Here is a 56,379-nt window from a genome sequence, read left to right as displayed (position 1 = left end):
GATCATGACCGTCGACCCGGAGAACGAGGCCCGGGTCGTCGCGGCCCTGCACGAGTGGCGGGACAACCGCGACGAGGCGCGGGCGTCGGAGGCGCTGGCCGCGCTGAAGAAGGCCGCCGCGGGCACCGAGAACATGATGGAAGCCACCGTCGAGTGCGCCCGCGCGGGCGTCACCACCGGCGAGTGGTCCTGGGCGCTGCGGGACGTCTTCGGCGAGTTCCGCGCCCCCACCGGGGTCTCTTCCGCCCCGGTCGCGGTCACCGCGGAGCCGGGCAGCACGCTCGCCCGGGTCCGCGAGAAGGTCACCCGGACCGCCGCCGACCTGGGTGTCGGGCGACTGCGTCTGCTGGTCGGCAAGCCGGGCCTGGACGGGCACTCCAACGGGGCCGAGCAGATCGCCGTACGGGCCAGGGACGCCGGGTTCGAGGTGGTCTACCAGGGAATCCGGCTGACCCCCGAGCAGATCACCGACGCGGCGCTCGCCGAGGACGTGCACTGTGTGGGCCTGTCCATCCTGTCCGGCTCGCACGCGGAGCTGGTCCCCGACGTGCTGCACCGGCTGCGGGAGGCCGGGGCGCCGGACATCCCGGTGATCGCGGGCGGCATCATCCCGCCGGCCGACGCCGCCGCACTCATCGAAGCCGGAGTGGCCGCCGTCTTCACCCCGAAGGACTTCGGCATCACGGAGATCATCGGCCGTATCGTCGACGAGATCCGGAAAGCGAACAAGCTCGACCCTCTGGAGGTCCCCGCATGACCACGCCCACCCCCTCGGTCAACCGTCTGCGCCCGCGCCGCTCGTGTCTGGCCGTGCCAGGCTCGAACCCGCGCTTCCTGGAGAAGGCCCAGGGCCTCCCGGCCGACCAGGTCTTCCTGGACCTGGAGGACGCCTGCGCGCCGCTCGCCAAGGAGGGCGCCCGCCACCACATCGTGGACGCGCTCAACAACGGTGACTGGAGCGGCAAGACCCGGGTCGTGCGGGTCAACGACTGGACGACGCACTGGACGTACCGGGACGTCATCACGGTCGTCGAGGGTGCGGGCCCCAATCTCGACTGCATCATGCTGCCGAAGGTCCAGGACGCCCAGCAGGTCGTGGCGCTGGACCTGCTGCTGACCCAGATCGAGAAGACGATGGGCTTCGAGGTCGGGAAGATCGGCATCGAGGCGCAGATCGAGAACGCCAAGGGTCTGGTGAACATCGACGAGATCGCCGCCGCCTCGCCGCGCCTGGAGACGCTGATCTTCGGCCCGGCCGACTTCATGGCGTCGATCAACATGAAGACCCTGGTCGTCGGCCAGCAGCCGCCCGGCTACCCGGCGGACGCCTACCACTACATCCTGATGCGCATCCTGATGGCGGCCCGTACGCACGACCTCCAGGCGATCGACGGCCCGTTCCTCCAGATCCGTGACGTGGACGCCTACCGCGAGGTGGCCGGCCGCGCCGCCGCCCTCGGCTTCGACGGCAAGTGGGTGCTGCACCCGGGCCAGGTCGACGCGGCGAACGAGGTGTTCTCGCCCTCGCAGGAGGACTACGACCACGCCGAGCTGATCCTCGACGCCTACGACTGGTGCACCTCCGAGGAGGGCGGCAAGAAGGGCTCCGCGATGCTCGGCGACGAGATGATCGACGAGGCCAGCCGCAAGATGGCCCTGGTCATCGCGGGCAAGGGCCGGGCCGCAGGAATGCAGCGCACGTCCAAGTTCGAAGCCCCGGAGGCCTGATCATGCAGTTCGGACGCACGTATGAGGAGTTCGAGGTCGGTGCCGTCTACAAGCACTGGCCCGGAAAGACGGTCACGGAGTACGACGACCACCTCTTCTGTCTGCTGACCATGAATCACCACCCGTTGCACATGGACAGCAACTACGCGGAGAAGACGACCGACTTCGGTAAGAACGTGGTCGTCGGCAACTACATCTACTCGCTGCTGCTCGGCATGTCGGTACCGGACGTCTCCGGAAAGGCCATCGCCAATCTGGAGGTCGAATCGCTCAAGCACATCGCGCCGACCTTCCACGGCGACACGATCTACGGCGAGACGACCGTGCTGGACAAGACCCCGTCGAAGTCCAAGAACGACCGCGGCATCGTGTACGTGGAGACCAAGGGCTACAAGCAGGACGGCACGGTCGTGTGCGTGTTCCGGCGCAAGGTGATGGTTCCCACCGAGACGTACATCAAGGAGCGGGGCGGCGAGCAGCCCGGCCGCCCGACGCCCGCCAAGTAACTGTGTGAAGCCTTAAGGCCATCCGCGTGAAGCCACAGGAGAAGCAGCCATGACGCGACTCGCCCAGACCGCCGGTCTGAACGACATCCAGCGGGAAATCCTTTCCACGGTCCGGGATTTCGTCGACAAGGAGATCATTCCGGTCGCGACCCAGCTGGAACACCGCGACGAGTACCCCACGGAAATCGTCGAGGGGCTCAAGGAACTCGGCCTGTTCGGGCTGATGATCCCCGAGGAGTACGGGGGGCTGGGTGAGTCGCTGCTCACCTACGCGCTGTGCGTGGAGGAGATCGCGCGCGGCTGGATGAGTGTGTCGGGCATCATCAACACGCATTTCATCGTGGCCTACATGCTCAAGCAGCACGGCACGCAGGAGCAGAAGGACACGTTCCTGCCGCGGATGGCCCTCGGCGAGGTGCGCGGGGCCTTCTCGATGTCCGAGCCGGCGCTCGGCTCGGACGTCTCGGCGATCTCGTCCAAGGGCGTGAAGGACGGCGACGAATACGTTCTCCACGGCCAGAAGATGTGGCTGACGAATGGCGGAACGTCTACTTTGGTGGCTGTTCTGGCCCGGAGTGACGAAGGCCACCCCGAGGGCACCGCGCCGCACAAGTCGATGACGACCTTCCTGGTGGAGAAGGAGCCCGGCTTCGGAGAGGTCCGGCCCGGTCTGACCATCCCCGGGAAGATCGACAAGATGGGCTACAAGGGCGTCGACACGACCGAGCTCATCATGGACGACCTGCGCATTCCGGCCAATCGCGTTCTCGGGGGCACGACCGGCCGAGGGTTTTACCAAATGATGGACGGCGTCGAAGTCGGCCGGGTGAATGTCGCCGCGCGTGGCTGCGGTGTCGCGCAGCGTGCATTCGAACTGGGCGTTTCGTACGCCCAGCAGCGTCACACCTTCGGCAAACCGATCGCCCAGCACCAGGCGATCCAGTTCAAACTGGCCGAAATGGCCACCAAGGTCGAAGCCGCTCATGCGATGATGGTCAATGCAGCACGCAAAAAGGACTCCGGGGAGCGTAACGACCTGGAGGCAGGGATGGCGAAGTACCTCGCCTCCGAGTACTGCAAGGAAGTCGTCGAGGACGCCTTCCGCATCCACGGCGGCTACGGCTTCTCCAAGGAGTACGAGATCGAGCGCCTCTACCGCGAGGCGCCGATGCTGCTGATCGGTGAAGGTACCGCCGAGATCCAGAAAATGATCATTGGCCGGCGACTCCTGGAGGAGTACCGATTCCAGGGCTGATTGTCCGTTTCAGGGTGATTTGGTGGCGAAGAACGTCACACCGGGTCACCCTCGACGGGCGGCGTTCGACAGTCCGACTCGGCTGCTGGCTTGCCCAGTTGCGCCCGGCAACCGATAGCATCTTCGGAAAGCCGCCGTCCCCCGTTGCCAGCGCGGCATCATCCGCTACGAAGGTCATTCATGCCCGACAGCACTTCCACCGCATCCCGCGGCGGGGTCCGCATCGCCCGCGGAGCATCGCCGTGGCTCCTGCCGACCGTCGCCACCGCAGCCCTCAGCCTGGCCCGCGCCCGCAAGTCGGGGCGCTGGGCAGCAGCGGCCGTGCCCACCACCGCGCTCGCGGCGGGCATGCTGTGGTTCTTCCGTGACCCCGAGCGCGAGATCACCGAAGGCCGGGTCATCTCCCCGGCCGACGGCGTGGTGCAGAGCATCATGCCGTGGAAGGACGGGCGCACCCGCGTCGCGATCTTCATGAGCCCGCTCAACGTCCACGTCAACCGCGCGCCGCTGGCGGGCACCGTGACGTCGGTCGAGCACATCCCGGGCGGGTTCGTTCCGGCGTTCAACAAGGAGAGCGAGAACAACGAGCGCGTTGTCTGGCACTTCGACACCGAGCTCGGCGACATCGAGATGGTGCAGATCGCGGGAGCGGTCGCCCGTCGGATCGTGCCGTACCTCCCCGAGGGCACGAAGGTGGAGCAGGGCGAGCGCATCGGCCTGATCCGCTTCGGCTCGCGCGTGGACATCTACCTCCCGGAGGGGATCGATGTCGCGGTCGAGGTCGGTCAGGCCACCACCGCGGGGGTGACTCGAATTGACCGTGATTGATCCTGACAGTAAGACCGACTGGGTGCCGGAGGCCGACGACGAGAACGACGTCGACGGCACGGAGGACATGCCGCTGTCGATGCGGCTGTCGATAGCAGACACGCTCACGCTCGGTAACGCGACGTGCGGGTTCATGGCGGTGTACTTCACCACCACGGGCATTCTGATCCCGCACCTCACGGGCAGCGACGAGACGGGCATGGCCCGGCACTCGGCCGCCACCGCCGTGATCCTCATGCTGATGGCCGCGATCTTCGACCTGTTCGACGGACTCGTCGCGCGCAAGCTGCGTTCCTCGCCGATGGGTGCCGAGCTGGACAACCTCTCGGACCTGATCAGCTTCGGGCTCGCACCGGCCTACTTCGTGCTCGTGTACGGCATGGTCGCCGACGACGCCCACCAGCGGGTGTCGGCACTGGCGGCGATCGTCGTGTTGCTGGCGGTGGTGCTCAGGCTGGCCAGATTCTCCTGCGTGACACTGAAGGACGGCATGTTCCAGGGCATGCCGAGCCCCTTCGGAGCGCTGACGGTCGTCTCGATCGTGCTCCTGGAGCTGCCCTTCGTGCCGACGCTGCTCGCGATCGTCGGCGTGGCCTGGCTGATGGTGAGCCGGGTGGAGTACCCCAAGCCGCGGGGCGTCCTCGCGGTGGCGATGCTCGGCTGGATCGTGGCCGCGATGGGGCTGCTCGCCGCCTGGGCGTTCGACGCCCCCGGCGGTCAGCTGCTGCTCCAGACGGGCTGCGCGCTCCAGGTGGTGCTCGGCGCGGTGATCCCGCTGTTCGCCACGGCGCGACGGGTGAACACGTTCCGTGACAACCGGCGCGAGGCGCGGGCGGCGCAGCTGCCGTAGCGGTACGTGATGTGACGGCAGGTCCTCAGGGCCCGGATGCTCCCCGGCATCCGGGCCCTCGTGCGTTTCCGCCGCGCAGGACGGCCCTACCACCGCGCGCGTCCGGCCGCCAGAGGCGAAGCCCTCCCCATGGCTGAGAATTTTCGGTATCGGGGTGAGTACCAGGTTCCCGTCCCTCCGCCGGACCCGGCTTCTAGAATCTCCTCGCAACCGACACCCGGGCCATTTCGGCCAGGGGGCGGTCCGGGGGACCGGGGGGTCCGAGATGAAGCTGATGCTGGTGGGGACACGCGTGGCGGCGGCCGCGGCGGCGGGGGTGCTGTTGGCCGGATGCGGCGGGTCGGCGTCGAAGGACAAGGACGGGCCCGACCCCAAGCCGAGCGGATCGGCGAAGCAGGGCGGCCCGGCGACCGGCGGGGAGAAGACGGGGGCGTCGAAGAAGCCCGACCCGAAGCAGTCCACGCTGCCGGGCGCGCTGCCCAGCGCCTACGACTTCACGCCGGACCCGGACCGGGTCCCGAAGAACGCGGCCCAGGCGCGGAAGCTGACCCGTGACGCCGCGCTCGGGGAGAACGACTGGACGGCGGGGATGGTCCGGCACACCCCGTACGAGAGCGGCGGCAGCTGGCCCGTGCTTCCGGACTCCTGCGTCTGGACCCGCTCCGCGCTGCCCTCGGGCGTCCTGGACAGCTTCACGCGGCGGCTCGACATCCCGGCGCAGGGCGGCAAGGGCCGGGTGCAGGGGGCGGTGACCGTGACCGTGCACCGGACGGAGGCGGGGGCCGACCGGGAGATCAAGGACACCGTCCAGGAGAGCTTCCGGTGCCCGAACCAGGAGCTGGGCGGCGGGCAGCGCCTCAGCGGTCTGATGTCCCTCCAGTTCGACCAGAAGGACGTGCGCAACGCGGACGCCTCGCTGTTCGAGGCGGGGAAGTACACCGGCCCGGAGTCGGGCGGGGTCCAGGACTACGTCTGGTCCAAGTCCCGGATCGGCCCGGTGACGACCGCCGTGTCGGTCAAGGGCGCCAAGGGCTACACCAACACCGACCTGCTGCGGATCGCCGCCGAGGGCGGCGCCAAGGTGCTCTACCGCGTCGAGCTGGAACTGAAGTGACCGCGGGCCTGGAACCGAAGTGACCGCGCGCCCGGACGAAAGGCACTGACCCCTGATGGAACCGCTCCGTTCCACCGACCCGGCACGGATCGCCGGGTACCGCGTCCTCGGCCGCCTCGGCGCCGGGGGCATGGGCGTGGTGCTGCTGGGCCGGTCGCCCGGCGGCGCGCTGGTGGCGATCAAGCTGATCCGCGCGGAGTACGCCGACGACTCCGGCTTCCGGGCCCGCTTCCGGCGGGAGGTGGCGATCGCCCGGCAGGTCCGCAACCGGTGGGCGGTTCCGGTGGTCGACGCCGACACCGAGGCGCCGGCCCCGTGGCTGGCCACCGAGTTCGTGCCCGGGCCCGCCCTGAGCGAGGCGGTCGGCAGCGGGGGTCCGCTGCCGGAGCGCGGGGTGCGGGCGCTGGGCTCGATGCTCGCGGAGGCGCTGGAGGCCGTCCACGCGGCGGGCCTGGTGCACCGGGACGTGAAGCCCGGCAACGTGCTGCTGGGTCTGGACGGCCCCCGGCTGATCGACTTCGGGATCGCGCGGGCCCTGGACGACACCGTCCTCACGGCGACCGACGTGATCGTCGGCTCCCCCGGCTTCCTCTCCCCCGAGCAGGCGCAGGGGCGGCGGATCGGCCCGGCGAGCGACGTCTTCTCGCTGGGCTGCGTCCTGGTGTACGCGGCGACCGGCGGGCGGCCGTTCGGCACCGGCCCGGTGGAGGCGATGCTGTTCCGCACCGTGCACGACACGGCGGACCTGAGCGCGCTGCCGCCCGGGCTGCTCCCGGTCGTCGAGGCGTGCCTGGCCAAGGAGCCCGAGGACCGTCCGACGGCGGCGGACATCCGGCAGGCGTTCGCCGAGGATCTGGCGGGCGGCAGCTGGCTGCCCGGCCCGGTCACCCATCTGATCGCCGAGCGCTCGGCGCGGATGCTGGCCCTGCCCGACATCGACGCGACGAGCCTGGACGCGGGCGGGGCCGGAGGTCCGGGCAGCGGCTCGGACGGTGGCCCGTTCGCCGGCCCTGACACGGGCACCGGGGCCGGGAACGGCAGCCGGGAGACGACTGCCGTGGCCCCCTCCCCCGGCCGCCGTCGCTTCCTCGCGTACGTCACCGGGGGCGCGGCCATCGCCGCGACGGGCGGCACCGCCGCGTGGCTGGTCTCCTCCGGCGACGACAAGGACCCGGGCGGCGAAGGGGACGGCGACGGGAAGACGGCCCGCCCCGAGCTGCACATCGGGCTCCAGGCCGACCTCAGCGGCCCGTCCGCGGCCGTCGGCAAGGGGCAGGACAAGGCAGCCCGGCTCGCGGTGGCCGAGCACAACGCGCGGGACGACGCGCCGTTCACGCTGCGGCTGACCACGGTCGACGACGGGGGCGACGAGGAACGGGCGAAGGCGGCGGTGCGCCGGTTCGCCGAGGACCCGCTCCTGGTGGCGGCGATCGGCGCGACCGGCACGGACGCGGCCCGGGAGGCGCTGGTCGCGTACGACGAGGCGGCGCTCCCCCTGCTCAGCGTGGTCGACGGGGACATCCGCCATCTGAACCGGATCTTCCTGTGCGCCCGGCCGCGCAACGACATGCAGATGCTGCCGGTGGCGGAGTTCCTCGGGGCGTACGAGATCGACCAGGTGGCGCTGGTCGACGACGGTACCGAGTACGGCCGCCAGACGACCCGCTTCCTCGACGCGGGGCTGCGCGGGAACGGCCGCACCGTGTTCGCGGAGACCGTACGGGAAGGCACGCGCGACCTGGACGCGGAGGCCGAGCGGATCGTCGCGAAGCAGCCGGGGGCGGTGGTGTACGGGGGCGGGTGGCGGGACGCCGGACGGCTCGCGAAGTCGCTGACCCGGGCCGGGTTCCTGGGGCCGAAGATCGCCACCCAGGCCGTGCACGATCCTCGGTTCCTGGCGGAGGCGGGCGAGGACGCGGCGGGCTGGCTGGTCGTCTCGACGGCCGCCGACCCCGCGTCCGTACCCTCGGTGCACCCGTTCGCCGCCGCCTACCGCAAGCGCTTCGACCACGCGCCGCCGCTGTTCGCGGCCGAGGCGTACGACGCGGTGGGGCTGATCGCCTCCTGCGCCCAGGGGCTGGGCCGGGAGAAGCTGACGCGCCAGGACCTGCTGCCCGCGCTGCGGACGACCTCGTACAAGGGCGTGTCCAAGAGCTACGCCTTCGAGTCCGCCAACGGGATGTACACCGGGACCGGGGTCTTCATCTACCGGGTGGAGCGGGGCCGCTTCCGGTACATCGGGATGGACGGCCGGGAGGTCTGACCGGGCTGCCCCGGTCAGACCTCCGTCAGTCTCCGGTCAGCCCTCCCGACGCGGGGCTCAGTCGCCGATGGTGAAGGACTCGGCCGCCGGGGCGACCTCGGCCGGCCGGACCACCTTCAGCCCGCCGGCGGCAGCGGCGTCGGGCTTCATGATGACGCTCTCCCGGGTGGACGGCGCCTTCGGGTCCGAGAAGTCGTGCGTCACCCCGAACTCGGTCCCGTACCCCTTGATCGTGAGGAGCGCCTTGTCGATGCCCTCGCGGGTGAGGTCCTTGTCGTCGCAGGCCTTGGACAGGGCCTCGCCGAAGAGGGAGGCCGCCGTGTAGCCGGCGACGACGCCGTTGTCGAGGACGTCCTTCGGGTACTGGGCGGCGTACTCCTTGGCGAGCTTGGCGGGTCCGTCGCCCGGGTCGCCGATGGGCAGGGTGGAGGAGGCGACGTAGTAGTCCTTGAGCAGGGCCGGGCCCGCCTGGGTCTTCAACAGCTGCGGCGCGAAGGCCGAGTTGTTGCCGACGACCGGGACGTTGAAGCCGGTGGCCGCGGCGACGCCGACGAGCGAGGCGGCCTGGCGGGGGCCTGCGCTGACGACCACGGCCTTGACGCCGGCCTGCTTGAGGGCGGCGACCTGGGCCGTCATGTCGTTGTCGGTCGGCTTGATCTTCTGCTCGACGACGGTGAGCCCGGCCTCCTTCGCCGCGTGCTTCGAGCCGACGAGCGCGTTCTCGCCGTAGTCGCCCTCGAAGTAGACGTGACCGATCTTGTCGCCCTTCGCGATGCGCTTCTCGGCGAGGAGGTAGTCGATGAGGTTGATCGTCTCGACGTCGTAGGTGGCGCCGATGACGCGGATGTACGGGGAGCCCAGCAGGTTCGCCGACCAGGCCTGCGGCAGGACGAGGCCCTTGTCCTGGCCGTCGATGCGCTGTTCGACGGCGGCGACGAACGGGGAGCCGATGAACTGGGCGAAGCCCGCCACGTCCGGCACCAGTTCGGTGTACGCGGCGATGGCCTTCTGCGGATCGTATCCGTGGTCGCGGACCGTCAGTTCGATCTTCCGGTCGCAGATGCCGCCCGCGTCGTTGGTCTGCTTCACCCACAGCTGCTGGGCCTGGGTGACGCTCTTGCCCAGCGAGGCGTAGACGCCGGTCATGTCGGTCAGCACCCCGAGGGAGATCGTCGAGGAGGAGACCCCGGGACCCGTCTTGATCCCGCCCTTGCCCTCCTCGTCCGCCTTTCCTTCGGTCGCCTTGCCGCTGCACCCGACGAGGGTGACGGCGAGGGCCGCGACGACGGCCGTGAGCACTCTCAGTTTCATGACTTCTCCCCTGGATTCTTCGGAGCCGCTGGTTGCTTCGGAACAGCCGGATTCTTCGGAGCCTGCGGCTTCTTCGTGCGGGCGAGGCCGAGGCGGGCGAGGCCGCCGGGCAGGAACAGGACCACCGCGACCACCGCGGCGCCGTACAGATAGCGGGACGCCTCACCGGGTGCGAGACCGCCCGTGCCGGGGGCGGAGACCAGCGGCAGGGAGTCGCTGTAGTGCGTGAACACCTGCGGGAGCAGGGAGACGAAGGCGGCGCCGATCACGGCTCCCGCGACGCTGCCGAGACCGCCGATGACGATCATGGCGAGGTATTCGAGGGACAGGATCATGCCGAAGTACTCGGGCACGGTCCGCTGGAAGACCAGGGCGAGCAGGACGCCCGCGAGGCCCGCGTACATCGAGGACAGGACGAAGACGCCGGCCCGGTAGCGGGCCACGGGCACACCCATCACCCCGGCCGCGATCCGGTGGTCGCGGATGGCGTTCATGGCGCGTCCGGGCCGGCCGCGCAGCACGCCCCGGGCGAACAGGGCGCTCAGCAGGAGCGCGAGCAGACCCGCGTACCAGAGCTTCTCCGAGGAACCGAACGGGACGGCGGCGACGACGAGTTCGGAGTCGTCGAAGGTGAACCCGAAGACGGACAGCGGCGGTACGGCCCGGCCGTTGTAACCGCCGGTCAGCGATCCCGCGTTGAACAGGACGTGCTGCCCGATGAAGATCAGCGCGAGGGTCGCGATGCCGAGGTAGGCGCCGCGCAGCCGCCCGGCGATGGGGCTGAAGATGCCGCCCGCCGCCCCGGCGAGCAGCACCGCGAGGATCGCGGCCAGCCAGGTGGGAAGACCGAGGCCGGTCAGCGTGTGGCCGTTCTCGGTGCTGCTCTCCCCCGCGAGGACGCAGTAGCCGTACGCGCCGACGGCGAGGAAGAACGCGTGGCCCATGGAGAGTTGGCCGGTGGCGCCGGTGAGCATGTTGAGCCCGATGGCGCCGATCGCCGCAGCCATCGCGAACAGTCCGGCCTGGAGCCAGAAGCGGTCCAGGTAGAACGGAAGGACGAGGAGCAGCAGGGAGCCGATGAGGACGGCGTACGTACGGGGGCTGCGCAGCCGGTCCGTGATGCTCTCCGGTCCGCCGCCGCGTACGGGAGCGGTCACGGCGGGGGCGGCGGGGGCTTCGGCGGTGGTGTCAGACACGGGCCAGCTCCTTCGTGCCGAAGAGTCCCGCGGGGCGGATCAGCAGGACGGCCACCATCACCAGGTAGGGCGCCAGATCGCCGATGCCCCGGCCGAGGAAGGAGAGATCGCTCTGGTAGCCGGTGGCGAGCGATTCGGTGACGCCCACGATGAGTCCGCCGGCCAGCGCCCCGGTGGTGGAGTCGAGCCCGCCGAGGATGGCGGCGGGGAACGCCTTGAGTGCGGCGAGCGAGGTGGCGCGCTCCAGGCCCGGGGTCGGGAACACGGTGAGGAAGAGCGCGGCGACGGCGGCCAGCGCCCCGGCGACCGCCCAGGCGGCGAGCGAGACCCGCCCCAGCCTGATGCCCATGAGCGCCGCCGTCTGCGGGTTCTCGGCGGCGGCCCGCATCGACACACCCCACGAGGTGTAGCGGAAGGCGAGCAGGAACACCGTGATCAGCAGCCCGGCGGCGAGGAACGCGGCGATGCGGGTCTGGGCGAGGGTGATGCCGCCGATCTGGACGACCTCGTTGCCCCAGGGGTCGCCGAGGGCGAGGACGTCCGTGCCCATGCGGCGGGTGAGTTCGGTGATGAGGAGGATGTCGACGCCGATGGTGACGATGGCGAGGACACTGTGGTCGCTGCCCCGGTAGCGGCGCATCACGAAGAACTCGATGGCAGCGCCGACGGCCGCGGCGCCGGCGATGCCGACGAGCAGGGCGGGCCAGAACCCGATGTCGTCGTGGAGCACGGCGGTGACGTAGCCGCCTGCCAACAGCAGGGACGCGTGGGCGAAGTTGACGACCTCGGTGGCCTTGAAGATGACGACGAACCCGAGCGCGATGAGTGCGTAGACCGAGCCGATCGACAGGCCGCCGAGGAGGAGTTCGACGAACGTGGTCATTGAGGTGCTCCCAAGTAGGCCTGGACGACGGCCGGATCGTTCTGGACCTCGGCGGGGGTGCCCCCGGCGATCCGTCGTCCGAAGTCGAGTACGGTCACCGCGTCCGCGAGCCGCATCACCACCCCCATGTCGTGCTCGACCAGCACGATGGAGATGCCGAGGCTGTCGCGTACGTCGGCCACGACGGCGGCGGTGCGGCGGCGCTCGTCCGCGGTCATCCCGGCGATCGGCTCGTCGAGCAGCAGGACCTTCGGCTCCATGCACAGCGCGCGGCCGAGCTCGACGAGCTTCTGCTGCCCGTACGGAAGCGATCCGGCGGGCCGCTCCAACTCCCCCTCCAGCCCGATGAACGCGGCGATCTCGTGGACCCGCTCGCGGTGGTGCCGCTCCTCACGGACAGCGGAAGGAAGCCGCAGACCGGTGGCGAGGAACCCGGAGCGGGTCAGCCGGTGGCGGCCGAGGAGAAGGCTGTCGGCGACGGTGGCGTGCGGGGGCAGCGCCAGGTTCTGGAAGGTGCGGGCGACTCCGAGGTCCGCGATGGCGTGCGGCGGGAGTCCGGTGAGCTCGGTGTCGCCGAGGCGGACGCGCCCGGAGGAGGCGCGGTAGACCCCGGACAGAACGTTGAAGCAGGTGGACTTGCCGGCGCCGTTGGGCCCGATGACGGCGTGCACGCTGCCGGGTTCGACGGTGAAGGAGACGGCGTCGAGGGCGGTGAGTCCGGCGAAGCGGACGGTGACGTCCTGAACGGCGAGGGCGGCCGTGGTGCTGGGCGCGGTGGTCGTCACGCGGACCACCTGCTCAGGGTGCGCCGGGTGCGGGCGGCCGGGTCGGCGTCCGCCGCCGCGTCCTCGTCGACGACGCCGAGATAGCGGCGGCGCACCTCGTCGGAGGCGGCGAGTTCGTCGGCGGGCCCGGACAGGGCGACCTCGCCGACGTCGAGGACGTACGCCGTGGAGGCGAGGCGCAGGGCGATCGCGGCGTTCTGCTCGACGAGCATGACGGAGGTGCCGCCCGCGTTGATCTCCTGCACGGTCTCGGCGATCCTGGCCGCCATCAGCGGGGCGAGGCCGAGCGAGGGTTCGTCCAGCAGGAGCAGCCTGGGTCCCGCCATCAGGGCGCGGCCCATGGCCAGCATCTGCTGCTCGCCGCCGGACAGCAGCCCGGCCCGCTGGTGCGCGCGGTCGGCGAGCACCGGGAACAGTTCGTGCACCCGGGCGAGCGCCGCGCCGGTCTCCTTGCGCCCGCCGCGTGCCCCGAGGGCGCCCGCCCGCAGGTTGTCGGCCACCGTCATCCGGGCGAAGACCTGCCGGCCCTCCGGTACCTGGACCACTCCCGCGGCCACCACCTGGGCGGGCCGCAGCCCTTCCAGGGCCTGGCCGTCGAACCGGATGGTCCCGGTGCCCGTCCCGCGGTGGAAGCCGAGGGTCCGCGACACGGCCCGCAGCAGCGTGGTCTTGCCCGCGCCGTTGCCGCCGAGCACGGCGGTGATCCCGCCGTCCGGTACGTCGACCGAGATGTCGCGCAGGGCCCGGACCGGGCCGTAGCCGACGGACAGCGAGCGGATCTCCAGCGTTGCCATGCGTCCTCCTCCTTCCGCCATGTGTGTCGTGCTGGTCTGTGGGGGTGGTGCCACAGACCAGCACCGGGCGGGACGTGCGTCCACGGGGCGGGGCGGACTCGATGCGGGTGACCAGCGAACGAAGGGCCTCGTTGTGCACGCGCACAGACGCCGTGACGGGCGGGCGCCCGCGGCCGGGGCCGGTGGCATCCTCATCGGTCATCAGGAGCGCCCGGACCCGGGGACGGAGCGGCGGATGCGGCGTGGAACGCGGTACGGGGCGCTGCTCGGCCCACTGCTGGCGGGCGGGGCCACGCCGGCCCTGGTGACCCGTGCGGCGCGCGCCCTCGGGCTGCCGGAGCGGGGCCGTTACGCCGTGGTGGTGCTGGGCACACCGGTGCCGGACGCGGCGGTGGTCGAGGGCCCGGACGCGGACGGGTCGCGCTGGTGGTGGGGCACGGCGGAGGGTTCCCCGGGCGAGGTGGAGACCCGGGAGGGCGGCCGGGAGGTCGCGGTGGTGCTGCTGGGCCCGGCGGGTCCGGCCCGGGCGGCGGCGCGGCTCAGGAAGCTGGGTGCCGGGCCGGGAGGGGTGAGCCCGGTGGTGGGCTCCCTGGCGGAGGTGGGCGCCGCGCGCCGGCTGGCGGGCACGGCGCTGCTGACGTGCGAGCCGGGCAGCCGGGAGATCGTCCGGCTGGACGAGCGGCTTCCGGCGGCCCTGCTGGTGAGCCGCCCGGAGCTGTCCACCCGGCTGCTGGCGGAGGTGTTCGGCCCGCTGCTGACGCTCGTACCGGCGGAGCGGTCACTGCTGGTGGAGACGCTGGAGACCTGGCTGGAATGCGGGGGTTCGGTGGGCCGGGCGGCGGCCCGGCTGGGCTGTCATCGCAACACGGTCTTCAACCGGCTGCGCCGCCTGGAACGGCTGACCGCACGCTCACTGTCCCGGCCGCGTGAACTGGTGGACCTGGTGCTGGCGCTGGACGTGCTGCGGCTGTCGTCGGCACCGCCGTGAGCGGGGACCGCCACGGAGCGGGGCCGACGACAGCCGGTCGTCCGGTCGTCAGCCCGCCAGGAAGTCCCGCGCGATCGACTCCGCAGCCCGCTCCAGCAGCGGGCCCGCCTGGGCCATGGACACCGCCGGGTCCGGTTCCAGTTCGGCGAGGGCGTAGGCGCGGCGGATGCCCGCCTTCTCCAGGGCCTCCGGGGGCAGGGCGAGGCGGCCGCAGACCGCGACGACCTCGATCCCGGCCGCGCGGGCGGCGGCGGCGACCCCGGCCGGGGCCTTGCCGTGGAGGGTCTGCTCGTCGAGCGAGCCCTCGCCCGTGATCACCAGCGTGGCGCGGGCGAGCGCGGGCGCGAAGCCGAGGACGTCGAGCATGACCTCGATGCCGGGGCGGAAACGGGCGCCGAGGGCGACGAGCGCCCCGTAGCCGATGCCTCCGGCCGCACCGGCGCCGGGCAGGTCCGCCGTCTCCGGTCCCAGGATCGAGGCGTAGTGCGTGAGGGCCGCGTCGAGGACCGCGATGTCCTCCTCGCTCGCGCCCTTCTGCCGCCCGTACACCTCGGGCGCCCCCTTGGGCCCGGTCAGCGGGTTGTCCACGTCGCTGGCCAGGACCAGGTCGACGTCCGCCAGGCGCGGGTCGAGCCCGGAGAGGTCCGCCTCGGCCAGCGTCGCGAGCGGTCCGCCGCCGGGGCCGACGGGCTTGCCGTCCCCGTCCAGGAAGCGGGCGCCCAGGGCGGCGAGCATGCCCGCGCCGCCGTCGGTGGTGGCGCTGCCGCCGACCCCGAAGACGATCGTCGTCGCCCCGGCCTCCAGGGCGGCCTTCAGCAGCTCACCCGAGCCGTACGTGGTGGCCGTGAGCGGGGCGAACACCCCGTCGGGCAGGTGCTGGAGGCCCGAGGCCTCGGCCATCTCCACCACGGCGGTGTCCCCGCGCAGCGCGTACGCCGCCGTCACCGGGTCGCCGAGGGGGCCGGTCACCCGCGCCTCGCGGCGCTCGAATCCGGCGGCCACCGCCGCCGCGACCGTACCGTCGCCGCCGTCCGCGACCGGCAGGGTCTCCACCGCCAGGCCGGGGACGACGCGCCGCAGCCCGGCCGTCACCCGCTCCGCGACCTGTACGGCCGTGAGCGAGCCCTTGAACTTGTCCGCCGCCACGAGCACGCGGGCGGTCTCCACATCTGCTCCGTCCGTCACCTTGCATCCCTTGCTTTCGAACAGGCAGTCGCGCCGCCCCGACCCTATCCGCACGACCCCTGATCTGCCCATGGCCGTCCACGGCCGTGCGGTCCGGCCCCGGCCACTACGCTGTCGGCCGTGACGACTCCCGATGCCGACTACGCCACGTACATCGCCGGGCTCCCCCGGGTCCTCGCCGGTGCCGCCTCGATCTTCCGCGACGCGGACGGGCGGATCCTGCTGGTCGAGCCGAACTACCGCAAGGGCTGGGCGCTGCCCGGCGGGACCGTCGAATCGGAGACGGGCGAAGGCCCCCGGCAGGGCGCCCGCCGCGAGACGGCGGAGGAGATCGGACTCGACGTGGCCCCGGGACGGCTGCTCGCCGTGGACTGGGTGCGGGGCGCGGGCCGGCCGCCGATCGTGGCGTACGTGTACGACGGCGGGGTGCTCACCGCCGAGCGGCTGGCGGCGATCCGGCTCCAGGAGGAGGAGCTGCTGTCCTGGCGGCTGGTGGACCCCGCCGATCTGGACGCCTACCTGCTGGGCACGCTCTGCGGCCGGGTCCGGGCCGCGCTGGGGGCCCTGACGTCGGGCGGCGGTCCGGTGGAGTTGGAGGACGGCGAGCCGGTCGCGTAAGGGCCGCCGGCCGCCCACCGGTGGCCGGGCGGGGCGGTCAGCCCTGCTGCGCCTCGGGCTTGATCTCCACCTCGCGCGCCGCGCCCTCCCGCTCGGCGACGAGGGCCTCGGTGCGGTGGCCGCGCGCGATGTAGTCGCGCACCACGAGTTCGACGGCGTCCTGCGGGTTCCCCACCCCCGCGAGGACCATCGCTTCGACGACGAGTTCGGCATCCAGACTGACGGTCACCTTGGCCATGCGCGGACCCTACCCCGGCGTGTTCCGGCCGGGGCCAGGTTCTCCGAAGAGCACCGCGTCCTGCCGGGTGGCGCATCGCCGTCGCCACCATCCTGGCGGGCCTCGATGTGTGGCCGTCCACCATCGCCGGGGCCGTCCCGGATTCCTAGTCTCGTGCGCAGTCGATGCGGCGAGAGGTGGACGGATGAGCAGGGACAAGGTGGTCGCCGACCCGGCGGACGCGGTCGCGGACGTGGGGCGCGGGGCGTCGCTGGCCGTCGGCGGTTTCGGACTGTGCGGCATACCCGGACTGCTGATCCACGCTCTGCTGGAGCGGGGAGCCGGTGAGCTCAGGGTGGTGTCCAACAACTGCGGGGTGGACGACTGGGGTCTGGGGCTTCTGCTGCGGGCGGGGCTGATCGCGCGGATGACCAGCTCCTACGTCGGGGAGAACAAGGAGTTCGCGCGCCAGTACCTCCAGGGCGAACTGGAGGTGGAGCTCGTCCCCCAGGGCACCCTGGCGGAACGGCTGCGCGCGGGCGGTTCGGGCATCCCGGCGTTCTACACACCGGCCGGAGCGGGCACCGTGATCGCCGAGGGCGGGCTGGCCTGGCGGCACGGCGCGGACGGCTCCGTCGCGGTCGCCTCACCGCCCAGGGAGACCCGGGTCTTCGGCGGGCGGGAGCATCTCCTGGAAGAGGGCATCACCACCGATTTCGCGCTGGTGCGTGCCGCCGTGGGCGACCGGCACGGAAACCTCCGCTTCGACTCCTCCGCCCGCAACTTCAACCCGCTCGCCGCGATGGCCGGGCGTATCACCGTGGCGGAGGTCGAGGAACTCGTCGAGCCGGGCGAACTCGCCCCCGACGACGTCCATCTGCCCGGGATCTTCGTCCAGCGGGTCGTCCCCGTCGGGACGGACGATCCGCGCGCCGAGAAGCGCGTCGAGCGTCTGACCGTCCGCCCTGCCCACTCCGCCGCTGCCGTCCCCGCCGCCCCTGCCGCCCCCGCCGTTCAGGAAGGAAACCGCTGACATGCCGCTGACGCGTACGCAGATGGCGGCCCGCGCCGCACGGGAGCTGCCCGACGGCTCCTACGTCAACCTCGGCATCGGTCTGCCGACGCTCATCCCCGACCACCTGCCGGACGGCGTCGAGGTCGTGTTCCAGTCCGAGAACGGCATCCTCGGCGTCGGCCCCTACCCCGTCGCCTCCGAGGTCAGGGCCGACCTGATCAACGCGGGCAAGGAGACGGTGACCCTGCTGCCCGGGGCGTCCTGTGTCGACTCCGCGCTCTCCTTCGCGATGATCCGGGGCGGGCACATCGACGTGGCGGTCCTGGGGGCGATGCAGGTGTCCGCCTCCGGCGATCTGGCGAACTGGGTGATCCCCGGCAGGATGGTGAAGGGGATGGGCGGTGCCATGGATCTCGTCCACGGGGCCCGGCACGTCATCGTGTTGACGGAGCACACGGCACGTGACGGCTCCCCCAAGCTCCTCGCGGAGTGTTCCCTGCCGCTGACCGGCCGGGGAGTCGTGCACCGGATCATCACCGATCTCGCGGTGCTGGACGTCACCCCCGACGGCTTCCTGCTGCGGGAGGTGGCGGCCGGGGTGACGATCGATCAGGTGCGGGCCGCGACCGGGGCGGAGCTGACCGTGGCGCACGACCTGGCATCGGCGACCCAAGTGGCCTGAGCGGTCAGCGCGTTGACCGGGACGCCCTTGGACTCTCCCCCGTAGCAGCCGGGCGCCCTCCCGGCAACAGCTCATGGCCCCCGGCTCCCGGGCCGGTTGTGGAGGGCATCGCCATTACCCGGCCACCCGCCCGCTTCCTACGGTGACCGCACCTCGGCCGCCCCGCCGCCACCCGGCGAGCCCCGGCCGGGGTCACGGGATCACGGGCGATCCCGTGCACCGTCCCACGGGAGGTCACCATGCCGTACGTCGTTCCCTCGCGCCCTGCTCCGCCCGGCGCCCCGCCGCCCGGGCCAGGACGCGGCGGGCGGTGGAGCCGTACCGTCCGCCGGTTCGCCGCCGTCGTCGCGCTGACCACCGGGGCGGCCCTGGCAGGACCGGGGGTCGCCGAGGCGGCGCCGGCCGCTCCCGCGGCCGCCGAGGCGCGGGCGGCCGCCGCCCTGGAGCGGGTCACCTCGTTCGGGGCCAACCCCGGCGGCCTGAACATGTACGTGTACCGGCCCGCGGCCCTGCCCGCGAACGCGCCCGTGGTCGTCGCCCTGCACGGCTGCACCCAGAGCGCACAGGTCTACTCCGACAACGCCGGTCTCAACACCTTCGCCGACCGCCACGGCTTCCTGGTCGTGTACGCCGAGACCACCGCCGCCAACAACGCCAACAAGTGCTTCAACTGGTTCCAGCCGGGCGACACCCGGCGAGGCCAGGGCGAGGCCGCGTCGATCCGGCAGATGGTCGCGCACGCCGCGACCGCCTACGGCACGGACACCGGCCGGGTCCAGGTCACGGGCCTCTCCGCGGGCGGGGCGATGACCTCCGTCATGCTGGCCGCCTACCCGGACGTGTTCGCCGCGGGCGCGGTCGTCGCCGGCATCCCGTACGGCTGCGGGACCGACGTCGTCTCGGCCTTCGGCTGCATGAGCCCCGGCGTGGACCGCACCCCGGCGGCGTGGGCGCAGGCCGTCCGGGACGCGCACCCCGGCTTCGCGGGCCCCTGGCCCCGGGTGGCGATCTGGCACGGGGACAACGACGCGACCGTCGCCCCGAGGAACGCCGACGAGCTGCGGGACCAGTGGACCGCGGTGCACGGGCTCGGCCAGACCCCGGACCGTACCTCCACGATCGGCCCCAACAGCACGCGCAGGAGCGAGTATCTGGCGGCGGACGGCGGCGCGAGCGCCGTCGAGGTCAACCGGGTGCCCGGCATCGGGCACGGCACCCCGGTCGATCCGGGCAGCGGCGCGGAGCAGTGCGGCGCGACCGGCACCCAGCACTTCATCGACTCGATCTGCTCCGGCTACTGGATCACCCGGTTCTTCGGCCTCGACAGCACCACCACCCCCGAGCCGCCCGTGGACCCGCCCACCGAGCCCGCCGCCTGCTGGACGGCGAACAACTACGAGCACGTACGCGCCGGCCGGGCCACCACCACCGGCGGCCAGGTGTACGCCAAGGGCTCCGGCCAGCACCTGGGGCTCTACAACACCTTCGTGACCCACACCCTCAAGGAGTCCCCGGCGGGCCACTACGTCATCGCCGACGGCTCCTGCCCCTGATACCCGGCCACCCGCACATCGCCCACCCGACGGAGGCACCTCTCATGCTGACCCCACCACCGGCACCACCGGCACCCCGGCGCGCCGGACCACGCCACGACGACGCCCGCCGCCCACCCCGGGGCCGGTGGCTGCGCGGGGCGGCGGTCGCGGCGGCCGTGCTGACGGCCTGGACGGCGGCCCCGTCCGCCGCGGCCCCGCCTGGCCGGGACTCCGGCGGGCACGGGCACTGCGCCCGCCAGGACGTCCTCCGCGTGCCCGGGGCCGATCGCCAACAGGCCGACTGCCTGGCGGAGTTGACGACGGCGGGGACGGTGGCCTCCGGGCACACGGACCCGGCGGACTGGGCGGGGCTCACCCCGGAGGGCCTGGCCACCCCCAGGGGCGTACCGGGCATCCAGATCGACGGCCACTTCCCCGACGCGTCGACCGGCAACACCAACCACGGGTGGAACCACGACTCCCAGTTCGTGATCCGGCTCCCCGACCGCTGGAACGGCGGCCTCGTGGTGGCCGGCTCGCCGGGGGTGCGCGAGCAGTACGCCAACGACCGGGCTTTCGGGGACTGGGCGCTCGCCCGGGGTTACGCGTTCGCCGCCACCGACAAGGGCAACACCTCGGCCGCTTTCCACCGGGACGGCCGGGCGCCCGGTGACGCCATCGCCGAGTGGAACACCCGGTACACCCAACTCACCCGCGCAGCCCGGCTGGTGGTCGCCCAGCGCTATCTGCGGCCCCCTTCCCGCACGCTGGCGATGGGCATGTCCAACGGCGGCTATCTGGTGCGCTGGCAACTGGAGAACCGTCCGGAGCTGTACGACGGCGGGGTGGACTGGGAGGGCGCACTCTGGCGGGCGGACGGGCCGAACCTGCTCACCTTCCTGCCGCCCGCCCTGCGCGCCTACCCGCGTTACGCGGCCGGGGGCGCCGACGCCGAGGACGCGCACCGGACCATGACGGCCGCCGGATACCCGGCCGGTTCGGAGTTCCTGTGGCCGTACCACCACCAGTACTACTGGGACCTCACCCAGCGGATCTACCGGGAGGAACTCGACCCCGGCTTCGACGGCGCGACCGAGGCCGGCACGCCCTTCTGCGCACCCGGAACCCCGGCCTGCGACGCCGACTACGCGTACGACCGGCGGCCGGACGAGGTCCGCGACGCGGTCGCGAAGATCGCTCTGACCGGCCGGATCGGGAAACCGCTGATCAGCTTCCACGGCACCCTGGACGTGCTGCTCCCGATCTCCCGGACCTCGGACACGTACGCACGGATGGTGCGGCAGCAGGGGTACGGTGCGCTCCACCGCTACTACCGCGTCGAGGGCGGCACGCATGTGGACTCGCTCGTCGACGCCTTCCCCGACCGGCTGCGTCCGCTCGTGCCGTGTCACCGTTCGGCGGCCGCGGCGCTGGAACGCTGGCTGGACGACGGCCGGCGTCCCCCGTCGAGCCGCACCCTGAAGCTGCCCGCGGGAACCACTCCCGCCGAGCGGCTCACCCGGTGCCCCCTCGACGGGTAGCCGGGCGGGTGGCGGAGTCCACCACCTCCTCCCCGCTCACTGTGGAGCTTCACGCCATGGGATGTCCGGCCGGGTGTCTCTAGCGTTCCGGCCATGACGAGCCAATTTCACGCAGCCTCCGCTTCCCCGGCGCCGGGCGCCGGGGCCGTGGACCTCAGGGGTCGTACCGCCCTCGTCACCGGCGGCGGCAGCGGCATCGGGCGGGCCACCGCCGAGGCGCTCGCCGCCGCCGGGGCCCTGGTGCACGTGGTCGACCGGGAGGCGGAGAGCGCCAAGTCCGTCGCCGCCGCGATCGGCGGGGTGGCCCACGTCGTGGACCTGGCCGACGCGGAGGCGGTCGGGACGCTGCCGACCGGGGTGGACGTCCTGGTCAACAACGCCGGACTGCAGCACGTGTCCCCCATCGAGGAGTTCCCGCCGGCCCGCTTCGCGCTGATCCAGCAGGTGATGGTGACCGCCCCGTTCCTGCTGATGCGGCAGTGCCTTCCGCACATGTACGCCGGCGGGTGGGGCCGGATCGTCAACGTCTCCAGCATGCACGGGCTGCGGGCCAGCGCCTTCAAGTCCGCCTACGTCGCCGCCAAGCACGGCCTGGAGGGGCTGAGCAAGGTGGCCGCTCTGGAGGGCGCCCCGCACGGGGTGACCAGCAACTGCGTCAACCCCGGCTATGTCCGCACCCCCCTGGTGGAGGGCCAGATCGCGGGCCAGGCCGCCGCGCACGGGATCCCCCCGGAGGAGGTCGTCACCGACATCCTCCTGGAGCGCTCCGCGATCAAGCGGCTGATCGAGCCCGACGAGGTCGCCGCGGTCTGTCTCTGGCTCTGCGGCCCCCACACCGGATACATCACCGGCGCCTCGCTCCCCGTGGACGGGGGCTGGGGCGCCCGCTGACGAGGCCGGGCAGCGGGGCGGTTCGGCCGGGGGTGCCGGGAGGACTGGGAGCGCCGCGAGCGCCGCGAGCGCCGGGAGGGCCGGGAGGGCCGGGAGGGCCGGGAGGGCCGGGAGGCTTCTACCGCGCGGTACTCCCGGACGTTATGGGCCGCTGACATTGGCGGGCGGGTGCGAGGGCCTCACATACTCCTGTGGACGGCAGGTTGACGGTTCACGAACAAGAAAGAACCGCGAGAAGGACCCGCCGGCCACCCCCTCACCCCCCATGCCGCCCTCACGGAGGATCTCCCATGCTCCTGCCCCGCTCCCTGGTCGCCGCGGGCATCGCCCTCGGCGTGGCCGTCGCCGCCCCGGCCTTCACCGGCACCGCGTCAGCCGCCCCGAAACCGATCGTCGGCGGCGAACAGGCCACCTCCACCTACTCGTTCATGGGCTCCATCCAGGTCAACGGCGGCCACTACTGCGGCGCCTCGCTGATATCCCCGGGCTGGATGGTCACGGCGCTGCACTGTACGTACGGCAACGGGCCGCTTCCGGCCTCCGCCCTGCGCGTCCGGATCGGCTCCAACGACCACCTCAGCGGGGGCACCCTCGCCGGCGTCTCGCAGATCGTCCGCCCGTCCAACAGCCAGAGCATGCCCGGCCAGGACATCGCCCTCCTCCGCCTCAGCAGCCAGGTCTCCAACACCCCCGTACCGATCACCGGCGCCACCCCCGCCGACAACTCCGCCACCCGGCTGCTCGGCTGGGGCCAGACCTGCCCGCAGCGCGGCTGCTCCTCCTCGGCGCCCCGCTACCTCAAGCAGCTGGACACCAAGGTGCTGCCGGACAGCTCCTGCTCCGGCATGGTGAACAGCCGGGAGCTGTGCATCGCGGGCACCACCGCCAACACCGCCTGCTACGGCGACTCCGGCGGTCCCGCCCTGGTCAACCGGAACGGCCGCCTCGAACTGGCCGGCGCCACCAGCCGCAGCGGGAGCAACAGCAGCACCTGCGGTGTCGGCGGCGCGGTCTACACGGACCTGGCGGCCTGGCGGTCCTGGATCCAGCAGTACACCGGCGCGCCGTAGTCACGGCGCGGAGGCGGGCCGGGCGAGCTTCTGTCCGGCCCGCCCGATCCGCCCCACCCACACACGCCGCACACATGGACATGACATGCGCGAGTGAACTAGCCTCATTCAGCCATGGACCTGGAACTGCGGCACCTCCGCATTCTGCTGGCGATCTCCGAATCGGGCAGCCTGACCAGGGCAGCCGCCGCCCTGTTCCTCTCCCAGCCGGCGATGACCACCCAACTGCGGCGGATCGAGGCGTCGTTCGGCCAGCCCCTCTTCGAGCGCTCGGCCCGCGGCGTGGTGCCCACCCGGGCCGGCGAACTGGTGCTCGCGCACGCGCGGACCGCGGTCGCCAGCGCCGACCGGATCCGCGGCTACCGGCTCCGCCCGGCGGACGGCGCGGAACCGGTGACGGTCGGCGGCAGCCCCGGGCCGATGCTGAGCCACCTGACGCTGCATCTCCCCGCCGCCGTGAGCAATCCGGTGACCTTCGTCCAGTTCCCGTCGACGGGGGACGCGATGAACGCGGTGGCGGACCGGTCCGTCGACGCCGGGTGCATGGTCGACCTGGACGGCTTCGGCGTCACCCCGCCCGAGGGTGTCGTCGTCGACGTCATCGGGCTGGAGCCCGTCGTCGTGATCCTGCCCGCGGGTCACCCCCGCGCCGGGCAGGACCGGATCGGCCTCGCGGACCTCGCCGACGAGACCTGGCTGCTCCCGCCGTACGACCCGGGCTGCGACGACTACGGCGCCCTGGCCGACGCCTGCGCCCCGGCCGGCTTCGCTCCCCGGGTGTCACCCCACCGGATCGGGGACCTCGGCGTCCTGTGCGACCTGATCGCCCAGGGCGTCGGCGTCGCGCTGGCCCAGGGAGCGGCCCGGGCGCGCGACGGCGTCGTCATGCGCAGATTCGCGGGCGACCCCCTGCTCGGGAGACATCTGCTCGCCCTGCACCGCGACTCACCCCTCTTCGGGGCCCGCCCCCTCCTCCTCGATCTCGTCCGGGCCGCCTTCGAGGCCCGCTGCGTCACCCCGGGCTGAACCGCCCGCCCACCGGTACGCAGCAGCGGACCGGGCGCTCCCTGTGGCGTACAGGGGTGCCGGGGTCCCCGAAGCGGGGGATCATCGGAGTATGAGTGGCGATGATCCCCTGGTCCCGGCAGCGGAGGGCCCGGCCGTGAACGAGGAGCGTCTCCTCAGGCGGTACCAGGCGCTCATGGGCGCCGTGCCGCAGTCGGTGTGGGTGATGTCGCCCGGCGGCGAGGTCACCCTGTTGGCGGGAGGCGGCATCGCCCAGAAGCTCTGGCACCCCGACGCCGGCACCTCGTGGATGGACGCCGTGCACCCCAAGGACCGGGACTGGTTCCAGCGGGCCTGGCGCGGGGCCACGCGGCAGCGCTCTCCCCTCGACACGATCGTGCGGGTGCGGCTCGACGGCGTCCTCGACCGGTTCCGCCACATCAAGATCGTCGCCGCGCCCGTCGTCGACGGGGACGGCGAGGTGGAGTGGGTCGGCACCGCCACCGACGCGGAGGAGCACTGGCGCAGCCGTATGCGGGAGAAACTGCTGGCCAGAATGGCTGCGGTACCCGCGGCCCATGATCTCTCGGAGGCCTTTCTGACGACGGCGGCGGCCGTGGTGCCGGAGCTCGCCGACGCCGTGGCCATCTTCCGCGTACGGGACGGTGTCCAGGCCGTCGGGGGCCCTTCCGGCGCATCGGCCGCGGCGCTGCCGGAGCGGGTGGGGCTCGCCCCCGGGCTGCCCGCCCTTCCGCCCCTGGACGCCGGTTTCCTGCTCGGGCCGGTCGCCCGGCGGGCCATCGAGGGCCAGGAGGCGCGGCTGCTGGTCTTCCCGCCCGGCGGGCCCACCGGAGAGGGCCTCTCGGACATCTCCGTCCGGTGGCTGCGCGAGGCCGGGGCGACCGGCGTCGCCCTGCTGCCCGTGGTGGTGGACGGCCGGACCGTCGCGCTGGCGACCATCGCGACCTGCCGGGGCAACCCGCCGCCGGACGAGGCGGACCTCTCCCTGCTGCGGGACGTCTTCCAGCAGATGAGCGGGCCGCTGCGCCGGACGATGGAGTTGCAGAGCATCCGCGGCACGACGCTCGCGCTCCAGCAGTCATTCCTGGCGCCCCCGCCGTCCGTGGAAGGGCTCGCCATCGCCGCGCTCTACCACCCGGCGGACTCGGCGGCGGAGGTCGGCGGGGACTGGTACGACGCCGTCCGGCTCTCGGCCGACGCGCTCGCCCTGTCCATCGGCGACATCGCGGGCCACGACCTCGAAGCGGCCACGGCGATGGGACGGGTCAACAGCATCCTGAGGGGGCTCGCGTACGACAGTGGCCCGGCGGCCAGCCCGGCTCGGACGCTGAGCCGGCTCGACCGGATCGTCCAGGCGCTCGACAGTCCGTCGATGGTCACGGTGGTGCACGCGATCCTGCACCGACGGGAACACGGCGGCTGGCGCATCGCCCTGTCCAACGCCGGCCACCCGCCGCCCCTGCTGATCCCGGCCGACGCGCCGTCACGGTTCCTGCACGGCCTCACGGCCCCGGACCCGCCGCTGTGCGTCGCCGACTGTCTGTCCCGCACCACGCTCCACGCCGACCTGCGGAAGGGCGACATCCTGGTGTGCTACACGGACGGTCTGGTGGAGACGCCGGACTCGGACATCGCCGACAACCTCCGGCGCCTGCGCGAACGCTCCGACGCACTGGCCCGCCGGGGCCTGGCGCTGCCGTCCCTGATCCGTGGCCTGCTGCCCTCGCCGCACCACCGCCGGGACGACATCGCCGTCATCGCCCTGCGGGCGGAGCCGGACGCGTGAGCGCCTCGGACGACGGCAGCACCGTTTGCGGCCGGAAGAGCGTCTCCCTACCCTCGATGAAGCCGTCCTCGGACGAAAGAAGCACCGCATGAACGCGCCGAACGACCCCACAGCCGGACTCGTGACCTCCCGCGCCCACTCCGCCCGGGTGTACGACTACATCCTGGGCGGCAAGGACCACTACCCCGCGGACATCGAAGCGGGCGACGCCATGTGCCGGCACTGGCCCGCCCTTCCCGTCCACATGATGGAGAACCGCCGGTTCATGCACCGCGCCGCCCGCTTCCTCGCGGAGCAACGCGGCATCCGGCAGTTCCTGGACATCGGGACCGGTCTGCCGACGTCCCCGAACCTGCACGAGGTCGTGCAGGAGGTGGCACCGGAGTCGCACGTGGTCTACGTCGACAACGACCCCATCGTCCTCGCTCACGCCCGCGCCCTCCTGCAGAGTTCGCCCGAGGGCGCCACCGCCTACGTGGACGCGAACATGCACGACCCGGACACCATCCTGAACAGCCCGGAGTTCCGCGAACTCATCGATCTGAACCGTCCCGTCGGTCTCACGGTCATCGGCATCATGCACTTCATCGAGCCGCCGGACGACCGGCGGCTGGTCCAGCACCTGCTGGACCCGCTGCCGTCGGGCAGTCATCTCGCGATGACCATCGGCACGGCGGACTTCGCGCCGGAGGAGGTCAACCGGGTGGCCGAGGAGTACCGCCGGCAGGGCATGCCCTTCGTCCTGCGCGACCTGCCCACCGCCGCCTCGTTCTTCGACGGCCTGGAGTTGGCGGAGCCGGGGATCGCCCAGGTGCACACGTGGCACCCCGGTCCGGAGCAGGACGGCATCGACGGCCGCGACATCGCCATGTACGGGGCGGTCGCCCGGAAGCCCTGACGCCGGCGGCCACCGGGCTCCCGGCCGGATCAGACGGCCGACCAGCCGTCGTCCACGGGCAGCACGGCACCGTTGACGAAGGACGCCGCGTCGGAGGCGAGCCAGACGATGGCGGCGGCCTGCTCGTCCGCCGAACCGAGCCGGCCCATGCCGGCGCCGATGAGGCCCTTGACGACGGCGGGGCCGTGCGCGTCGGGGCGGGCGTCGACGCCGATGCCGGTCGCGGTGGGGCCCGGCGCGACGACGTTGGCCCGGATGCCCTGCCCCCGGTACATCACCGCCAGGTTCTTCACGAGACCGGTGACCCCGTGCTTGGCGGCGGTGTACGCGGCTCCGGCGGCACCGCCGCGCAGGCCGGCCTCGGAGCCGGTGAAGACCAGGGACCCGCCGCCCGCGGCCAGCATGTGGGGAAGGACGGCACGGGTGAGGAGGAAGGGGGCCGTGAGGTCGACCCGCAGCACCCGCTCCCACTCGGCGTCGTCGGTCTCGTGGGCGGCCGACATCCGGTCCATGACACCCGCGTTGTTGACCAGGACGTCGATCCCGCCGAACTCCGCCACCGCCTGCTCCACCAGGAAGTCCACCGTCCGCTGCTCGGCCAGATCGCCGACCGCCGTCAGCGCGGTGCCTCCGGCGGCGGTGATCTGCCGCACGGTCTCCTCCACCCCGCTCGCGTCCAGGTCGGCGGCCAGGACGTGGTCCCCCTGGGCGGCGAAGGCCAGGGCGGCGGCGCGGCCGATGCCGGAGGCGGCCCCGGTGACGATCACACCGCGGTACGGGCGGGCGGTGGCGTCCTTGCCGGATGCGACTGCGTTCATGGTGAAGTCCTGTCGATCGAGGAGGAGTTGTCCGGGCGTGGGGCGGAACGGGGCGGGTCAGGAGCGCGGAACGGTCCGGGAACGCAGGACCTCCGTCAGGGACTTCTCCCGCCACTCCTCCAGGAGTTGGTGGAAGGCGACGGCCCCGTGCGGATAGGCGACCGGGCCGTTGGGCCTGCCCCGGCCCTCCCGGTTGTAGTAGCCGGGGGTGCACTCGGCGTGGAACCACTCGTGGTCGGGAGCGCCTTCGGCCAGGACGGCGAGCCAGGCGTCCTCGGACGCGGAAGAGGGCTCGATGAGGGCGTCGTCCGCCTCGGCGGCCGCGACGAGGGCGGCGGCGTGGACGGCCTGCTCGTCCAGGATGTGGGTGAAGTTGACGCTGCTGGCGTTCTGGAGGGTCCCCAACTGGATGAGGTTGGGGAAGCCGTTGCTCGTGAACCCGTGCAGCGTACGGGGGCCCTGCCGCCGCCACCGGTCGAGCAGGGGGACGCCGCCCCGGCCGCGTACCGGCAGCCGGCCCGAGTGGATGCCGGAGGTGCCGACGTTGAAGCCGGTGGCGAAGATCAGGCAGTCCAGTGCGTACGCCGTGCCGCCGACGACGACCCCGTCCTCGGTGACCCGCTCGATGCCGTGGGTGTCGGCGGTGTCGACCAGGGTGACGTTGTCGCGGTTGAACGCCGGGTAGTACAGGTCGGAGAAGGTGGGCCGCTTGCAGGCGTAGCGGTACCAGGGCTTGAGCTTCTCCGCCGCCTCCGGGTCCGTGACGCACCGGTCGACCCTGGAGCGCAGCTCGTTCATCTTGGCGGCGTCGGCCGCCTCGTAGGCCGCTTCGAAGGTCTGCCGGTCGCCGTGGCGGCGGAAGCTCGGCAGGAGCTTCTCCAGCAGCCCCGCCGACGTGGTCCAGCGGTCCGCCACGAGGTCCTGCCCCGCGCTCTCGCCTGAGACGATGCGCAGGAAGTTGTCCCGCCGTTCGCGGGCCCAGCCCGCGCGGCCGGCGCCCACATCCTCGGGTGCGGTACGGCGGTTGGCGCGCTCGTCCACGGTGGAGGGGGTGCGCTGGAAGACGTAGAGGTGTCCGGCGTCCTCTGCCAGCATCGGGATGGCCTGGATGCCGGTGGCGCCGGTCCCCACGATCCCCACCCGCTTGTCCGCGAGACCGGTCATGCCGCCCTCCGGGGTGCCGCCGGTGTAGGCGTAGTCCCATCGCGAGGTGTGGAACGTGTGGCCCGCGAAGTCCTCGACACCGGGGATGCCGGGAAGCTTCGGGTCGGTGAGGGTGCCGGTGGCGCTGACGACGTAGGCCGCCCTGAATGCGTCACCGCGATCCGTGGAGACGAGCCAGGTCTCCGACCCCTCGTCCCAGGTGAGAGCGGTGACTCCGGTGGAGAACAGCGCATCGGCGTAGAGGTCGAACCGGCGTGCGATCCGTACCGCGTGGCGGCGGATCTCGTCCCCGGGGGCGTACTTCCACTCGGGGACGTACCCGGTCTCGTCGAGCATCGGCAGATACACGTGGGACTCGACGTCGCAGTGGACGCCGGGGTAGCGGTTCCAGTACCAGGTACCGCCGAAGTCGCCGCCCTTCTCGACGATCCGGACCCGGCCCACCCCCTGCTGCCGCAGGCGGGCCCCGGTGAGGATGCCGCCGAACCCGCCGCCCATGACGGCGACGTCGACGAGGTCGTGGAGGGGGGCGCGTTCCGCCGGTCCTTCCGTGTACGGATCGGCCGCGTAGTAGCCGAACTCGGCGTCGGCGTCCCGGTACTGGGCCGCGCCGTCGGGACGGACGCGCCGTTCCCGTTCGAGGCGGTAGCGCTCGCGCAGGGCGGCGAGCTCGTGGGGGTCCGGGGTGTGAGGAGTCGTCATGGGGGGTCCTCGATCCGTGCGGTGGAGCAGCCCGGGGCGGGCCGCCGTCCGCTACGGTAGCAACTACCGGACAACACTGTCCGGTTGGTGTCCGGCAGTCCGGCGCTGCCCGGCCGGGGTGCTCCCCCGGCCCCGTACTCCGCGCTTCCGGCCCCACCCCGCCCCGTGGACAGGAAGAGCGATCCCCTCATGCGGCTCACGCAGCGACGAACGGCCCGGCCCCTTTCCGTGCTCGCCACCCTCGGCGCGCTGATCCTCACCGGTTGCGGCACCCAGAGCGGCACGCCCGGAGGGGAGACGGGCTCCGCATCCGGAAGCCGGACGATCCGGGCCCAGCAGTTCATGCACCTGACCGAGGTGCACGGCGAGACGGGGATGACCCTGCTGGAGGGGCCGGTGTTCGGCGAGGACGGCGGCCTGTACGTCGTCGACGTCACCGCACCCGAGGGCGAGCCCAAGGTCATGCGCGTCGACGTCCGGCGGAAGACCTCCCGGTCGGTCCACACGGACGGCCGAGGGGCCTACACCTCGGCCCAGTTCAGCCCGTACGACGGACGGCTCCACCTCAGCGACTTCGCGCACGGCGAGATCGTGAGCCTGGCCCCCGGCGGCGGCGACCCGCGGACCGTCTTCTCCGGCGATGTCGACGGAGAGCCGATGAACCCCGACGACATCGCCTTCGACCAGCGGGGCAATCTGTACGTCAGCGACTCACGCGGCCTGTCCGAGGGCACGGCGCGCGGGCGGGTGGTCCGGATCGACCGGAAGAGCGGCGAGGCCACCGTGCTGGCCGACGACCTGGCCGCGCCGAACGGGATCAGCTTCGACGCCGACTACCGGGGGCTCTGGTTCAGCGAGCTCACCGAGAACCGGATCTCCTACCTGCGCCTCGACGAGGCGGGCGCGGTGACCTCCCGGCACACCGCCATCCGCGTGGACGGAGGCATCGCCCAGACCGACTCGCTCGCGGTGGACGCGGACGGCAACCTCTACCAGGGGCTGCACGGCCGGCCGGCCATGGCCGTCTTCAGCCCGCACGGTGAACGGCTGGCGACGGTCGAACTGCCCGCGCACGCCAAGGGCCTGGAGTCGGCGACGAACGTGGCCATCACGCCCGGCGGGACGCGGGCGTACCTGACGGTGAGCGGCCCCGCCGGGGGCTACCTCTACACCTTCGACGCACTCGCCGAGGGCACCCGCCAGTCCAACGGCGGCTGAGCGCGTCCGTCGGTGCGGCCCCTCGTCACTCGCCGACGGCGCGTACCGGTCCCACCTCGACGCCGAGCAGCCGCCAGGCGGCCAGCGCCCGGAGTTCGCGCTCCGCGCGGGTCGGGCCGATCACCGCTGCGGAGACCATGGCTACGGCGAGCGCGAGATCCTCCCCGCCGCTCAGCCGGTGCTCGGCGGGGAGGTGCCGCCGCAGGGCGCGCTCCACCCGCTCGGACAGGCCGAGGACGTGACGGCGGATGCCCGAGCGGCTGCCGACCCGTTCGGCGTGGAGGAGGCCGATGAAGGCCGCCGAGTCCGCGAGATGCCACGTCAGCACCCCGAGCACCCCGGCGAACGTCGCGTCCCGGACCGCCGCCTCCTGCTCGATCTGCCGCACGTTCTCCTCCAGGACCGCGGCGACCGCCGCGGCCCGGTCGGGGAAGTGCCGGTAGAGAACGCCCTGCCCGACCCCGGCCCGGCGCGCTATCGCCGAGAGCGGGGCTTCCAGGCCGTGCTCCGCGAAGACCTCCCGGGCGGCGGTGACGAGAGCGGACCGGTTCCGGGCGGCGGCCTTCGGCCCGTCGTTCGCGGGCCGTCGCCCGTGCTGCTCGCTGTGCTCCACCACCCCGGCAGCCTACCGGCGGGCCCCGCCCGGCCTCCGCCGCGGCCTCGCCGACGGCGCCGGGACGGCATCGCCATGGTGGAGGCACTCACTCTCGCGCCCATAACTATGGTGTTCCGCCATATACGCCTCTGAACTGCGTGTTTCTACGGTATGGCGACACCGAATCGTCCCCGCACACGCCTGGAAGTGGTGCACATGGTCGCCGCAACTCCCTCCCCGAAGTCATCAGGATCCATCAGGCGCATCGTCGCGGCCAGCCTCGTCGGCACCACCATCGAGTGGTACGACTTCTTCCTCTACGGCTCGGCCGCCGCCCTCGTGTTCAACTCGCTCTTCTTCCCCAGCAGCGATCCGCTGGTCGGCACGCTCCTCGCGTTCCTGACGTACGCGGTCGGCTTCGCCGCCCGTCCCCTCGGCGGCATCGTCTTCGGCCACTACGGCGACAAGATCGGCCGCAAGAAGCTGCTCGTGCTCAGCCTGCTCATGATGGGCGGCGCGACCTTCGCCATGGGTCTGCTGCCCACCCATGCGAGCATCGGGGTGTGGGCGCCGATCCTGCTGACCGTCCTGCGCCTGGTGCAGGGCTTCGCGCTGGGCGGCGAGTGGGGCGGCGCGGTGCTGCTCGTCTCCGAGCACGGCGGCGACGAACGGCGCGGCTTCTGGGCCTCCTGGCCGCAGTCCGGTGCGCCCGGCGGCAATCTGCTGGCGACCGGCGTCCTGGCGCTGCTCGCGGCCGTCCAGTCCGACGAGGCGTTCCTCGCCTGGGGCTGGCGCATCCCGTTCCTGCTGTCCGGCGTCCTCGTCATGATCGGCCTGTGGATCCGGATCTCGGTCGAGGAGTCCCCGGTGTTCCTGGAGGCGCAGCGCAAGTCGGCCGAGGCGGCCGACCGGGGCGAGAAGGAACAGCCCCCGGTCGTCGAGGTGTTCCGCAAGAGCTGGCGCGAGGTGCTCCTCGCGATCGGCACGCGCTTCGGCGAGAACATCTCGTACTACATCCTCACCGCCTTCCTGCTCGTCTACGTGACCGTGCACCTGGAGATGTCCAAGAGCGACGCCCTGAACGCCGTCCTGATCGGCTCCGCGGTGCACTTCGTCACCATCCCGCTGTGGGGTGCGCTCTCGGACCGGCTGGGCCGCCGCCCGGTCACCCTGATCGGCGCGGTCGGCATGGCGGCCTGGGCGTTCGGGTTCTTCGCGCTCCTGGACACCAAGTCGTTCCCCGTCATCGTCCTCGCGGTCACCCTCGGACTGCTGCTGCACGGCGCGATGTACGGTCCGCAGGCGGCGTTCATCTCGGAGCTGTTCGACACGAAGGTCCGCTACTCCGGCGCCTCGATGGGCTCCCAGCTGGCCTCGATCATCGGTGGCGCGCTCGCCCCGCTGATCGCGGTCGAACTGCTCAAGGACTACGAGTCGTCGTTCCCGATCTCCGTCTATCTCTGTTTCGCCTCCCTGGTCACCGCGGTGACGGTCTGGGTGGCCAGGGAGACCCGCGGCCGCGACCTGACGAAGGACGGGCTGGACCGTTCCGTCCCGGCCGCGCCGGACGCGACCGTCAAGGACTCGGTCCCCCTCGGCCGTTGATCTCCCGCCCTCCCGCGCGCCGGACCGCTTCGTACGCGGTGTGCGGGAGGGCTCGTCCGTTGCCCGGCCCTCACCTCTCCGGGAGGCGATCACCGTATGCTCACCGGCGTGACACGCCCCGCCCAGCACTCCGCGCCCGCCCTGCGGCTCCTTCTCGACCTGCTGGCGCAGGGTGCGGCGGCCGAGGAGTTCGACCGGCCGGCCGCCGACGCCCGGCAGGCGGGGGCCTCCGCCGCCGAGCTGGCCGAGATCACCGAGGCCGCCGCCGTGGCGCTGCGCATCCGGCGCACGCTCGGCCAGCACCGGGTGCGCGAGGCGCAGCTCACCGCCCTGTTCGACACGGCCAGCGACCTGGCGGCCCTGCGGGACCTGGACGCCGTGCTGCGGGCCATCGTCCACCGGGCGAAGCTGCTGCTCGGCACCGACGTCACCTATCTCTCGCTCAACGACGACGCCGCGGGCGACACGTACATGCGGGTCACCGACGGTTCGGTGGCCGAGGCGTTCCAGCGGGTGCGCCTCGGCATGGGCGAGGGCCTGGGCGGACTCGTGGCCCAGACCGCCCGCCCGTACGCGACCGGGGACTACCAGGCCGACACCCGCTTCCACCACACGACCACCATCGACAGCGCGGTCCTGGACGAGGGCCTGCGGGCGATCCTCGGCGTCCCTCTGCGCCTCGGCGCCCGCATCATCGGGGTGCTGTACGCGGCCGACCGGTCGCCCCGCGAGTTCACCGCGACCGAGGTGGCGCTGCTGTCCTCCCTGGCCGACCACGCCGCGATCGCCATCGACGGGGCCCGGCTGCTGGAGGAGACCCGGGCCGCGCTGGTCGACCTGAACGCCGCGTCGGAGACCATCCGGACCCACAGCGAGGCGATGCGCCGCGCCGAGGAGGCCCACGACCAGCTCACCGACCTGGTGCTCCAGGGCGGCGGGGCCGACGACGTGGCGGCGGCGCTCGCCGACATCCTGGACGGCGGGATCCTCATCCATGACGCGGACGGCGCGGAGCTGGCCCGGGCGCGCGCCGAGCCGCTGCCGCAGCCGATCCCGGCGGTGTCGGCCTCCCGGGCCCGGGGGCGGGCGGTGCCGCTGGACGGCACCTGGGTCTGCGCCGTCCTCGCCGGGCCCGAGCTCCTCGGCTCCATCGCCCTGACCGGCCGGGCCGGGCTCGCGGACGCCGACCGGCTGCTGTTCGAGCGGGCCAGCGTCGTCACCGCGCTGCTCATGCTGCTGCGCCGCTCGGTCGCCGAGACGGAGGACCGGGTACGGGGAGAGCTGCTGGGCGATCTGCTCGCGCGCACCGGCGACCCGGGCACCCTCGCGGCGCGCGCCCGCCGCCTCGGCGTCAACCTGAACCGCCGCCACAGCGTGTTCGTCGCCCACAGCGAGGTGGCCCCCCGCCACCGGCTGCTGGCCGCGTCCGCGCGCACCGCGCAGGCCCTCAACGGTCTGGCCGGGCTCCACCACGACCACGTCGTCCTGGTCGCGCCGTCGGACGCACCGGGTCCGTCCGCGCAGACGCTCGCCGCCGAGCTGGGCCAGGCGGTCGGCTTCCCGGTCACGGTGGGCGCGGCGGGCCCGGCGACGGGTCCGGCCGAGCTGCCCGACGCGCACCGCGAGGCCGACCGCTGCCTCTCCGCACTGCGGGCCCTCGGCCGCACCGGGAGCGGCGGGGCCGTCGCGGACCTGGGCTTCATCGGCGTACTGCTGGGCGACCAGGCGGACCTGGGAGGCTATGTCCAACGGACGCTGGGGCCCGTGCTCGACTACGACAGCCGGCGCGGCACCGACCTGGTCACGACGCTGGACGCCTATTTCGCCGAGGGCGCGAGCCTGACCCGGACCAAGACGCTGCTCCACGTGCATGTGAACACGGTGGTGCAGCGGCTGGAGCGCATCGGCCGGCTCCTGGGCCCGGACTGGAACGCGCCCGCCCGCACGCTGGAGATCCAGCTCGCCCTGCGGCTCCACCGGCTGACACAGGGCCCGCGCCCCTAAGAGCCTCCGGGCGGGAAGGGTCTCAGCCGTCCAGGCCCGCCGAGACCCGCCGCGAGGGCTTGAAGACGTACAGGTCGAGGATGTCCGGCGCGTCCGCGAGTCCCGGGCCGCCCGCGGCCGCCCAGGTCACGATGTCCTGCTCGGCGTGCTCGTCGTTGACCAGGCCCAGCCAGACCGGCCGGCCCCCGGCCCTGCGCCCCTCGGCGGAGGGCTGCACGACGATCACGTTGCCCTGCTCGCAGGCGTCCAGGCACTCGACCGCCCGTACGGTGGCGGCGCCTTCCAGACCGGAGCGCAGCCGGGCCAGTTGGGCCGCGTGGTCGACGCCCGGGATCTTCTCGGTGCCGCAGCAGCAGCCCCGGCAGACGCTGACGGTGGGGCGGCCGGTGCCCTGGGCGGGCACGTCCTTGCGGGAGCGGCGGCTCATCGGGGCACTTCCCGTCGCGGAGAGGGGTGAGGGGTGATCTCAGCTGAGGACCACCGCCGGTCCCGGTGATCACCACGACTCTACCGAGGCGTCCGCGGTTCGAACACCAGCACCCTCGCCGGGCCGGGTGGGGTATCGTTGACGGCTGCGAAGGGGAGTAGCCCCGCAAACCGGTCGTCGACACACTGGAGCCCTCGGGTTCCCGGTGGCCGGGCTCGTGGATCCTGAGAGGGATTCCCGGGCGGGCGAGACCTTCGGTCCTGTATGACACGCCCACGCCCTGTGGGCGCTGCCGTCATGCCGGGCCGAGTGGTCCTCCGAAAAGCCCGTGCGGCGCTTCGCGAAGATCCGGGGCCCGGCTCGCACAGAAAGCCACCCGGAATGCATCTCGACCTCCTGGCGATCCTCACCGCCTTCGGGCTGATCTTCCTCGCGGAGCTCCCCGACAAGACGATGTTCGCCTCGCTGGCCATGGGCACGCGGATGCGCCCGCTCTACGTGTGGTTCGGCACGTCGTCCGCGTTCATCGTGCACGTCGCCATCGCCGTCGGTGCGGGCAGCCTGATCGGGCTGCTGCCCGACTGGATCGTCAAGCTCGTCTCGGCCTCGCTCTTCGCGCTCGGCGCGTTCCTCCTGCTGCGCGGCAGCGGCGGGGATGACGATGACGAGACCGAGGTGAAGACGGTGACCGGTTTCTGGCCGGTCTACTCGACCGCGTTCATGGCGGTCTTCATCAGCGAGTGGGGCGATCTGACACAGATCACCACCGCCAACCTCGCGGCGAGCAACGGCACCTGGTCCACGGCGATCGGTTCGGCCGCCGCCCTGATGTCGGTGTCGGCCCTGGCGCTGCTGGCGGGGAAGTTCATCGCGAAGCGCGTACCGCTGAAGACCGTGCAGCGCATCGGCGGCCTCTGCATGCTGGGCCTCGCCATCTGGACGGCGGTGGAGATCTTCACCGGCTGAGCGGCTCGGGTCACCGGCCGGGACAGCGCGGGCGGGCCGGGGGCGTGTCGGTCTGCGGCACTCCCCCGGCCCGCGCTGTCTCAGAAGAGAACCTGAACGCCGTCCTCCTCCGTCCCGCCGCTCTCGAAGGCGAGCAGCCGCTGCTTGCGGTCCAGGCCGCCGCCGTATCCGGTGAGGCTCCCGGAGGCGCCGATCACGCGGTGGCACGGGACGATGATCCCGACCGGGTTCTTGCCGTTGGCCAGGCCGACGGCCCGCGAGGCGCCCGGCTTGCCGAGTTCCTCGGCCAGTTCGCCGTACGTCCGGGTCTCGCCGTACGGGATCCTCAGCAGCTCCGCCCAGACGCTCCGCTGGAACGGGGTGCCCGCGACGTTCAGCGGGAGGTCGAAGGTGGTGCGGTCGCCCGTGAAGTACTCGCCGAGCTGCCGGATCACCTCGCCGAAGGGCTCCGGGTCCGGTACGCCGAAGGTCTCCTCGGGCGGGCGGTGGCGCTGGTCGGTCATGTAGAGGGCCGAGAGGACGCCGTCGGTGGCGACGAGTGTCAGCGGGCCGTAGGGGCTGTCGACGACGGTGTGCTGCTTGGCCGGTGTCGTGGTGGTCATGGCGGGGCCTCCTTCAGGCGGGCAGGTGGTTGATGGGGTGGTCGTCCACCGTCCAGAGGTACTGCACGGCGTACGCCCGCCAGGGGCGCCAGTCGACGGCCCGTGCGGTGAGGGCGGCGGGGGTGGCCCGCAGGCCGAGCCGTTCGGCGGCGCGGCGGATGCCGAGGTCGGTGGGGAGGAAGGCGTCGGGGTCGCCGAGGGACCGCATGGCGATGGACTCGACGGTCCAGGGGCCGAAGCCGGGCAGTGCGGCCAGTTCGGCGCGGGCCCGCTCCCAGTCGGTGTCGGTGTCGAGCCGCAGCCGGTCCTCCGCGAGGGCGGCGACGAGCGTGGTGAGGGTGGTGCGGCGGGTCCGGGGCAGCGCGAGGGTTTCCGGGTCGAGGTCCGTGAGCGCCCGGGGGGTCGGGAAGAGGTGGGTGAGCCCGCCCTCGGGGTCGTCGACCGGGACACCGTGGGCCGTGACCAGCCGGGCCGCGTGGGTGCGGGCGGCGGCGGTGGAGACCTGCTGGCCGAGCACCGCGCGTACGGCGAACTCCGCGCCGTCCACGGTGCGCGGTACCCGGCGGCCGGGCCCCGCGTCGACCAGCGGGGCCAGCAGCGGGTCGGTGCGCAGCTGGGCGTCGACGGCGACCGGGTCCGCGTCCAGGTCGAGGAGCCAGCGGCAGCGGCTGATGGCCCGGGTGAGGTCGCGGGGGTCGGTGAGGGAGAGCCGGCAGGCGATGTGGTCGGATTTCGGGGTCAGGGCGACGACGCCGTGCCCGTACGGGAGGGTCAGCGTGCGCCGGTACGCGCCGTCGCGCCACTCCTCGACGCCGGGGACCGCGGTCGCGGCGAGGTGGCCGAAGAGGTTGCTGGGGTTGAGCGGGGCCCGGTACGGCAGGCGGAGCGCGATGACGCCCGGTACGGCGGTGGTCCGTGGGCCCCGGGCGGCGCGGGTGCGCAGGTCGCCGGGGGCCAGGGCGAAGACCTCGCGGACCGTCTCGTTGAAGGTGCGGATCGAGGAGAAGCCGGCGGCGAACGCCACCTGGGCCATGGGCAGTTCGGTGGTCTCGATGAGGAGGCGCGCGGTCTGTGCCCGCTGGGCGCGGGCCAGGGCCAGCGGTCCGGCGCCCAGCTCGGCCAGCAGCTGGCGTTCGATCTGGCGGGCGGAGTAGCCGAGCCGGGCGGCGAGCCCGGGCACGCCCTCGCGGTCGACGACCCCGTCCCGGATGAGGCGCATGGCGCGGGCGACCGAGTCGGCGCGGGCGTTCCACTCCGGGGACCCGGGGCTGGTGTCGGGGCGGCACCGCTTGCAGGCCCGGAATCCGGCCTGCTGGCAGGCGGCGGCGCTCGGGTAGAAGGTCATGTTGCGGGTCTTGGGCGGCACGACGGGGCAGCTGGGGCGGCAGTAGATCCGGGTGGTGAGGACCGCGGTGAAGAACCAGCCGTCGAAACGGGCGTCCTTCGACCGGACGGCCCGCACGCAGCGCTCGGTGTCGGTGTGCATGGTTCCAGGATGGTGCACCGGTCAGGGGCTTGGCTGGCGGAAATCCGACACGGAGCTCGCGCGGGAATCCGACAGCCGTTCGCACCTTCGTGGCAGCCGCCGGGCGCGGTGTCAGCGCATCGCGAGGACTTCCTCGAACTCCACGTACGCGTGCGCGTCGAAGAGCACGAAGCGCACCTCCTCGACCGGCTCCACGGTCTCCGCCAGGACCGTGCGCACCGCGATCCGGGCCCCGTCGTCCATCGGCCAGCCGTAGATACCGGTGGAGATCGCCGGGAACGCGATGGACTTGGCCCCCAACTCGGCGGCCAGGCGCAGGGATTCCCGGTAACAGGAGGCCAGCAGAGCCGAGCGGTCCTGGGCGCCGGAGAAGACCGGGCCGACCGTGTGCACGATCCACTGCGCGTCGAGGCGTCCGGCGGTGGTGGCGACGGCCTGCCCGGTGGGCAACCCCTTTCCGTACTGGGAGGCGCGCAGTTCACGGCAGGCGGCGAGGATGTCGGGTCCGCCGCGCCGGTGGATGGCGCCGTCGACTCCGCCGCCGCCGAGCAGCGAGGAGTTCGCCGCGTTGACGATGACGTCGACGGACTGGTCGGTGATGTCGCCGCGGACCAGACGTACGGCGGGAGAGACAGAGGTGCTCATGCGGACATCATGCCGCGCGCCGGGCGCCTTCGCCGCCCGGTCGGGGCGACCCACCGGGCGGACCCGCCGTGCGCTCCGGGCCGGGCGGCCGCCTCAGGAGGCCGCCCGCAGCCGCCGCCATACGGCCTTGGCGGCGTGGTGACCGGACATGCCGTGCACCCCCGGTCCGGGCGGGGTGGCCGAGGAGCAGAGGAACACCGCGGGGTGCGCGGTGGCGTACGGGACGCGGGCGAGCTTGGGGCGGATCAGGGTCTGGAGGCCGGCGAAGGCGCCGCAGGCGATGTCGCCGCCGATGTAGTTGGCGTTGCGCGCGGCGAGTTCGGGCGGCCCAGCGACCGCGCGGGCCAGGACCAGATCGCGGAACCCGGGGGCGAAGCGCTCCAGTTGGCGTTCGATGACGTCGGTGGCGTCGCCCTCCCAGCCCGCCGGAACATGCCCGTACACCCAGAAGACATGGCGTCCTTCGGGGGCCCGTGAGGGGTCGGTCAGGGTGGGCTGGGCGGTGATGAGGAAGGGCACGCTGGGGTCGCGGCCGTCGACGGCGGCCTGCAGCGCCGCGTCGATCGCGGTGTCGGTGGGACCGATGTGGACGGTGCCCGCGCGGCGGGCCTCGGGCGCGGTCCAGGGGACGGGACCGGACAGCGCGTAGTCGATCTTGAAGGCTGAGGCGCCGTAGCGGTACCGGTGGTAGGCGCTGCCCAGTCCGGCGATGCGGGCGAGGGCCGAGGGCGAGGTGTCGAAGATGTAGGCGCGGGCGGGCGGCAGTTCGTCCAGGCGCTTGACCTCGCTGCCGGTGCGGATGGTGCCGCCGTGCTCCCGGAGCAGGGAGGCGAGGGCGTCGGAGATGGCCTGGGAGCCGCCGCGCGGCACCGGCCAGCCGTTCTCGTGGGCGGCGAGCGCGAAGACGAGGGCGATGGCCGAGGTGGCGAAGCCGCTGGTGGGCGCTATGGCGTGGGCGGCGAGTCCGGCGAAGAGGCCGCGGGCCTTCTCGCCCTGGAAGCGCCGGGAGACCCAGGTGGCGGGCTGGAGGCCGAGCAGACCGAAGCGGGCCAGCCGGTACGGGTCGCGGGGCAGGCTCTCCCAGGGGGTGCGCAGGAAGTCGGCGGCCAGGGTGTCCCAGCGGCCGAGGAAGGGGGCCATGAGGCGGCGGTAGGCGCCGGCGTCGGCGGCCCCCAGGGTCATGGCGCTCTCGCCGACGGAGCGGGTGAGCGCGGCGGCCGTGCCGTCGGGGAAGGGGTGGGCGAGGTCGACCTCGGGGTACAGCCATTCCAGGCCGTGCCGCTCCAGGGGCATCGCCCGGAACGCGGGCGAGCCGACCCCGAGGGGGTGCACGGCGGAACACGGGTCGTGCCGGAACCCCGGGAGGGTCAGCTCCTCGGTGCGCGCGCCTCCACCGATGGTGTCGTGCGCCTCGTGGACCTCCACGGAGAAGCCCCGGCGGGCCAGTTCGGCCGCGGCGGTCAGTCCGTTGGGCCCGGCGCCCACCACGACCGCATCGAGCATCGACGGCACCTTGGGACTCCTTCGTCGGAGGGCAGTCGGACTCCCAGGGTATGCGGCCCCACCGACAGCGCGGACGCGGACCCCCGCCGGTCCGCGTGGCGATGGGCCCGGAGCCGCGTGCCGGTCGGCCCGGGTCCTCGGTGACGGCCCGGGGCTCGTTGGGCGGCCCGGGTCCCGCCGGCGGGAAGGCCCCGACACGGACCTGGCGCCCGTCTCCGTCAGCCGCCCGCCCGCAACGCCGTCAGGATCCGTTCGGCGGTGGCCTCGTCGCGGGCCGCCGTGAACGGCAGGTCGTTGCCGCCCGCGATCCGGAACGGGACGCCCGCCAGGGTCGACTGCGCGCCGCCCGCCTCGGTGACCAGGAGCAGTCCGGCCGCGTGGTCCCAGGCGTACTCCCAGTTGAACGCGGTGGCGTCCAGCTCCCCGCGCGCCACCGCGAGGTACTCCAGGCCCGCCGAGCCGCAGGGCCGGGCCGCGATGCCTTCGGTGCGCAGGCCGAGCAGGGCCCGCTTCTGGGCGTCGGTGGTGTAGTCGGGGTGCGACATCGCCACGTTCAGGACGGCGCCGGGGGCGGGGGCACCGGCGCGTATCGGGGTGCCGTTGAGTGTGGCGCCCCGGCCACGCACGGCGACGGCCATCTCACCCAGGATCGGCGCGTACGTCCAGGAGGCGTGGACCTCGCCGTGCCGGGCGAGGGCGACCAGGGTGCAGAAGCCGGCCTCCCCGCGGACGAACTGGCGGGTGCCGTCGACCGGGTCGACGATCCAGACGGGGGCGTCGCCGCCGAGGGCGTCGTAGACCGCCGGGTCGGCGTGGACGGACTCCTCGCCGACGACGACCGAGCCGGGCAGCAGCTTGGTGAGGGCGGCTGAGAGGTGTTCCTCGGCCAGCCGGTCGGCGGCGGTGACCAGGTCGTGCGGGCCGCTCTTCTCGATGATCTCGTGGGCGGCGAGCTTCCGGTGGCGGGGCACGATCTCGGCCGCGGCGGCGGCGCGCACGGCGGCCTCGACCTCGGCCAGCGGTCCGGTGTCCCCGGCGGTCCCGTACAGGAAGTCATCGATCATGGCTCCACCCAATCACGGTCGTCCGGCGAGGCTGCCGCCGGGCGGTCGAAGGTCCTGGTCAGCGCGGTGCGGGGGCGCTGGCCGGCACGGTCACGTAGTGCCGGTCAGCGGCCGACGGCGTACCCCTGCATGCCGCGCGGGTTGGCGGCGGCGGACAGGATGCCGGTTGCGGGGTCCCGGGCCACGGCGCACAGCCGCCCCTCCGACCAGGGCTCGCCGACCGTGACGTCGTGTCCCCGGCGGCGCAGTTCCGCGATCACTCCGGGGTCCGTGCGGCCTTCCACGGTGACGCTGCCGGGGTGCATGGCGCGCGGGTGGAACGAGCCGGGGAAGCTGTCGTTGTGCCAGTTCGGCTCGTCGATCGCGCCCTGGAGGTCGAGCCCGCCGCGGACCCGGGCGCGCCGGGCGACGGCGAGGAAGAAGTGCACCTGCCACTGGTCCTGCTGGTCGCCGCCGGGTGTGCCGAACGCCATCACGGGCACGCCGTCGCGCAGGGCGAGGGAGGGCGTGAGGGTGGTGCGGGGACGGCGGCCGGGCGTCAGGGAGTTGGGCAGCCCCTCGTCCAGCCAGGCCATCTGGAGCCGGGTGCCGAGCGGGAAGCCCAGCTCGGGCACGACCGGGTTGGACTGGAGCCAGCCGCCACTGGGCGTGGCGGAGACCATGTTGCCCCAGCGGTCGACGACGTCCAGGTGACAGGTGTCGCCCCGGGTGGCCCCGTCGGGACCGACCAGCTCATCGGGGCCGTGGCGGGTGCCGCGTGCCATGGTGGGCTCACCGGCGCCGGGCGCGGGAACGAAGCCGGGCCCGGCAGCCCCGGGCTTCCCGGCCGCGACCGCGCGCACGTGGGCGGACAGGAGCGGGGTGAGGCCGCCGGGGCCGCCGGGGCGCAGTTCCGTGGACGCGGTGTCCGTGACGAGCGCGCGGCGTCGGGTGTTGTACGGAGCGGAGAGCAGCTCGTCCAGGGGTACGGCGGCGGCGTCCCCGTACCAGGCCTCGCGGTCGGCCATGGCGAGCTTGCAGCCCTCGACGAGCAGGTGGATGTAGTCGGCGGAGCCGGGCGGCGGCAGCTCGTCCGGGAGGAGCGCCAGCTGCTGGAGGAAGACGGGCCCCTGGCTCCAGCCGCCCGCCTTGGCCAGCGTCCAGCCGTTCCAGTCGTACGTGACGGGGGCTTCGTACGACGCGGACCAGCCGGCCAGGTCGGCGGCGGTGAGCGTGCCGGTGTGCCGGTCGCCGCTGGTGTCCAGGGTGGGGACCGCCGCCTGCCGTACGAGGGCCTCGGCCACGAACCCTTCACGCCAGATCGTGCGGGCGGCCTCGATCCGGGCGTCGCGGTCCGCTCCCCCGGTGGCCGACGCCTCGGCGATGAGGCGTCGCCAGGTGGCGGCCAGGGCGGGGTTGCGGAACAGCTCGCCGGGGCGCGGGGAGCGGCCGCCGGGAAGATAGACGGCGGCGGAGGTGGTCCACTCGGTCTCGAAGAGTCCGCGCACGGCCTCCACGGTCTCGCCGACCCGTTCGACGGGGGCGTGGCCGTGCTCGGCGTATCCGATCGCGTAGCGCAGCACCTCGGCCAGGTCCTTGGTGCCGTGGTCGCGCAGGAGCAGCATCCAGGCGTCGAAGGCGCCGGGGACGGCGGCGGCGAGCGGCCCGGTGCCGGGGACGAGCCCGAGGCCGAGGGAGCGGTAGTGGGCGACGGTGGCCCCGGCCGGAGCGGTCCCCTGACCGCACAGCACCCGCACTTCACCGTCCCCGCTCGCCAGGATCATCGGGACCTCGCCGGCCGGGCCGTTGAGGTGCGGCTCGACGACATGGAGGACGAACCCGGCGGCGACGGCGGCGTCATAGGCGTTGCCGCCGTCCTCCAGGACCGCCATCGCGGACTGCGAGGCCAGCCAGTGGGTGGAGGACACCATCCCGAAGGTGCCTTGGAGAGTGGGCCGGGTGGTGAACATACGGGCTCTCACCTCGTTCTGCGCGTGTCGGACAGTCGATTCTGCACGCCGAGCGGCACACGATCGAGCGCGGGAAGAATCCGGGGGCTGCGAGAATCCGGGGGTTGCAGCACAGCGGCCTTCACCGTCGACCGCACCGCCCTCTGCCTCAAGGACACGTTCCCCACGGTCGAGGTCCACCGCACCCTGGACCACGCCGGCCTTCGCCACATCACCTGGGAAACGGCCGGTCTGTCGTGGGGCGCCCAGGAGAGTGGCGCCCCACAACAGCTGCTCGCCGCGGGCCTTCCACCGCGGGGAGCGAGGTGAGGTTCCCCGCAGCCGCCGGGGAACCTCGTCGTGCGCGGCGCCTCCTCCTGACAGCCGCTCACATCGGGTATTCGCCACCGCCAGGACGCCGGATTGGTCGATCCCGGCACACCACCCGGTCGGGCCAATCTCCGGGCAGATCGACAGACCCCGGGGCGCGGCCGGATGAAGTTTCTTCCTCGCGGACCAATCCGACCGCGCGGCGGCTCCGGATAGCAGACATGACGATCAGAGCAGCACAACCGATCCGCCCCACAGCGGACGTCGCCCGCGACCCGCTTCGCGGACGAGCGCTCTGACCCGAGTCGCCCCGCACCGGGGCGACACCTGACCCGACATCAGCACTGCGGAACATCACCACCCGGTCGCCGAACCACACCCCCCGGCGAACACGCAGCGCTACCAATCGAACACGCTGGAGATATCTCGTGACTGCCTTCCGCTACCGCCGCGCCGCCCTCGCCCTCACCGCCGCCGCCGTCCTCCCGCTGACGCTGACCGCCTGCGGCGGGGACGACAGCTCCTCCGACGCCGCCGCCGACAAGTCCTCCAGCTCCGCCCCCGCGGAGGAGAAGTCGAGCGCGCCGGCCGAGGGCACCCCCGCGGACGGCCCGTTCGGTCCGGCATGCGCCACCGTCCCGAAGGACGGTGCGGGCTCCTTCGACGGCATGGCCCAGGACCCGGTCGCCACCGCCGCCTCGAACAACCCCGCCCTGTCCACCCTGGTCACCGCGGTGAAGAAGGCCGGCCTCGTCGACACGCTCAACAACGCCCAGAACATCACCGTGTTCGCGCCGACCAACGACGCCTTCGCCAAGATCCCCAAGGCCGACCTCGACAAGGTCCTGGCCGACAAGGAGATGCTCACCAACATCCTCACCTACCACGTCGTCGGCGAGAAGCTCTCCCCCACGCAGCTGGAGAGCGGCACCTACGACACCCTCCAGAAGTCCGCCCTCACCACCAAGGGCTCCGGCGAGAACTACACCGTCAACGACACCTCCAAGGTCGTCTGCGGCAACGTCCCCACCGCCAACGCCACCGTCTACATCGTCGACACCGTCCTCATGCCCAAGAGCTGACGCACACCCCGCGCACCACGCGACAGACCCCGAACGGGCCGGGCCCCGAGTCATCCACACCGACTCGGGGCCCTCGACCAGCCCTGTGACGCGTGCTCATGGTGCGAGCACGTCAGCTCTGGTTCAGCGGCAGAGCCACGTCGGTGACCTGGTGAGCCTTGGGGAAGGCGCCTACGCCCACCGCCTGTCCGGTGAGGATGTTGACGTCGTAGAAGCGGTAGGCCCCGTTGACGCTGAGTGCGGCGAAGCCGTGGTTGGTCCGCGTCCGGTGGGAGAAGTAGATGTCGAATCCGGCGTTCGGACCGGCGTTGACGCCGAGGTTCCCGGTGGGGGCGAGGGTGCCGGAGTTGGCGGGCGACTGGAGCGAGACACGGTCGTTCGTCGTGTCGATGTCGAAGAGGGACGTCGCGGTCTCGGCGTTGAGGTCGTTGTTCGTGTACGCCGCACCGGTTACCCCCTTGGCCGTCGAGGGGGGTGTCGTCGGGTTGGTGAGCGGGGTGTCGACGGTGGTGGTACGGGGGGCCGCCGGGTCGTCGATGTTGTGGCGCAGGTTCTGGCCGGTGTCGCTGATGACTCGCAGGCGGTTCGCGGCCGGGTTGAAGTCGACCCCGAAGAACGTGCCGGACAGGGCGACGGTCAGCTGCGACACCTTGGCCGCCTTGGCGTTGCGGGTGTTCAGGGTGTAGATGCCGCCCTTGTCGCCGACCCCGTACAGCTTGGTGTTCTGCACCCGGAAGTCGATGCCGACCAGTTTGGTGTCCTTCTTGAGGCCGCTGACCTTGCCCAGCTGCCACGGCCTGGAGGGCTCACCGGTACGGAACTCCACCAGCCGCTGACCGGTGGTCAGGCCGACGACCGCCAGACCACCGTCCACGGCCGCCCGCTGCCCGGCCTGTCCCGGTCCCGAACTCTCCTGGGAGGTCCGGTCGGATGACGGGGCGGCGGCCCAGGCCCCTGCCGATGCCGGGACGACCGAGGACACCGCCGCGGCGAGGGCGACGGTGATGACTAAGGCCTCGGCGTGCGGCCCCTCTCGTGGCGGCACCGAGCTGTCCGGGCGTCAGGAGAGGGATGTCGGCTCGCCCCAGTCCAGCCGGAGGACGGCCAGGTCGTCGGAGTGGCGTCCGGCGTTCAGCCGGTGGGTCTCCGTGATGAGCCGGTCGACATGGGCGGCCGGGTCTGCCGGTGGCAGGTTCCCGATCAGGGTGAGGAGTCCTTCGACGCCGAGCCGGTCGTCGTCCGCGCCGCTGTGACCTTCGGTGAGCCCGTCGGTGTAGAGGGTCAGAGCCCCACTGGCCGGGAGGGGGACGGTGGTGGAGGGCCAGGAGCGAAGGCCGGGGACGATCCCGAGCGCCATGCCGTGAGCCGCGGACACTTCCCGGGTTCCCTGCACGGTGGTCAGCAGCGGCTCATGGTGGCCGACGAGATGGAGAATGATCGTGCCGGCGTGCTGATCCAGGGTGAGGATGGTGCACGTGGCGAACAGGGCGTGGCTGCCTCGCTCGGCGACCAGGATGCGCTCCATGAGGTGGAGCAGATCCTTGCCGCGGTGCCCGCCCAGCACGAGAGAGCGCCAGGCGATGCGCAGGAAGACACCGAGCGCGGCGGCGTCGGGGCCGTGGCCGCTGACATCGCCCACGACCGCGTGGAGCAGGCCGTCGTCGCCCTCGACCACGTCGAGGAAGTCCCCGCCCAGCAGCGCCAGTGCGGCACCGGGCAGATAGCGGGAGGTCACTCTCACCGAGGAGGTGTCGAGGATGGGCTGCGGCAGGAGGCCGCGTTCCAGGCGGGCGTTCTCCTCCGCACGCTGCCGTGCTGCCTGGACCTCGGCGCTCACCCGTTCGGTATGGCTGCGATAGACGGCGTAGCGCACCGTCCGGTCCAGGAGGTCGGCGTCGACCTTGCCCTTGACCAGGTAGTCCTGGGCACCGGCCGCCATCGCCTCGGTGCCTGCCTGGGCCTCGGGCAGGCCGGTGAGGACGATCACGGCGGTGTGCGGGGCAAGGTTTCGCACGGTGGTGAGGGCGTCGATGCCCGACACATCCGGCAAGTGCAGATCGAGGAGGATGCAGTCGGCCCGGCTGGAGAGCAGTTCGGCGCGGGCTTCGGCCAGGGTGGTGCGGGTGGTCAGCTCGAAGCGGAGTCCGGTGACGTGGAGGAGTTCCTCGACGAGCAGAACGTCGCCCGGATCGTCCTCGATCAGGAGAATGCGGTAGTGGGACGGGCCGGAGGGCGCATCAGGAACAGGTTCCCCAGCGGTGCTCATCGCGCCTGCTCCGCCTCTGCTCGCGCGTCCTCCGGTGTGGCCGACGGGGTGGGGAGCTGCGGCGGTTCGGGGGCCAGGGTGAAGGTGACGCGGGCTCCCTCGCGGTAGTCCGGGTCGATGGTGATGGTCCCGCCGTGGAACTCGACGATCTTCTTGCACATCGCCAGGCCTATGCCGCTGCCGCTGTAGGTCTCCTTGGTGTGGAGCCGCTGGAAGATGACGAAGATCTTCTCGGCGTACTCGGGTGGGATGCCGATGCCGTTGTCGGTGACGGTGAACCGCCACAGCCCGGCCTCCTCGGCTGCCGTGATGTGGATCCGCGGGGTTCCGTCGGGGCGGCGGAACTTGACGGCGTTGCCGATCAGGTTCTGCCAGAGCATGACCATCTGGCTGGGATCGGCGACCAGGGTCGGCAGGGGGTCGTGCGTGATCTTCGCCCCGGTCTCCTCGACGGCCACGCTCAGCGCCGACAGCGTCTCCTCCAGCACCGTGTCCAGGTCGATGCTCTGGTGGGCGTTGTGCACACGGCCCACGCGGGAGAAGTTGAGCAGATCGCTGATGAGGGTCTGCATGCGGTTGGCTCCGTCGACCGCGAAGCCGATGTACTGGTCGGCTCGCTCGTCGAGTTGGCCTCCGTAGCGGCGTTGCAGGAGCTGGGTGAAGCTGGACACCTTGCGCAGCGGTTCCTGGAGGTCGTGGGAGGCCACGTACGCGAACTGTTCGAGTTCGGCGTTGGAGCGCTGGAGATCCGCGGCCTGCGCGTCCAGACGCTGCCGGGCCTCTTCGGTGAAGGCCAGTTCCCGTAGGAGGCGGCGACGCATCGACTCGATCTCGCCGCTCAGACGGCGCAGGTCGGCAGGGCCCGTGGGGGTGATGGGATGGCTGAAGTCGCCGGCGGCGATGGTGCGGGCGTCGGCTCCCAACTGCTCCAGTGGCCGGTTGATGCCGCGGCGCAGCCCTTCGAAGACGAGGGCCGCCAGAACGACGATGACCAGGGCGATGGTGCCGAACACCCAGTTCCGCAGGATCATCGTGGACTGCAGGTCTGCCCTGGCCCGGACGCGGTCCGCGCGCAGCCTCTCCTGCTGGCTCTCCAGGGCGTGGCGCACCTGGTCGAAGGCTGCTTTGCCTTCGGCCAGCCGCTCCGCGGCCTGCGCGGAGGGTGCGCCGGGCGGTTCGGCGGCGACGGGCTCGGCGATTCCCTCCTGCCACCTGCCGACGGCCGCCTGGACCTCTTCGAGGTCTTTCGTCCGGGCGGGATCGCCGTGGAGCAGCTCTCCGAGCGACCGGACATGCGCTTTCTGGTCCGCGAGTCCCTGCCGGTAGGGGGCCAGGAAGTCGGCCATGCCGGTCAGGCCGTAGCCGCGGATGCCGGTTTCCTGGTTGACCAGGGCCGTTTCCAGACGGAACGCGGTGGACAGTGAGGGAGACCGTACGTCCGTCAGATTGTTGCTGATCGACTGGGTCCGCCCGAGGACCCAGGCTCCCGTCAGCCCGAGCAGGGTCAGCACCACCAGGGACGCGGCGACGCCTGCGCGGAGCAAGCGCCGGGTCGTCCACGAGGACAGTCTTCGCTTGCGCGGTTGCTGTATGTCGCCGGTCATCCTGAGCGCTCCTCGCTGGGGAAGCCGCCCGAGTGGAATGCGGCCAGCACACTCTAGACCCCTCGCGACAACACATGTTGTCGTGAGAGAGCTCCGGGGCCTACAGTGCCGGGTATGCCCGGCGAGAACTTCCTATTGCGGACCACACCTGAGGAGACCGCCGCCATCGCGGACGCGAGCATCAGCGATCTCGCGCAGCGCCTTGCCCGCCGACTGCAGGAAGCGCCGACGCCTCCCGCAACCGGCGACCCGGCGTATCCGCTGGCGTTGCTCCACGTACTGGACCAGCTTCAGCAGGCTACGGAGAGGCTTCAACGGCAAGCAGCCACGGACGCCGCCCGCGCGGGTGCCGGCTACCCGCAGATCGGCGCTGCCTGCGACATGACCCGCCAAGGCGCCCGGCGCCGCTGGCCGGGACTCTTCCACCACTCGAGCGAAAGACCCACGGAGCAACCGACGATGACCACTCCCGCCCGCCCCTTCGACGTCCTGCTCGTCGAGGACGACATGGCCGACGCCATGCTCATCGAAGAAGCCCTCTCCGAGCGCGGGACCCGCAACCTGGTGCAGGTCACCGACGGAGTCGCCGCCCTGGAGCACCTCCGCGCCCCCGGCTCGGTACGGCCCGACCTCATCGTCCTCGACCTGAACATGCCCCGCATGAACGGCCACGACCTGCTGAAGGTCCTCAAGACCGACGAAAACCTCCAGGCCATCCCCGTCGTCGTCCTCACCACGTCGAACGCCCCGGACGACGTCACCGGCGCGTACACCAGCCACGCCAACGCCTATGTGACCAAGCCCGTCAACCTCGACGAATTCGAGCAGGCCGTCCAGAGCATCGACGCCTTCTACCTCGACACCGCCACCCGCCCCCGCCCGTAGGCCGACCTACGGCTGGTACACCGCGTCCTCCCGCCCATGCCGCCGGTCCTCAGCTTCCGGGCCCGTGGCCGGAGACCGAGACCAGGAGGACACGGGTGTCGGGGCCGGCCGCACGCCAGCGGTGCCGCACCCCGCCGGTGAGGTAGAGCGTGTCGCCGCGCTCGAGACGGAAGGTGCGGCCGTCCGCCTCGACCTCGGCGGCGCCGTCCGCGACGTACATCAACTCGTCGTTCCCGTGCAGGAATTCGCGGTCCGCGTGCTGGGCCCCGGTGAATTCCAGCGCATGCATCTGGTGACTGCCCCGGACCAGCGGGCGCACCCCCGTGTCGGTGGCGAGACCCGAGTCGTCCTTGGCGCGGACGACGTCGACGGACCGGTCCGCGGCGCTGGAGGCGGCGAGGAGTTCGACCGCTGTCGTCCGCAGGCCGTCGGCGATGCGCTGGAGGGAGCGCATGCTGGGCCGCGCGCGCTCGTTCTCGATCTGGCTGAGGAAGGGCACCGAGAGGCCGCTGCGTTCGGCGACCGCGGCCAGCGTCAGATCGAGGGCGCGCCGCCGCCGGCGCACAGCGTTGCCGAGTCCGGCACCCGGCTCACCGGACCCCGCCCGCTCGTCGCCGTCCGGCCGCGTACCGCTCATGATCGTGTCTCCTCCCCGGGAGCAGCCACCTTACGCAGGGGCGCGGGAGGTTTCGTACGCCCGTCACACCGCTGACACACTCCACCCCTAGCTTCAAAGGAGTTCGACTTCATCAAAGAAACTTTGATCCTCTGAAGCGAGGTTGTTGTGTCCACCGTCGACCAGAATCAGCGCCGCCGCCGCGGCACCGGTCTCATCGCTCTCGACGCCGAACGGGCCTTCGCGGGCTACACGCTCTTCGCCCCGCTCACCGGCGGCGGCGCGGTCCATCTGATCGATCTGCGCGGCGAGGACGTGCACACCTGGCGGCTGCCGTACCGCCCGGGCCGGCACGCCCGCATCCTCCCCGGCGGGAATCTCGCGTACAACGGCGTCCTGCCCGGCGAGAAGGCGCTCTTCCCGATGTGGCACAAGTACCGCGGCGGGGTCCTCGGCGTGTACGCCCCCGACGGCACGGTCCTGCGCGAGCACCGCGACCCGCTCCAGCACCACGACGCCCACCACCTGGACGACGGCGGAATCCTCTACACCGCGCTGGAGCCCCTCACCGGCCCGGAGGCGGCCGGGGTACGCGGCGGGGTGCCCGGCTCGGAGGCCGCGGGCGGCGTCGTGTGGGCGGACACCATCAAGGAGGTCGACGCCGAGGGGAACGAGGTGTGGTCGTGGCGCGCGGCCGACCACCTCGACCGGGAGGCCTTCGCCCTGCACCCGGACTACGCCCGGGAGCACTGGCCGCTGATCAACTCGGTCACGCCCCTCGCGGACGGCAACATCCTGGCGAGCCTGCGCAGCGTCTCGGCGGTCGTCGTGATCAGCCGCGCGACGGGCGAGGTCCTGTGGCGCACGGCGCCCGGCGCCGTCTCGCAGCAGCACCATCCCACCGAGCTGCGGAACGGCAACTTCCTCGTCTTCGACAACGGCGTCTTCCGCCCGGGGCACGACGTGCCGTACTCGCGCGTGATCGAGATCGACCGGGCCGGGACCGTCGCGTGGGAGTACCACGATCCCGCCCGGGAGTCCTTCTTCGCACCGTTCATGGGATCGGCCCAACGCCTCCCGAACGGCAACACGTTGGTCACCGACTCCCCCGCCGGACGGCTCTTCGAGGTCACCGCCGACGGGCTCCTGGTGTGGGAGTACGTCGTCCCGTACTTCGGCGGCTACGAGGAGGCCGAGGTGCGCGGTCTGTTCCCGGCCGAGCCGAACGCGGTGTTCCGGGCCTACCGTTACGCGGCCGACGAGCTGCCCTGGCTGGAGGCCGGACGGTGACGGCGCCGATGGCGCCCGTCGACGAACGGGTTCCGCTCGGGCGGCTGGTCCCCCTGGCACTCCAGCACGTCCTGGCGATGGCCGCCGCTCCCGTGTCGACCGTCTTCCTCACGGCCACCGCCCTGCACCTGAGCCCGGCGGAGACGGCTTCGGTACTCAGCGCGGTGCTGGTCCTGTGCGGGGCGGGATCGCTGCTCCAGTCGCTCGGCGTCGGGAACGTCGGGGCGCGGCTGCCGTTCATCATGCTGCCGGGCGGGGCCGCCACCGCGCTGTTCATCCAGATCTCCGCCGATCACGGCCCGGCGGTGGCGAGTGGCTCGGTGCTCCTGGCAGCCGCCCTGCTGCTGGCCGTGGTTCCGCTGTACGGCCGGATCGTGCGGCTCTTCCCACCCCTGGTGATGGGCGTGACGGTCCTGCTGATCGGGATCGCCATGGTCCGGGTGGCCGCGCAGCTGATCACCGGGCCGACCGGGCAGACGGCGCGGGGCTCGGTCGTCCTGGCGGGCGCCACGGTGGCGGTCACGCTGGCGGCGTATCTCTTCCTGCGCGGGGTGTGGCGGCAGAGCGCGGTGCTCATCGGCATGGTGGCGGGCACAGCGATCGCGGTCGTCAGCGGGCTCGGCACGTTCAGCCCGGCCCCGGGCAGCGGCTTCTCGCTCCCGGATCTCTTCCCGTACGGGACACCGCGGTTCGACGTCCTCGCCGCGCTGCCCCTGCTGGTCTTCAGCCTCAGTACGCTCGCCGAGATCACCGGCCAGACCGTCCTGAACAGCGAGACCTCGGGGCGGAAGCCCGACCCCGGCCGGGACGTGCCGAGGGTCGCCCGCGCCGACGCGTTGATGTCGCTCTTCGCCGGGACGTTGGGGGCGTCGCTGATGGTGACCAGCTCCGAGAACATCGGGATCAGCCGGCTGACCGGGGTCCGCAGCCGCTTCGTGACGGCGGCGGCCGGTGGCCTCCTCGTCGCCGTGGGGCTCCTCTCCCCGCTCTCGCGTGCGGTCGCCGGTCTGCCGCCCGCCGTGGTCGGGGGATCCGCGCTGGTCGTGTACGCGGTCATCGCCGTCATGGGCGTCCAGATGCTCGCCCGGTCCGAACTGGCCGGGCGGGGCCACTCGATGATCGCGGCGCTCGCGCTGGCCGTGGGGCTCCTGCCGATCGTCGCCCCCACGCTGTACGACGGTTTCCCCGGCTGGATCCGTACGCTCCTGGGGTCCGGGGTCGTCGCGGGAACCCTGGCGGCGGTCCTGCTGCACGCCCTCTTCACCGTCGCCGACCGGGCGCCGCGCACCGGGCCCGGGGAGCAGCAGTCCGGGGAGCGGCATTCCGAGGAGCAGCAGTCCGGGGAGCAGCCGCCGCTCACCAGGCGCGGGCGGCCTCGACCAGCAGATCGCGCACCCGCGCCACCTGAGGGTTGACGGCGGAACCGGGGCGCTGCACGAGGTACGCGGTGTTGATCGGCGGGTCCTCGGGGGCGTACAGCTCGACGAGGGCGCCCGAGGCCAGTTCGTCCGCGCAGAGATAGCGCGGCAGCACCGAGAAGCCCGCCCCGGCCACCACGGCGGAAAGCACCCCGCGCAGGTCGGGCACGGTGACGGCGGCCCGGCAGTCGAGGCGGCGGCCGAAGACGTGGCGCCAGTAGCGGCGGGCGATGGGCAGATCCTCGGCGTACGTCACGAGGGGCAGGCCGTGCAGCACGCCCGGCCCCCGGGCGGCGAGGTTCTCCGGTCCCCCGGTCCGGGCGGCCCAGTGCGGGGCGGCCGTCAGCACGAACTCCTCATCCATCAACGGGACCGCGGACAGCGCCCGGCCGCGCGGCCGGGCGGTCGCGATGACCAGGTCGTGGCGGCCCGCCCGCAGCTCGTCCAGGAGCGGATCGGTGAGCCCGGTCGCGGCGCGCAGCAGCAGCCCGTCCGCGACGAGCGGAGCCAGCGCGGGCAGCGCCCGCAGGCACATCAGCTCGGCGGGGCCCGCCAGGTGGACGGGGTCGGCCGGGCGTTCCCCGGCCGGGACCGTATCGCCCGTGACCTCGGCGAGGGCGTCCAGCGGGTCGACGACGCGGGCCGCCAGCTCGTCCGCGTACGGCGAGGGGGCGACCCCGCGCGGCAGGCGTTCGAACAGTTCCCGGCCCACCTGCCGCTCCAGGGAGCGCATCTGGGCGGTGACGGTCGGCTGGGAGAGGCCGAGCAGCCGGGCGGCGGCGGTGAAGGAGCCCGACCGGTGCACGGCGAGAAAGGTCCGCAGCAGATTCAGATCGGCCGGCCCCGGGGGCGCGTCCGCCGGACGGCCCAGCCCGGCGTACCCATCGGGATCCTTATTTCTCATAGCTGCCAGCCTATTGGAAACCTATGGGTGATCCGGCCTACGGTCGCACAGGCAAGCACTTCCCGAGCCCTCTGACCGACTCCCTCGACACCCCTCTGATCTACGGAGACGTACGACATGGCAAAGATCCTTTTCGTGGTGACCGGCGCGGACCACTGGACCCTGGCGGACGGCACGAAGCACCCCACGGGTTTCTGGGCCGAGGAGGCCGTGACCCCGTACGAGACCCTCACCGCCGCAGGGCACGAGGTGGTCGTCGCCACCCCGGGCGGCGTCGTCCCGACCGTGGACCGCGGCAGCCTGGCGCCGGAGTTCAACGGCGGCCAGGAAGGCGCCGACCGGGTCGCGTCGGCGCTGGACGCGTTCGAGGAGCTGCGGCATCCCGTCGCGCTGGAGGACGTGGACCTGGACGCGTACGACGCGGTGTTCTACCCCGGCGGCCACGGCCCGATGGAGGACCTCGCGGTGAACGAGGCCTCCGGCCGGCTGCTCACCGCCGCCCTCGCCTCGGGCAAGCCGCTGGGCGTGGTCTGCCACGGTCCGGCGGCGCTGCTGGCCGCGACCGGCCCCGACGGTGCGAACGCGTTCGCCGGGTACCGGCTGACCGGCTTCACCAACACGGAGGAGACCCAGGCGGGCCTCGCGGAGAAAGCCAAGTGGCTGCTCCAGGACCGGCTGGTGGCGGCGGGCGCGGAGTTCCAGGAGGGTGAGCCCTGGGCGCCGTTCATCATCACCGACCGGAACCTGATCACCGGTCAGAATCCTGCCTCGTCCGCCCCGTTGGCGTCCGAACTGGTCAACCGGCTCGACTGACCGCCCACTCGGCGGCCGGGTCCGTTCAGATCCACTCCTGCTGCCGCGCGGGCGGCTCGCAGAGCTCCAGCACCACCTCGCCCGTCTCCGGCTCGTCCCCGGAGACGGGCCGTACGCGTGCCCCGACCGTCACCAGGTGCGGGGCCGCCCCCACGATCCGGCAGCGGAAGACGAAGCCTTCGGAGAACCGGACCAGGGACTCGTTGCGCGCCGCCTCGGTGTAGCGGTGGATCACGGCGGTCCGGACGACCACGCCGTGGCCGGTGGTGCGTTCGGGCTCCAGTTCGCTGGACGCGCACACCGGGCACAGCAGCCGCCGGAAGGAGGCGGTGCCGCACCAGCGGCAGCGGTGGTAGGCAAGGCCGCACTCCTCGTGCGCCTTCTGGACGGTACCCATTGCTGTCTGGGACACGGCTCGACCCCCTGCGCTCGACTCGGACACGCCGCACCTGCACTGCCGGCGCGTCCGCACCATATGGCACTCAGTGCCGGAGAGTAAAGGCACTGAGTGCCCATTGGTACTCAGTTCTCGCCGACGGCCGCCTCGATCTGCTGCACGACGCGCCACATCGGAGTGCCCTTCCGCGCGACCATCACGACCACTTCACCGTCGCCGTCACCGCCACCGGAGACAGCAAGGGGGACGGCGGGGACAGCAGAGGCCCCGGGGGCAGCCGGGGCGGTGGAGGCAGTGGGCCGCCCCCACACCTCGCGCACCAGGGCGAGCGCATGGTCGACCGCCACCTCGGGGTCCCCCTCCCCGCCCGAACGCAGCCACAGCCGCAGCCCGTTGTTGTGCGCGGCGACCACGGACGCGGCGACCACCTCGGCCCGCAGCGCCCCGTCACCGTCCTCACCGAACCGGCTCCGCAGATGACCGGCGAGGGTCTGCTCGTAGCGGCGCACCACGGACAGCTCGTACGTCCGCAGTCCGGGCACCTCCCGGGTGAGCCGGTAGCGCTGCACGGAGAACTCGGGGTTGGCCGCGTACATCCGCAGCACGATGCGCGCCGCGTCGGACACCGCGCCGACCGGATCGCCGTCGTCGGCGACGGCCAGGAATTCGGTCATCTCGGCGAGGCAGCGCTCATGGTCCGGGAAGACCGCGTCCTCCTTCGACGGGAAGTAGCGGAAGAACGAACGCCGGCCCACACCGGCCCGCGCCACGATGTCGTCCACGGTCGTCCGCTCGAAGCCCCGCTCCAGGAACAGCTGGAAGGCGGCCTGCGCCAGCACCTCCCGCATGGGTGCCTTCTTCTCGGGTCCTCGCGCCTCGCTCATGCGGCGAAACGTAGCACCGGAAGAGGCACTTTGGCACTGGGTACCTTTACAGAGGGTACTGAGTGCCATAGTCTCTTCATCAGTACGAATGACACCCAGGTGGGACCACACCCAGGTAGGCAGGAGAGCCGGCGTGAGCTTGAGGATCGTTGTCTGTGTGAAGTACGTGCCCGACGCGACCGGTGACCGGCGTTTCGC

Annotated in this window: 52 protein-coding genes (1 of these 52 only partly in view); 28 read left to right on the top strand and 24 right to left on the bottom strand. The window is 72.4% G+C overall.

Annotation, left to right across the window (positions count from 1 at the left end; all coding sequences use genetic code 11):
• The 8 genes from IE134_RS33140 to IE134_RS33105 all read left to right on the top strand — a co-directional run.
• Positions 1–757, top strand: partial view of an ethylmalonyl-CoA mutase gene (locus IE134_RS33140; protein WP_030722341.1) — the 3' portion only. 1,256 nt of this gene lie to the left of the window's left edge; the window shows 757 of its 2,013 coding nt (coding positions 1,257–2,013); its start codon lies beyond the left edge, outside the window; it ends in the stop codon at positions 755–757.
• Positions 754–1,728, top strand: a complete 975-nt coding sequence (locus IE134_RS33135; RefSeq protein WP_006128710.1) for an HpcH/HpaI aldolase/citrate lyase family protein — start codon at positions 754–756, stop codon at positions 1,726–1,728. The genes IE134_RS33140 and IE134_RS33135 overlap by 4 nt, the downstream gene beginning before the upstream one ends.
• 2 nt (positions 1,729–1,730) lie before the next feature.
• Positions 1,731–2,234, top strand: a complete 504-nt coding sequence (locus tag IE134_RS33130; RefSeq protein WP_010072684.1) for a MaoC family dehydratase — start codon at positions 1,731–1,733, stop codon at positions 2,232–2,234.
• 49 nt (positions 2,235–2,283) lie between these two features.
• Positions 2,284–3,489 (top strand): acyl-CoA dehydrogenase family protein, encoded by a 1,206-nt coding sequence (locus IE134_RS33125; protein WP_189432682.1) that lies wholly within the window; start codon positions 2,284–2,286, stop codon positions 3,487–3,489.
• Positions 3,490–3,669: 180 nt separating this feature from the next.
• The gene (locus IE134_RS33120; RefSeq protein WP_010058364.1) at positions 3,670–4,317 is read left to right on the top strand and encodes a phosphatidylserine decarboxylase; all 648 of its coding nucleotides are present in this window, start codon (positions 3,670–3,672) and stop codon (positions 4,315–4,317) included.
• Positions 4,318–4,339: 22 nt separating this feature from the next.
• On the top strand, positions 4,340–5,167 hold the full coding sequence (pssA, locus tag IE134_RS33115) for a CDP-diacylglycerol--serine O-phosphatidyltransferase (protein WP_030722336.1): 828 nt from the start codon (positions 4,340–4,342) through the stop codon (positions 5,165–5,167).
• A 265-nt stretch (positions 5,168–5,432) separates the two neighbouring features.
• The gene (locus tag IE134_RS33110) at positions 5,433–6,281 is read left to right on the top strand and encodes a hypothetical protein (protein WP_098018768.1); all 849 of its coding nucleotides are present in this window, start codon (positions 5,433–5,435) and stop codon (positions 6,279–6,281) included.
• Positions 6,282–6,336: 55 nt separating this feature from the next.
• A complete protein-coding gene (locus tag IE134_RS33105) occupies positions 6,337–8,544 on the top strand; it encodes a bifunctional serine/threonine-protein kinase/ABC transporter substrate-binding protein (RefSeq protein WP_098018765.1) in 2,208 nt (735 codons plus the stop codon).
• Between the two features lie 57 nt (positions 8,545–8,601).
• On the opposite strand, the gene IE134_RS33100 is transcribed toward IE134_RS33105, so the two are convergent.
• The 5 genes from IE134_RS33100 to IE134_RS33080 are packed head-to-tail and all read right to left on the bottom strand — an operon-like array spanning position 8,602 to position 13,513.
• On the bottom strand, positions 8,602–9,855 hold the full coding sequence (locus IE134_RS33100; RefSeq protein WP_032785469.1) for an ABC transporter substrate-binding protein: 1,254 nt from the start codon (positions 9,853–9,855) through the stop codon (positions 8,602–8,604).
• Entirely contained in the window at positions 9,852–11,051 is a 1,200-nt protein-coding gene (locus IE134_RS33095; RefSeq protein ID WP_030722323.1) for a branched-chain amino acid ABC transporter permease, read from the bottom strand. Before IE134_RS33095 ends, IE134_RS33100 begins: the two co-directional genes overlap by 4 nt.
• Positions 11,044–11,934: a branched-chain amino acid ABC transporter permease gene (locus IE134_RS33090; RefSeq protein WP_030722321.1), complete on the bottom strand. Its 891-nt coding sequence runs from the start codon at positions 11,932–11,934 to the stop codon at positions 11,044–11,046. The genes IE134_RS33095 and IE134_RS33090 overlap by 8 nt, the downstream gene beginning before the upstream one ends.
• Positions 11,931–12,728 (bottom strand): ABC transporter ATP-binding protein, encoded by a 798-nt coding sequence (locus IE134_RS33085; protein ID WP_189432681.1) that lies wholly within the window; start codon positions 12,726–12,728, stop codon positions 11,931–11,933. The genes IE134_RS33090 and IE134_RS33085 overlap by 4 nt, the downstream gene beginning before the upstream one ends.
• A complete protein-coding gene (locus IE134_RS33080; RefSeq protein WP_032785466.1) occupies positions 12,716–13,513 on the bottom strand; it encodes an ABC transporter ATP-binding protein in 798 nt (265 codons plus the stop codon). Before IE134_RS33080 ends, IE134_RS33085 begins: the two co-directional genes overlap by 13 nt.
• 235 nt (positions 13,514–13,748) lie before the next feature.
• On the opposite strand from IE134_RS33080, the gene IE134_RS33075 reads away from it, so the two are divergent.
• Positions 13,749–14,501, top strand: a complete 753-nt coding sequence (locus IE134_RS33075) for a PucR family transcriptional regulator (RefSeq protein WP_189432680.1) — start codon at positions 13,749–13,751, stop codon at positions 14,499–14,501.
• A 48-nt stretch (positions 14,502–14,549) separates the two neighbouring features.
• On the opposite strand, the gene IE134_RS33070 is transcribed toward IE134_RS33075, so the two are convergent.
• Complete coding sequence (locus IE134_RS33070; protein WP_030722312.1) at positions 14,550–15,668, bottom strand: glycerate kinase; 1,119 nt, start codon at positions 15,666–15,668, stop codon at positions 14,550–14,552.
• Positions 15,669–15,806: 138 nt separating this feature from the next.
• Between IE134_RS33070 and IE134_RS33065 the strand changes: the two genes are divergently transcribed.
• On the top strand, positions 15,807–16,304 hold the full coding sequence (locus IE134_RS33065; protein WP_030722309.1) for an NUDIX domain-containing protein: 498 nt from the start codon (positions 15,807–15,809) through the stop codon (positions 16,302–16,304).
• A 37-nt stretch (positions 16,305–16,341) separates the two neighbouring features.
• Here IE134_RS33065 and IE134_RS33060 read toward each other — a convergent pair whose 3' ends face one another.
• Positions 16,342–16,542, bottom strand: coding sequence for a type II toxin-antitoxin system VapB family antitoxin (locus IE134_RS33060; protein ID WP_010058381.1), 201 nt, complete (start codon positions 16,540–16,542; stop codon positions 16,342–16,344).
• 184 nt (positions 16,543–16,726) lie between these two features.
• On the opposite strand from IE134_RS33060, the gene IE134_RS33055 reads away from it, so the two are divergent.
• From IE134_RS33055 to IE134_RS33015, 9 genes are all read left to right on the top strand, one after another.
• A complete protein-coding gene (locus tag IE134_RS33055; RefSeq protein ID WP_126932320.1) occupies positions 16,727–17,554 on the top strand; it encodes a CoA transferase subunit A in 828 nt (275 codons plus the stop codon).
• A 1-nt stretch (position 17,555) separates the two neighbouring features.
• Complete coding sequence (locus tag IE134_RS33050; RefSeq protein ID WP_098018760.1) at positions 17,556–18,218, top strand: CoA transferase subunit B; 663 nt, start codon at positions 17,556–17,558, stop codon at positions 18,216–18,218.
• A 239-nt stretch (positions 18,219–18,457) separates the two neighbouring features.
• A complete protein-coding gene (locus tag IE134_RS33045; RefSeq protein WP_189432679.1) occupies positions 18,458–19,771 on the top strand; it encodes an extracellular catalytic domain type 1 short-chain-length polyhydroxyalkanoate depolymerase in 1,314 nt (437 codons plus the stop codon).
• A gap of 44 nt (positions 19,772–19,815) precedes the next feature.
• Positions 19,816–21,294 carry a 3-hydroxybutyrate oligomer hydrolase family protein gene (locus IE134_RS33040; protein ID WP_229823827.1) on the top strand — a complete coding sequence of 493 codons (1,479 nt, stop codon included), beginning with the start codon at positions 19,816–19,818 and terminating at the stop codon, positions 21,292–21,294.
• Positions 21,295–21,387: 93 nt separating this feature from the next.
• Positions 21,388–22,185: a 3-hydroxybutyrate dehydrogenase gene (locus tag IE134_RS33035; RefSeq protein ID WP_032785454.1), complete on the top strand. Its 798-nt coding sequence runs from the start codon at positions 21,388–21,390 to the stop codon at positions 22,183–22,185.
• A gap of 290 nt (positions 22,186–22,475) precedes the next feature.
• Positions 22,476–23,255, top strand: coding sequence for a S1 family peptidase (locus tag IE134_RS33030; RefSeq protein WP_189432677.1), 780 nt, complete (start codon positions 22,476–22,478; stop codon positions 23,253–23,255).
• Between the two features lie 114 nt (positions 23,256–23,369).
• A complete protein-coding gene (locus IE134_RS33025; protein WP_032785452.1) occupies positions 23,370–24,281 on the top strand; it encodes a LysR family transcriptional regulator in 912 nt (303 codons plus the stop codon).
• Between the two features lie 91 nt (positions 24,282–24,372).
• Positions 24,373–26,067, top strand: coding sequence for a PP2C family protein-serine/threonine phosphatase (locus tag IE134_RS33020; RefSeq protein ID WP_229823825.1), 1,695 nt, complete (start codon positions 24,373–24,375; stop codon positions 26,065–26,067).
• 88 nt (positions 26,068–26,155) lie between these two features.
• Positions 26,156–26,965 (top strand): SAM-dependent methyltransferase, encoded by an 810-nt coding sequence (locus tag IE134_RS33015; protein WP_030722278.1) that lies wholly within the window; start codon positions 26,156–26,158, stop codon positions 26,963–26,965.
• Between the two features lie 29 nt (positions 26,966–26,994).
• Here IE134_RS33015 and IE134_RS33010 read toward each other — a convergent pair whose 3' ends face one another.
• On the bottom strand, positions 26,995–27,783 hold the full coding sequence (locus IE134_RS33010; protein ID WP_030722275.1) for an SDR family NAD(P)-dependent oxidoreductase: 789 nt from the start codon (positions 27,781–27,783) through the stop codon (positions 26,995–26,997).
• A 57-nt stretch (positions 27,784–27,840) separates the two neighbouring features.
• Positions 27,841–29,649 (bottom strand): flavin-containing monooxygenase, encoded by a 1,809-nt coding sequence (locus IE134_RS33005; protein ID WP_030722271.1) that lies wholly within the window; start codon positions 29,647–29,649, stop codon positions 27,841–27,843.
• A 189-nt stretch (positions 29,650–29,838) separates the two neighbouring features.
• Between IE134_RS33005 and IE134_RS33000 the strand changes: the two genes are divergently transcribed.
• Positions 29,839–30,867 (top strand): SMP-30/gluconolactonase/LRE family protein, encoded by a 1,029-nt coding sequence (locus IE134_RS33000; protein WP_189432675.1) that lies wholly within the window; start codon positions 29,839–29,841, stop codon positions 30,865–30,867.
• Positions 30,868–30,892: 25 nt separating this feature from the next.
• Here the strand turns inward: IE134_RS33000 and IE134_RS32995 are convergent, their stop codons facing one another.
• On the bottom strand, positions 30,893–31,483 hold the full coding sequence (locus tag IE134_RS32995; RefSeq protein ID WP_189432673.1) for a TetR/AcrR family transcriptional regulator: 591 nt from the start codon (positions 31,481–31,483) through the stop codon (positions 30,893–30,895).
• A 195-nt stretch (positions 31,484–31,678) separates the two neighbouring features.
• On the opposite strand from IE134_RS32995, the gene IE134_RS32990 reads away from it, so the two are divergent.
• Both IE134_RS32990 and IE134_RS32985 read left to right on the top strand, forming a co-directional pair.
• The gene (locus IE134_RS32990) at positions 31,679–33,067 is read left to right on the top strand and encodes an MFS transporter (RefSeq protein ID WP_030722261.1); all 1,389 of its coding nucleotides are present in this window, start codon (positions 31,679–31,681) and stop codon (positions 33,065–33,067) included.
• Positions 33,068–33,163: 96 nt separating this feature from the next.
• Entirely contained in the window at positions 33,164–35,071 is a 1,908-nt protein-coding gene (locus IE134_RS32985) for a helix-turn-helix domain-containing protein (RefSeq protein WP_030722258.1), read from the top strand.
• 22 nt (positions 35,072–35,093) lie between these two features.
• On the opposite strand, the gene IE134_RS32980 is transcribed toward IE134_RS32985, so the two are convergent.
• Complete coding sequence (locus IE134_RS32980; RefSeq protein ID WP_030722255.1) at positions 35,094–35,498, bottom strand: (2Fe-2S) ferredoxin domain-containing protein; 405 nt, start codon at positions 35,496–35,498, stop codon at positions 35,094–35,096.
• A gap of 381 nt (positions 35,499–35,879) precedes the next feature.
• Here IE134_RS32980 and IE134_RS32975 point away from each other — a divergent pair, with 381 nt between their 5' ends.
• A complete protein-coding gene (locus IE134_RS32975; protein ID WP_030722252.1) occupies positions 35,880–36,464 on the top strand; it encodes a TMEM165/GDT1 family protein in 585 nt (194 codons plus the stop codon).
• A gap of 80 nt (positions 36,465–36,544) precedes the next feature.
• On the opposite strand, the gene IE134_RS32970 is transcribed toward IE134_RS32975, so the two are convergent.
• The 6 genes from IE134_RS32970 to IE134_RS32945 form a co-directional block, all read right to left on the bottom strand.
• A complete protein-coding gene (locus IE134_RS32970) occupies positions 36,545–37,066 on the bottom strand; it encodes a methylated-DNA--[protein]-cysteine S-methyltransferase (RefSeq protein ID WP_189432671.1) in 522 nt (173 codons plus the stop codon).
• 13 nt (positions 37,067–37,079) lie between these two features.
• The gene (locus tag IE134_RS32965) at positions 37,080–38,552 is read right to left on the bottom strand and encodes an AlkA N-terminal domain-containing protein (RefSeq protein ID WP_030722247.1); all 1,473 of its coding nucleotides are present in this window, start codon (positions 38,550–38,552) and stop codon (positions 37,080–37,082) included.
• A gap of 111 nt (positions 38,553–38,663) precedes the next feature.
• A complete protein-coding gene (locus tag IE134_RS32960) occupies positions 38,664–39,197 on the bottom strand; it encodes an O-acetyl-ADP-ribose deacetylase (protein ID WP_006128683.1) in 534 nt (177 codons plus the stop codon).
• 93 nt (positions 39,198–39,290) lie between these two features.
• A complete protein-coding gene (locus IE134_RS32955) occupies positions 39,291–40,709 on the bottom strand; it encodes a phytoene desaturase family protein (RefSeq protein ID WP_189432669.1) in 1,419 nt (472 codons plus the stop codon).
• A gap of 209 nt (positions 40,710–40,918) precedes the next feature.
• Positions 40,919–41,764 carry an inositol monophosphatase family protein gene (locus tag IE134_RS32950; RefSeq protein ID WP_189432667.1) on the bottom strand — a complete coding sequence of 282 codons (846 nt, stop codon included), beginning with the start codon at positions 41,762–41,764 and terminating at the stop codon, positions 40,919–40,921.
• A gap of 104 nt (positions 41,765–41,868) precedes the next feature.
• Positions 41,869–43,713, bottom strand: coding sequence for a gamma-glutamyltransferase family protein (locus tag IE134_RS32945; RefSeq protein WP_189432665.1), 1,845 nt, complete (start codon positions 43,711–43,713; stop codon positions 41,869–41,871).
• A 737-nt stretch (positions 43,714–44,450) separates the two neighbouring features.
• On the opposite strand from IE134_RS32945, the gene IE134_RS32940 reads away from it, so the two are divergent.
• Positions 44,451–45,104, top strand: a complete 654-nt coding sequence (locus IE134_RS32940) for a fasciclin domain-containing protein (RefSeq protein ID WP_030722235.1) — start codon at positions 44,451–44,453, stop codon at positions 45,102–45,104.
• Positions 45,105–45,216: 112 nt separating this feature from the next.
• On the opposite strand, the gene IE134_RS32935 is transcribed toward IE134_RS32940, so the two are convergent.
• From IE134_RS32935 to IE134_RS32925, 3 genes are read right to left on the bottom strand one after another with little or no spacing between them, the layout of a single operon-like run.
• Entirely contained in the window at positions 45,217–46,149 is a 933-nt protein-coding gene (locus IE134_RS32935) for a DUF4394 domain-containing protein (RefSeq protein ID WP_189432663.1), read from the bottom strand.
• A 15-nt stretch (positions 46,150–46,164) separates the two neighbouring features.
• On the bottom strand, positions 46,165–47,370 hold the full coding sequence (locus IE134_RS32930; RefSeq protein WP_189432661.1) for a PP2C family protein-serine/threonine phosphatase: 1,206 nt from the start codon (positions 47,368–47,370) through the stop codon (positions 46,165–46,167).
• Positions 47,367–48,974 (bottom strand): sensor histidine kinase, encoded by a 1,608-nt coding sequence (locus IE134_RS32925; RefSeq protein WP_030722227.1) that lies wholly within the window; start codon positions 48,972–48,974, stop codon positions 47,367–47,369. The genes IE134_RS32930 and IE134_RS32925 overlap by 4 nt, the downstream gene beginning before the upstream one ends.
• A 114-nt stretch (positions 48,975–49,088) precedes the next feature.
• Here IE134_RS32925 and IE134_RS32920 point away from each other — a divergent pair, with 114 nt between their 5' ends.
• Complete coding sequence (locus IE134_RS32920) at positions 49,089–49,859, top strand: response regulator (protein WP_030722225.1); 771 nt, start codon at positions 49,089–49,091, stop codon at positions 49,857–49,859.
• Between the two features lie 49 nt (positions 49,860–49,908).
• Here IE134_RS32920 and IE134_RS32915 read toward each other — a convergent pair whose 3' ends face one another.
• Entirely contained in the window at positions 49,909–50,496 is a 588-nt protein-coding gene (locus IE134_RS32915; RefSeq protein WP_032769623.1) for a helix-turn-helix domain-containing protein, read from the bottom strand.
• Between the two features lie 147 nt (positions 50,497–50,643).
• Here IE134_RS32915 and IE134_RS32910 point away from each other — a divergent pair, with 147 nt between their 5' ends.
• Positions 50,644–51,765, top strand: coding sequence for an arylsulfotransferase family protein (locus IE134_RS32910; RefSeq protein WP_098018735.1), 1,122 nt, complete (start codon positions 50,644–50,646; stop codon positions 51,763–51,765).
• On the top strand, positions 51,762–53,180 hold the full coding sequence (locus IE134_RS32905) for a uracil-xanthine permease family protein (RefSeq protein ID WP_030722222.1): 1,419 nt from the start codon (positions 51,762–51,764) through the stop codon (positions 53,178–53,180). Before IE134_RS32910 ends, IE134_RS32905 begins: the two co-directional genes overlap by 4 nt.
• Here the strand turns inward: IE134_RS32905 and IE134_RS32900 are convergent.
• Complete coding sequence (locus IE134_RS32900; protein ID WP_030722219.1) at positions 53,122–54,087, bottom strand: LysR family transcriptional regulator; 966 nt, start codon at positions 54,085–54,087, stop codon at positions 53,122–53,124. The two genes, IE134_RS32905 and IE134_RS32900, sit on opposite strands and share 59 nt — an antisense overlap.
• A 117-nt stretch (positions 54,088–54,204) precedes the next feature.
• On the opposite strand from IE134_RS32900, the gene IE134_RS32895 reads away from it, so the two are divergent.
• The gene (locus IE134_RS32895; RefSeq protein WP_189432659.1) at positions 54,205–54,900 is read left to right on the top strand and encodes a type 1 glutamine amidotransferase domain-containing protein; all 696 of its coding nucleotides are present in this window, start codon (positions 54,205–54,207) and stop codon (positions 54,898–54,900) included.
• 25 nt (positions 54,901–54,925) lie between these two features.
• Here the strand turns inward: IE134_RS32895 and IE134_RS32890 are convergent, their stop codons facing one another.
• Both IE134_RS32890 and IE134_RS32885 read right to left on the bottom strand, forming a co-directional pair.
• Entirely contained in the window at positions 54,926–55,297 is a 372-nt protein-coding gene (locus tag IE134_RS32890) for a Zn-ribbon domain-containing OB-fold protein (RefSeq protein WP_030722213.1), read from the bottom strand.
• Between the two features lie 125 nt (positions 55,298–55,422).
• Entirely contained in the window at positions 55,423–56,145 is a 723-nt protein-coding gene (locus IE134_RS32885) for a TetR family transcriptional regulator (protein WP_030722210.1), read from the bottom strand.
• Between the last annotated feature and the right edge of the window lie 234 nt (positions 56,146–56,379).

It is taken from the genome of Streptomyces rubiginosohelvolus (assembly GCF_014649875.1).
Taxonomy (GTDB): Bacteria; Actinomycetota; Actinomycetes; order Streptomycetales; family Streptomycetaceae; genus Streptomyces; species Streptomyces rubiginosohelvolus.
This window is presented reverse-complemented; position numbering and strand designations above follow the sequence as displayed.

Bases quoted from the DNA above. Each gene is read 5' to 3' on its own strand.
- IE134_RS33135 (WP_006128710.1), top strand. From the start codon at position 754: ATGACCACGCCCACCCCCTCGGTCAACCGTCTGCGCCCGCGCCGCTCG.
- IE134_RS33130 (WP_010072684.1), top strand. From the start codon at position 1,731: ATGCAGTTCGGACGCACGTATGAGGAGTTCGAGGTCGGTGCCGTCTAC.
- IE134_RS33125 (WP_189432682.1), top strand. From the start codon at position 2,284: ATGACGCGACTCGCCCAGACCGCCGGTCTGAACGACATCCAGCGGGAA.
- IE134_RS33120 (WP_010058364.1), top strand. From the start codon at position 3,670: ATGCCCGACAGCACTTCCACCGCATCCCGCGGCGGGGTCCGCATCGCC.
- IE134_RS33110 (WP_098018768.1), top strand. From the start codon at position 5,433: ATGAAGCTGATGCTGGTGGGGACACGCGTGGCGGCGGCCGCGGCGGCG.
- IE134_RS33105 (WP_098018765.1), top strand. From the start codon at position 6,337: ATGGAACCGCTCCGTTCCACCGACCCGGCACGGATCGCCGGGTACCGC.
- IE134_RS33100 (WP_032785469.1), bottom strand. From the start codon at position 9,855: ATGAAACTGAGAGTGCTCACGGCCGTCGTCGCGGCCCTCGCCGTCACC.
- IE134_RS33090 (WP_030722321.1), bottom strand. From the start codon at position 11,934: ATGACCACGTTCGTCGAACTCCTCCTCGGCGGCCTGTCGATCGGCTCG.
- IE134_RS33080 (WP_032785466.1), bottom strand. From the start codon at position 13,513: ATGGCAACGCTGGAGATCCGCTCGCTGTCCGTCGGCTACGGCCCGGTC.
- IE134_RS33075 (WP_189432680.1), top strand. From the start codon at position 13,749: ATGCGGCGTGGAACGCGGTACGGGGCGCTGCTCGGCCCACTGCTGGCG.
- IE134_RS33060 (WP_010058381.1), bottom strand. From the start codon at position 16,542: ATGGCCAAGGTGACCGTCAGTCTGGATGCCGAACTCGTCGTCGAAGCG.
- IE134_RS33055 (WP_126932320.1), top strand. From the start codon at position 16,727: ATGAGCAGGGACAAGGTGGTCGCCGACCCGGCGGACGCGGTCGCGGAC.
- IE134_RS33050 (WP_098018760.1), top strand. From the start codon at position 17,556: ATGCCGCTGACGCGTACGCAGATGGCGGCCCGCGCCGCACGGGAGCTG.
- IE134_RS33045 (WP_189432679.1), top strand. From the start codon at position 18,458: ATGCCGTACGTCGTTCCCTCGCGCCCTGCTCCGCCCGGCGCCCCGCCG.
- IE134_RS33040 (WP_229823827.1), top strand. From the start codon at position 19,816: ATGCTGACCCCACCACCGGCACCACCGGCACCCCGGCGCGCCGGACCA.
- IE134_RS33035 (WP_032785454.1), top strand. From the start codon at position 21,388: ATGACGAGCCAATTTCACGCAGCCTCCGCTTCCCCGGCGCCGGGCGCC.
- IE134_RS33030 (WP_189432677.1), top strand. From the start codon at position 22,476: ATGCTCCTGCCCCGCTCCCTGGTCGCCGCGGGCATCGCCCTCGGCGTG.
- IE134_RS33025 (WP_032785452.1), top strand. From the start codon at position 23,370: ATGGACCTGGAACTGCGGCACCTCCGCATTCTGCTGGCGATCTCCGAA.
- IE134_RS33020 (WP_229823825.1), top strand. From the start codon at position 24,373: ATGAGTGGCGATGATCCCCTGGTCCCGGCAGCGGAGGGCCCGGCCGTG.
- IE134_RS33015 (WP_030722278.1), top strand. From the start codon at position 26,156: ATGAACGCGCCGAACGACCCCACAGCCGGACTCGTGACCTCCCGCGCC.
- IE134_RS33010 (WP_030722275.1), bottom strand. From the start codon at position 27,783: ATGAACGCAGTCGCATCCGGCAAGGACGCCACCGCCCGCCCGTACCGC.
- IE134_RS33005 (WP_030722271.1), bottom strand. From the start codon at position 29,649: ATGACGACTCCTCACACCCCGGACCCCCACGAGCTCGCCGCCCTGCGC.
- IE134_RS33000 (WP_189432675.1), top strand. From the start codon at position 29,839: ATGCGGCTCACGCAGCGACGAACGGCCCGGCCCCTTTCCGTGCTCGCC.
- IE134_RS32990 (WP_030722261.1), top strand. From the start codon at position 31,679: ATGGTCGCCGCAACTCCCTCCCCGAAGTCATCAGGATCCATCAGGCGC.
- IE134_RS32985 (WP_030722258.1), top strand. From the start codon at position 33,164: ATGCTCACCGGCGTGACACGCCCCGCCCAGCACTCCGCGCCCGCCCTG.
- IE134_RS32980 (WP_030722255.1), bottom strand. From the start codon at position 35,498: ATGAGCCGCCGCTCCCGCAAGGACGTGCCCGCCCAGGGCACCGGCCGC.
- IE134_RS32975 (WP_030722252.1), top strand. From the start codon at position 35,880: ATGCATCTCGACCTCCTGGCGATCCTCACCGCCTTCGGGCTGATCTTC.
- IE134_RS32970 (WP_189432671.1), bottom strand. From the start codon at position 37,066: ATGACCACCACGACACCGGCCAAGCAGCACACCGTCGTCGACAGCCCC.
- IE134_RS32965 (WP_030722247.1), bottom strand. From the start codon at position 38,552: ATGCACACCGACACCGAGCGCTGCGTGCGGGCCGTCCGGTCGAAGGAC.
- IE134_RS32960 (WP_006128683.1), bottom strand. From the start codon at position 39,197: ATGAGCACCTCTGTCTCTCCCGCCGTACGTCTGGTCCGCGGCGACATC.
- IE134_RS32950 (WP_189432667.1), bottom strand. From the start codon at position 41,764: ATGATCGATGACTTCCTGTACGGGACCGCCGGGGACACCGGACCGCTG.
- IE134_RS32945 (WP_189432665.1), bottom strand. From the start codon at position 43,713: ATGTTCACCACCCGGCCCACTCTCCAAGGCACCTTCGGGATGGTGTCC.
- IE134_RS32930 (WP_189432661.1), bottom strand. From the start codon at position 47,370: ATGAGCACCGCTGGGGAACCTGTTCCTGATGCGCCCTCCGGCCCGTCC.
- IE134_RS32925 (WP_030722227.1), bottom strand. From the start codon at position 48,974: ATGACCGGCGACATACAGCAACCGCGCAAGCGAAGACTGTCCTCGTGG.
- IE134_RS32920 (WP_030722225.1), top strand. From the start codon at position 49,089: ATGCCCGGCGAGAACTTCCTATTGCGGACCACACCTGAGGAGACCGCC.
- IE134_RS32915 (WP_032769623.1), bottom strand. From the start codon at position 50,496: ATGAGCGGTACGCGGCCGGACGGCGACGAGCGGGCGGGGTCCGGTGAG.
- IE134_RS32900 (WP_030722219.1), bottom strand. From the start codon at position 54,087: ATGAGAAATAAGGATCCCGATGGGTACGCCGGGCTGGGCCGTCCGGCG.
- IE134_RS32895 (WP_189432659.1), top strand. From the start codon at position 54,205: ATGGCAAAGATCCTTTTCGTGGTGACCGGCGCGGACCACTGGACCCTG.
- IE134_RS32890 (WP_030722213.1), bottom strand. From the start codon at position 55,297: ATGGGTACCGTCCAGAAGGCGCACGAGGAGTGCGGCCTTGCCTACCAC.
- IE134_RS32885 (WP_030722210.1), bottom strand. From the start codon at position 56,145: ATGCGGGAGGTGCTGGCGCAGGCCGCCTTCCAGCTGTTCCTGGAGCGG.